52 protein-coding genes and 2 pseudogenes are annotated in these 57,108 nt (G+C 66.0%); 34 read left to right on the top strand and 20 right to left on the bottom strand.

Annotated elements, in window-relative coordinates; genetic code table 11:
- A partial coding sequence (locus EAO78_RS09750; protein WP_238987658.1) for an IS110 family RNA-guided transposase occupies positions 1-793 on the top strand: 793 nt, incomplete at its 5' end.
- 221 nt (positions 794-1,014) lie between these two features.
- Here the strand turns inward: EAO78_RS09750 and EAO78_RS18170 are convergent.
- Positions 1,015-1,845 (bottom strand): annotated as a pseudogene (locus EAO78_RS18170) (transposase).
- A gap of 152 nt (positions 1,846-1,997) precedes the next feature.
- Here EAO78_RS18170 and EAO78_RS09760 point away from each other — a divergent pair.
- A complete protein-coding gene (locus tag EAO78_RS09760) occupies positions 1,998-2,927 on the top strand; it encodes a ketopantoate reductase family protein (protein ID WP_122105652.1) in 930 nt (309 codons plus the stop codon).
- Between the two features lie 243 nt (positions 2,928-3,170).
- Here EAO78_RS09760 and EAO78_RS09765 read toward each other — a convergent pair whose 3' ends face one another.
- The 6 genes from EAO78_RS09765 to EAO78_RS09790 form a co-directional block, all read right to left on the bottom strand.
- Entirely contained in the window at positions 3,171-4,490 is a 1,320-nt protein-coding gene (locus tag EAO78_RS09765) for an ABC transporter ATP-binding protein (RefSeq protein ID WP_122105653.1), read from the bottom strand.
- A complete protein-coding gene (locus EAO78_RS09770; protein ID WP_122105654.1) occupies positions 4,487-5,731 on the bottom strand; it encodes an ABC transporter ATP-binding protein in 1,245 nt (414 codons plus the stop codon). The genes EAO78_RS09765 and EAO78_RS09770 overlap by 4 nt, the downstream gene beginning before the upstream one ends.
- Positions 5,728-6,663, bottom strand: coding sequence for an ABC transporter permease (locus EAO78_RS09775; protein WP_122105655.1), 936 nt, complete (start codon positions 6,661-6,663; stop codon positions 5,728-5,730). Before EAO78_RS09775 ends, EAO78_RS09770 begins: the two co-directional genes overlap by 4 nt.
- Positions 6,660-7,661 (bottom strand): ABC transporter permease, encoded by a 1,002-nt coding sequence (locus EAO78_RS09780; protein ID WP_122105656.1) that lies wholly within the window; start codon positions 7,659-7,661, stop codon positions 6,660-6,662. Before EAO78_RS09780 ends, EAO78_RS09775 begins: the two co-directional genes overlap by 4 nt.
- Positions 7,662-7,731: 70 nt before the next feature.
- On the bottom strand, positions 7,732-9,441 hold the full coding sequence (locus EAO78_RS09785; protein WP_136516504.1) for an ABC transporter substrate-binding protein: 1,710 nt from the start codon (positions 9,439-9,441) through the stop codon (positions 7,732-7,734).
- A gap of 569 nt (positions 9,442-10,010) precedes the next feature.
- Positions 10,011-10,829, bottom strand: coding sequence for an aldo/keto reductase (locus EAO78_RS09790; protein WP_122105658.1), 819 nt, complete (start codon positions 10,827-10,829; stop codon positions 10,011-10,013).
- Between the two features lie 174 nt (positions 10,830-11,003).
- Here EAO78_RS09790 and EAO78_RS09795 point away from each other — a divergent pair, with 174 nt between their 5' ends.
- From EAO78_RS09795 to EAO78_RS09805, 3 genes are all read left to right on the top strand, one after another.
- Entirely contained in the window at positions 11,004-12,320 is a 1,317-nt protein-coding gene (locus EAO78_RS09795; protein ID WP_122105659.1) for an LVIVD repeat-containing protein, read from the top strand.
- 257 nt (positions 12,321-12,577) lie between these two features.
- Positions 12,578-12,772, top strand: coding sequence for an aldo/keto reductase (locus EAO78_RS09800; protein ID WP_162498064.1), 195 nt, complete (start codon positions 12,578-12,580; stop codon positions 12,770-12,772).
- Positions 12,773-13,210: 438 nt separating this feature from the next.
- Positions 13,211-14,038, top strand: coding sequence for an IclR family transcriptional regulator (locus tag EAO78_RS09805; protein WP_162498065.1), 828 nt, complete (start codon positions 13,211-13,213; stop codon positions 14,036-14,038).
- A gap of 5 nt (positions 14,039-14,043) precedes the next feature.
- Here EAO78_RS09805 and EAO78_RS09810 read toward each other — a convergent pair whose 3' ends face one another.
- From EAO78_RS09810 to rdfA, 3 genes are all read right to left on the bottom strand, one after another.
- Positions 14,044-14,946, bottom strand: a complete 903-nt coding sequence (locus tag EAO78_RS09810) for an HpcH/HpaI aldolase/citrate lyase family protein (protein ID WP_122105662.1) — start codon at positions 14,944-14,946, stop codon at positions 14,044-14,046.
- 111 nt (positions 14,947-15,057) lie between these two features.
- Complete coding sequence (locus tag EAO78_RS09815) at positions 15,058-17,010, bottom strand: archaea-specific SMC-related protein (RefSeq protein WP_122105663.1); 1,953 nt, start codon at positions 17,008-17,010, stop codon at positions 15,058-15,060.
- 46 nt (positions 17,011-17,056) lie between these two features.
- Complete coding sequence (rdfA, locus tag EAO78_RS09820; protein WP_203227860.1) at positions 17,057-17,668, bottom strand: rod-determining factor RdfA; 612 nt, start codon at positions 17,666-17,668, stop codon at positions 17,057-17,059.
- A 537-nt stretch (positions 17,669-18,205) separates the two neighbouring features.
- Here rdfA and EAO78_RS09825 point away from each other — a divergent pair.
- Positions 18,206-18,766 carry a TATA-box-binding protein gene (locus tag EAO78_RS09825; RefSeq protein ID WP_122105664.1) on the top strand — a complete coding sequence of 187 codons (561 nt, stop codon included), beginning with the start codon at positions 18,206-18,208 and terminating at the stop codon, positions 18,764-18,766.
- A gap of 53 nt (positions 18,767-18,819) precedes the next feature.
- Positions 18,820-19,179, top strand: coding sequence for a DUF7473 family protein (locus EAO78_RS09830; protein ID WP_122105665.1), 360 nt, complete (start codon positions 18,820-18,822; stop codon positions 19,177-19,179).
- A gap of 21 nt (positions 19,180-19,200) precedes the next feature.
- Here the strand turns inward: EAO78_RS09830 and EAO78_RS09835 are convergent, their stop codons facing one another.
- Positions 19,201-21,390: an ATP-dependent DNA helicase gene (locus EAO78_RS09835; protein ID WP_122105666.1), complete on the bottom strand. Its 2,190-nt coding sequence runs from the start codon at positions 21,388-21,390 to the stop codon at positions 19,201-19,203.
- A gap of 182 nt (positions 21,391-21,572) precedes the next feature.
- Between EAO78_RS09835 and EAO78_RS09840 the strand changes: the two genes are divergently transcribed.
- The 15 genes from EAO78_RS09840 (at position 21,573) to argF (ending at position 37,750) form a co-directional block, all read left to right on the top strand.
- Positions 21,573-22,043, top strand: a complete 471-nt coding sequence (locus EAO78_RS09840) for a DUF6789 family protein (protein WP_122105667.1) — start codon at positions 21,573-21,575, stop codon at positions 22,041-22,043.
- Between the two features lie 53 nt (positions 22,044-22,096).
- Complete coding sequence (locus tag EAO78_RS09845; protein ID WP_122105668.1) at positions 22,097-22,597, top strand: amino acid-binding protein; 501 nt, start codon at positions 22,097-22,099, stop codon at positions 22,595-22,597.
- 102 nt (positions 22,598-22,699) lie between these two features.
- Positions 22,700-23,731, top strand: coding sequence for a DNA repair and recombination protein RadA (gene radA, locus EAO78_RS09850; RefSeq protein WP_122105669.1), 1,032 nt, complete (start codon positions 22,700-22,702; stop codon positions 23,729-23,731).
- A 477-nt stretch (positions 23,732-24,208) separates the two neighbouring features.
- A complete protein-coding gene (locus EAO78_RS09855) occupies positions 24,209-25,885 on the top strand; it encodes an ammonium transporter (RefSeq protein ID WP_122105670.1) in 1,677 nt (558 codons plus the stop codon).
- Positions 25,886-25,975: 90 nt separating this feature from the next.
- Complete coding sequence (locus tag EAO78_RS09860) at positions 25,976-26,431, top strand: hypothetical protein (RefSeq protein WP_122105671.1); 456 nt, start codon at positions 25,976-25,978, stop codon at positions 26,429-26,431.
- A gap of 98 nt (positions 26,432-26,529) precedes the next feature.
- The gene (gene hemL, locus EAO78_RS09865; RefSeq protein WP_122105672.1) at positions 26,530-27,867 is read left to right on the top strand and encodes a glutamate-1-semialdehyde 2,1-aminomutase; all 1,338 of its coding nucleotides are present in this window, start codon (positions 26,530-26,532) and stop codon (positions 27,865-27,867) included.
- A 315-nt stretch (positions 27,868-28,182) separates the two neighbouring features.
- The gene (locus tag EAO78_RS09870; protein ID WP_122105673.1) at positions 28,183-29,403 is read left to right on the top strand and encodes an argininosuccinate synthase; all 1,221 of its coding nucleotides are present in this window, start codon (positions 28,183-28,185) and stop codon (positions 29,401-29,403) included.
- A complete protein-coding gene (gene argH, locus EAO78_RS09875; protein ID WP_122105674.1) occupies positions 29,404-30,879 on the top strand; it encodes an argininosuccinate lyase in 1,476 nt (491 codons plus the stop codon).
- A gap of 229 nt (positions 30,880-31,108) precedes the next feature.
- Entirely contained in the window at positions 31,109-31,297 is a 189-nt protein-coding gene (gene lysW / locus EAO78_RS09880) for a lysine biosynthesis protein LysW (RefSeq protein ID WP_122105675.1), read from the top strand.
- A gap of 41 nt (positions 31,298-31,338) precedes the next feature.
- Positions 31,339-32,241, top strand: a complete 903-nt coding sequence (gene lysX / locus EAO78_RS09885) for a lysine biosynthesis protein LysX (RefSeq protein ID WP_122105741.1) — start codon at positions 31,339-31,341, stop codon at positions 32,239-32,241.
- Positions 32,238-33,323 carry an N-acetyl-gamma-glutamyl-phosphate reductase gene (argC, locus tag EAO78_RS09890; RefSeq protein ID WP_122105676.1) on the top strand — a complete coding sequence of 362 codons (1,086 nt, stop codon included), beginning with the start codon at positions 32,238-32,240 and terminating at the stop codon, positions 33,321-33,323. The genes lysX and argC overlap by 4 nt, the downstream gene beginning before the upstream one ends.
- Positions 33,320-34,264 (top strand): acetylglutamate/acetylaminoadipate kinase, encoded by a 945-nt coding sequence (locus EAO78_RS09895; RefSeq protein ID WP_122105677.1) that lies wholly within the window; start codon positions 33,320-33,322, stop codon positions 34,262-34,264. The genes argC and EAO78_RS09895 overlap by 4 nt, the downstream gene beginning before the upstream one ends.
- Complete coding sequence (locus EAO78_RS09900; RefSeq protein WP_122105678.1) at positions 34,261-35,388, top strand: aspartate aminotransferase family protein; 1,128 nt, start codon at positions 34,261-34,263, stop codon at positions 35,386-35,388. The genes EAO78_RS09895 and EAO78_RS09900 overlap by 4 nt, the downstream gene beginning before the upstream one ends.
- Positions 35,385-36,626 carry a [LysW]-lysine hydrolase gene (locus EAO78_RS09905; RefSeq protein ID WP_122105679.1) on the top strand — a complete coding sequence of 414 codons (1,242 nt, stop codon included), beginning with the start codon at positions 35,385-35,387 and terminating at the stop codon, positions 36,624-36,626. The genes EAO78_RS09900 and EAO78_RS09905 overlap by 4 nt, the downstream gene beginning before the upstream one ends.
- A 209-nt stretch (positions 36,627-36,835) precedes the next feature.
- Positions 36,836-37,750, top strand: coding sequence for an ornithine carbamoyltransferase (argF, locus tag EAO78_RS09910; RefSeq protein WP_122105680.1), 915 nt, complete (start codon positions 36,836-36,838; stop codon positions 37,748-37,750).
- Between the two features lie 278 nt (positions 37,751-38,028).
- On the opposite strand, the gene EAO78_RS09915 is transcribed toward argF, so the two are convergent.
- Together EAO78_RS09915 and EAO78_RS09920 are read right to left on the bottom strand one after the other, a co-directional pair.
- Complete coding sequence (locus EAO78_RS09915) at positions 38,029-38,397, bottom strand: rhodanese-like domain-containing protein (RefSeq protein ID WP_122105681.1); 369 nt, start codon at positions 38,395-38,397, stop codon at positions 38,029-38,031.
- A complete protein-coding gene (locus EAO78_RS09920) occupies positions 38,394-38,927 on the bottom strand; it encodes an NADPH-dependent FMN reductase (protein ID WP_122105682.1) in 534 nt (177 codons plus the stop codon). Before EAO78_RS09920 ends, EAO78_RS09915 begins: the two co-directional genes overlap by 4 nt.
- A 220-nt stretch (positions 38,928-39,147) precedes the next feature.
- On the opposite strand from EAO78_RS09920, the gene EAO78_RS09925 reads away from it, so the two are divergent.
- The 3 genes from EAO78_RS09925 to EAO78_RS09935 all read left to right on the top strand — a co-directional run bounded on the left by EAO78_RS09925 (position 39,148) and on the right by EAO78_RS09935 (position 42,727).
- Positions 39,148-39,906: a hypothetical protein gene (locus EAO78_RS09925; RefSeq protein WP_122105683.1), complete on the top strand. Its 759-nt coding sequence runs from the start codon at positions 39,148-39,150 to the stop codon at positions 39,904-39,906.
- 558 nt (positions 39,907-40,464) lie between these two features.
- Positions 40,465-41,844 (top strand): phosphoglucomutase/phosphomannomutase family protein, encoded by a 1,380-nt coding sequence (locus EAO78_RS09930; RefSeq protein ID WP_122105684.1) that lies wholly within the window; start codon positions 40,465-40,467, stop codon positions 41,842-41,844.
- Between the two features lie 139 nt (positions 41,845-41,983).
- Entirely contained in the window at positions 41,984-42,727 is a 744-nt protein-coding gene (locus EAO78_RS09935) for a DNA polymerase sliding clamp (protein ID WP_122105685.1), read from the top strand.
- 57 nt (positions 42,728-42,784) lie between these two features.
- Here EAO78_RS09935 and EAO78_RS09940 read toward each other — a convergent pair whose 3' ends face one another.
- The 3 genes and pseudogenes from EAO78_RS09940 to EAO78_RS09950 form a co-directional block, all read right to left on the bottom strand.
- Entirely contained in the window at positions 42,785-44,548 is a 1,764-nt protein-coding gene (locus tag EAO78_RS09940) for a histidine kinase N-terminal 7TM domain-containing protein (protein ID WP_122105686.1), read from the bottom strand.
- Positions 44,549-44,620: 72 nt separating this feature from the next.
- Positions 44,621-45,902, bottom strand: a pseudogene (locus EAO78_RS09945) (MFS transporter).
- 168 nt (positions 45,903-46,070) lie between these two features.
- On the bottom strand, positions 46,071-46,664 hold the full coding sequence (locus tag EAO78_RS09950) for a DUF7474 family protein (RefSeq protein WP_122105687.1): 594 nt from the start codon (positions 46,662-46,664) through the stop codon (positions 46,071-46,073).
- 102 nt (positions 46,665-46,766) lie between these two features.
- Here EAO78_RS09950 and mdh point away from each other — a divergent pair, with 102 nt between their 5' ends.
- The 4 genes from mdh to EAO78_RS09965 all read left to right on the top strand — a co-directional run bounded on the left by mdh (position 46,767) and on the right by EAO78_RS09965 (position 48,930).
- Positions 46,767-47,681 carry a malate dehydrogenase gene (gene mdh, locus EAO78_RS09955; RefSeq protein WP_122105688.1) on the top strand — a complete coding sequence of 305 codons (915 nt, stop codon included), beginning with the start codon at positions 46,767-46,769 and terminating at the stop codon, positions 47,679-47,681.
- Between the two features lie 156 nt (positions 47,682-47,837).
- A complete protein-coding gene (locus tag EAO78_RS18175) occupies positions 47,838-47,999 on the top strand; it encodes a hypothetical protein (RefSeq protein WP_203227861.1) in 162 nt (53 codons plus the stop codon).
- Positions 48,000-48,102: 103 nt separating this feature from the next.
- Positions 48,103-48,504, top strand: coding sequence for a DUF5790 family protein (locus EAO78_RS09960; RefSeq protein ID WP_122105689.1), 402 nt, complete (start codon positions 48,103-48,105; stop codon positions 48,502-48,504).
- Positions 48,505-48,645: 141 nt separating this feature from the next.
- Complete coding sequence (locus tag EAO78_RS09965; protein WP_122105690.1) at positions 48,646-48,930, top strand: hypothetical protein; 285 nt, start codon at positions 48,646-48,648, stop codon at positions 48,928-48,930.
- Positions 48,931-48,975: 45 nt separating this feature from the next.
- On the opposite strand, the gene EAO78_RS09970 is transcribed toward EAO78_RS09965, so the two are convergent.
- Complete coding sequence (locus EAO78_RS09970; protein WP_122105691.1) at positions 48,976-49,767, bottom strand: creatininase family protein; 792 nt, start codon at positions 49,765-49,767, stop codon at positions 48,976-48,978.
- A 137-nt stretch (positions 49,768-49,904) separates the two neighbouring features.
- On the opposite strand from EAO78_RS09970, the gene EAO78_RS09975 reads away from it, so the two are divergent.
- Positions 49,905-50,228: a DUF5789 family protein gene (locus EAO78_RS09975; RefSeq protein ID WP_203227865.1), complete on the top strand. Its 324-nt coding sequence runs from the start codon at positions 49,905-49,907 to the stop codon at positions 50,226-50,228.
- A 49-nt stretch (positions 50,229-50,277) separates the two neighbouring features.
- On the opposite strand, the gene EAO78_RS09980 is transcribed toward EAO78_RS09975, so the two are convergent.
- Both EAO78_RS09980 and rnz read right to left on the bottom strand, forming a co-directional pair.
- Positions 50,278-52,224, bottom strand: a complete 1,947-nt coding sequence (locus tag EAO78_RS09980) for an ABC transporter ATP-binding protein (RefSeq protein WP_122105692.1) — start codon at positions 52,222-52,224, stop codon at positions 50,278-50,280.
- Positions 52,225-52,303: 79 nt separating this feature from the next.
- The gene (gene rnz, locus EAO78_RS09985; RefSeq protein ID WP_122105693.1) at positions 52,304-53,236 is read right to left on the bottom strand and encodes a ribonuclease Z; all 933 of its coding nucleotides are present in this window, start codon (positions 53,234-53,236) and stop codon (positions 52,304-52,306) included.
- A 140-nt stretch (positions 53,237-53,376) separates the two neighbouring features.
- Here rnz and EAO78_RS09990 point away from each other — a divergent pair, with 140 nt between their 5' ends.
- The 3 genes from EAO78_RS09990 (at position 53,377) to EAO78_RS10000 (ending at position 55,023) form a co-directional block, all read left to right on the top strand.
- Positions 53,377-53,658 (top strand): DUF7538 family protein, encoded by a 282-nt coding sequence (locus EAO78_RS09990; protein ID WP_122105694.1) that lies wholly within the window; start codon positions 53,377-53,379, stop codon positions 53,656-53,658.
- A gap of 87 nt (positions 53,659-53,745) precedes the next feature.
- A complete protein-coding gene (locus EAO78_RS09995; RefSeq protein ID WP_122105695.1) occupies positions 53,746-54,165 on the top strand; it encodes an HIT family protein in 420 nt (139 codons plus the stop codon).
- Between the two features lie 63 nt (positions 54,166-54,228).
- Entirely contained in the window at positions 54,229-55,023 is a 795-nt protein-coding gene (locus EAO78_RS10000) for an AAA family ATPase (protein WP_122105696.1), read from the top strand.
- 18 nt (positions 55,024-55,041) lie between these two features.
- On the opposite strand, the gene EAO78_RS10005 is transcribed toward EAO78_RS10000, so the two are convergent.
- Complete coding sequence (locus EAO78_RS10005; RefSeq protein ID WP_122105697.1) at positions 55,042-55,563, bottom strand: DUF7858 family protein; 522 nt, start codon at positions 55,561-55,563, stop codon at positions 55,042-55,044.
- A 161-nt stretch (positions 55,564-55,724) separates the two neighbouring features.
- Between EAO78_RS10005 and EAO78_RS10010 the strand changes: the two genes are divergently transcribed.
- On the top strand, positions 55,725-56,720 hold the full coding sequence (locus EAO78_RS10010) for a transcription initiation factor IIB (protein WP_122105698.1): 996 nt from the start codon (positions 55,725-55,727) through the stop codon (positions 56,718-56,720).
- Positions 56,721-57,108: the final 388 nt, after the last annotated feature.

A 57,108-nucleotide genomic window follows, 5' to 3' on the forward strand; every position in this document is an offset into this window, starting at 1 on the left:
TGCTCATCCGAAAAAGATCAACCAGATCGCAGACACCGACAAGAAAACCGACCGCGTTGACGCCAAAGAACTCGCGCGGATGCTCCGGTTAAATTCGGTGCCTGAAAGCTACGTACCGACCGAGGAGGTCAAGGAAGCCCGCGCACGAGTGCGCGGGCGACAGACCTTGGTCGAAAACCGTACCAAGTACGCCAACAAGGTCCATGGACTCCTCTCCGATCACGGCATCACCGAAGACGTGAAACCGCTAACCGTGGAGGGACGAGAGTCCCTGCGGGGACTCTCGATCCCGACGCCGTTCGACACGTTGCTTGAGTCGTACCTCGACCTGATCGAGTCGCTCACCGAAGAGATTCAGAAGCTCGATGAGACGATCGAAGAGCGTGCTGGGTCTCTGAAGGAGACCCAGCTGCTGATGACGATCCCTGGGGTGAGCTACTACACGGCGCTGACGATCTACGCGGAGTTAGGTGGGATCGACCGGTTTGACGGTGACAAGGAGGTCGTCAGTTACGTCGGATTGAACCCGGTGATCCGCGAGTCAGGCGACTCGCGGATCGAAGGGGGTATCTCGAAACGTGGATCAGGTCGCGTGCGATGGCTGCTCGTTCAAGCAGCAAACACCGCAGTCCATACCAGTAACGACGAGTATCTGAGCCGGTTCTACGACCGGTTAGCAAGCCGGAAGAACTCACAAAAAGCGATCGTGGCAGCAGCTCGGAAGATGCTGGTATCGATCTACCACATGCTTGATCGGAGAGAAGTGTACGATCCACCGGGTGTGACCGCATAGAGGGTGATCTGAGGGCCGCCGGTCCGGCGGCCCTCAGTGACCAGCCGAGGCCCTCCGTGAGCGTCAGCTATCGCCGGACAGCGACCGCACCGCAGACACGTTCCGACCGCCTCCCGGCTGTAGGAACAGCAGATCCCCAGACGGCGTAATCATTTTATCGCTAGACGTGGTTTGCCCGGCTAGCAGCGTTTCCATAGGTGAATCCGATGACGGCGCGGGGATCACTGTTTGAGAGTCTGTTCGAGGTTGTAGACTGCGGCGATCAACACGAGTTCACGGAACTCACGGTACCGCTCGCGAGGGTGGACAGCGGGGACGAACCGACACTTGATGGCCGAAAAGGCACAGTCTCAAACATCCAGCGCTGACCGTATAATTCGCTGTCCAACCGTGCGTTGTGCGCGCGATCGTAGGCATCGAACAGCCGATGGTGAAGGAATGGCTGGACGCCCTCTGAACGAAGGTGTCCCGCAGCGATTGGTCGTCATAGCCTTTGTCACCGGCGAGACTCTCGATTTTTCGGTGTTGCGAAGAGCCACTCGACGGCTGTCCTGGGTGTCGTGAGGCCAGTGTGCCGAGCAGTGAATATCGAGGATGGCACACGAGTCAGTACCGACGAGGGGCGTCGTTTTGAGCGTGCGTATGTGTCGATCCGAGCGGTGTTGGTAGTGTCTCGATGCCGTTTCACGGTCAAAGAAGGTGGCATCGATTGCTCCATGCGAATCCGGATCGCACTGTTGAGCAGTCGCTTGAAGTAAGCGCCGCCACACCGGCATGGGAACCCTCTCGAACGACCGGTACAGCGTTGAGGATGCGAGAAATGCTGTCCGCGATAGCTGTAACAACCGTCGAACTCGATCTATCTCACTCGCCCAATCCACAATTTCGCGGTACGTCGCGTCCATGTGAACCCTCAAAAACCGGAGCGTGACATGCTTCCAGCCGGGAAATCTGTTGCCAGTTGGATCACTCACCGCTGTCGGATTGGCGGCACAGCGCTTTTGAGTCAGCGACCCGGCTTGCTTAACGAAGTGGAAGAGTAGGGTAGACACATTCAACTCTTCCGCTTCGCCATTGCCTTTACAGCGACGCTATCCCGCCACCTTCTGCGGATTCATTAGAGTAGAGCCTTGATACTCGGTGGCATTAGCTACCTATTAGATGGCTACAAAACAATTATAATTCATGATACTAACACTCTTCTATGAAAATAGCAGTATACGGTGCCGGTGGTATCGGTGGTTACTTCGGCGGACAGTTAGCAAGCGCGGGTGCAGACGTACATTTGATCGCGCGCGGTTCACATCTCGCAGCCATACAGGAGGACGGCCTCCACATCGAGAGTATACACGGTGATTTTCATGTCAACCTCCCGGCAACGGATGACCCTGCCGAGATCGGCGAATGCGATTATGTGCTTGTCTGTGTAAAATCGTTTGACACCGAGGCGATCATCGAGAAGCTCGGCCCGCTCCTCGGATCAGAGACTGCAGTTATTTCGCTACAAAACGGCGTCGACAACGAAAGAAAGCTCGCGGCCGAGATCGGCGAGGAACACGTGATGGGCGGATTGGCGTATATTTTTTCGACGATTAGTGAGCCTGGCCACGTTCAGCACGCCGACGGGCCTGCACGGATCATCTTCGGGGAGATAGACGGGACACGAAGTAATCGAGCCGAGCGGCTTCGGAGGCTCTGCAAACGGGCCGACGGCATGGAAGGTGTTCACTCGGCAGACATTTGGATTGACCTCTGGGAGAAATTCATGTTTATTTGCGCACAGGCAGGCTCAACTGCGGCGATCCGTCTCCCGATCGACGAGATCCGTGACGTCGACGAATCCTGGAAACTGTTTTGCGGTCTCCTCGAAGAGGCCCGAGATGTTGCAGTTGCGGAAGGAGTCGAGGTGACCGACACCGCGCTTGAAGAATGGATCAAATTCGCGAAGAATCTCGACGAAGGGACTTACTCTTCGCTATACCACGACATGGTCAACGGCAATCGGATGGAACTCGAGGCTCTCCACGGTACGCTCGTCCGAAAGGCCGACGAGCATGACATCTCTGTTCCTTGGACTCGAAGCGTATATGCGGTCTTGTACCCTTGGGCCGTTCGGAACGCTCCCGACCAGTAGTACGGCTGTCGCCCGCATCATTCTCATTTGTTTTTGTCTCCCGAAATTCCTCTATCGGTTATCATCCATACATTGACTAGCCCGCTGCCGATTCCAGCATCAGCGTACATGTCGATCACTCTCACGAACAGATTTTCGGGATCGATACTCAGTACGATATGATATAGTTCCACGGTATGAGTTTCGCCGATCCGGGTATGATTGTCTGTTAACCGAAATTTGGTAGTGACTGATTAGAGTGGATCAGTCATTATCGTTCTCCGTCGATGCGTCCGGTGTTTTCGGGATTGATGGCGGCTCATCGTAACAGAGGAAACAGGCGACCTCGCGATCCTCACCGATATCGATCCCACTAGGATCGCGGGTTCGACAGATCGTAGTGAAGGCATTATTGAGAGTCTGATGGGCCTCGGAAAAATTGCCTTGAACGGCGAGGTGCGCTGCTTTGTTGATGACCGATTCGGCATCCGAGTTGAGGGTTGGGAGCCCGAATACCTCTCGGATTCGGGAGGCATGCCGTGCGATCGTCTCTTTGTCTGACGTATCTTCATCGATCGTGTACTCTGAGAGACTCCTCGGGTTCGTCTCCAGACGATGTTGAAGCGTGACGAGGTTCTGCCAAGTTTCCTGTTCGAACTCGAAATCCGGCGGCTGGATAACGTCACGACAGCGCGTGTGGAACCGACAACCGTTCGGAGGATTCCGCGGTGAAGGAACATCTCCGGAGACCCCTTCGATCGTGCGGTGCTGTTCCTGTAGATCCGCCCGTGGGATCGACTCGAGCAGCGCCCTCGTGTAGGGGTGTTGTGGATCGTCGAAGATCATGTCGGTCGGACCGATCTCAACAAGACGCCCGAGGTACATGACTGCAACTCGATCACAGATGTAGCGTACGACTCCGAGATCGTGAGCAATAAACAGGTAGGTGAGTCCGAATTCTTTCTGCAGATCATCGAGCAGGTTAAGAACCTGTGCTTGGACAGACACGTCCAGTGCCGATACTGGCTCGTCGAGAAGAATGAACTCCGGCTCAAGCACGAGCGCACGAGCGATACAGATCCGCTGACGCTGCCCCCCGGAGAATTCCCGCGGATAGCGGTCGATCTGATCCTCAGAGAGCCCAACCCGTTCGAGCATTGCGACGACCTTCTCTCGCCGCTCGGCTTTCGTTCCGATGTCGTGGATGTCGAGTGGTTCGCGGACAATCTCGCCAACCGTAAGCCGTGGGTTTAGACTTGAGAACGGGTCTTGGAAGACGATCTGGATGTCCTGTCGGAGGGTGTTGAGTTCCGACTTGTCCATCTCGTAGATGTTCTCGTCCTCGAAATATGTCGCACCGCCAGTGGGCTCCAGCAACCGGAGGATCGTCTTTCCGATCGTTGATTTGCCACAGCCCGATTCGCCGACGAGTCCGAAAGTCTCGCCGCGCTTGATGTCGAAGGAGACGCCGTCAACGGCTTGGACCGGCGGTGTCTCGAGATTCAGTAATTTGTCGAGAAACGAATCCTCTGGATCGAAGTGCTTCTCGAGGTCTTCGACGGAGACGAGTGTGTCAGAACTCACGACGGCTCACCCCCTTCACCGTCGAAGTGATCGCGAATCGATCGATCTTCGTCGAACTCCCTGTTAGCAAGGTAACATCGTACTCTGTGGTCATCGTTGATCTCGTATTCAGGTGGCTTCTCCATACATTCTTCCATGGCTTTTGGACAGCGATCGGCGAAGTAACACCGGTCTCCCATCTCGTGGTCCAGCAGGCTCGGCACGTTCCCCGGGATCGGACGGAGTCGTTCTGCTTCGTCGATCTCCGGAATCGATCCGAGTAAACCGGCGGTGTAGGGGTGAGTGTGATTCTCGAAGATCTCCTTGAGAGTGCCCCGTTCGGCGATCTCTCCAGCGTACATCACACCAAGGCGGTCGGCCACACGGGCGACTACTCCGAGATTGTGGGTGATCAGGATAACACTCATACCTCGTTCCTCCTGGATATCACTGAGGAGGCTGAGAATCTGCGCTTGGATCGTCACATCAAGTGCAGTGGTTGGTTCGTCGGCGATCAGCAGATCTGGCTCACCAGCGAGCGCCTGTGCGATCATCGCTCGCTGGAGCATTCCTCCAGAGAACTGGTGAGGGTACTCTTGAGCTCGCTTCTTCGGATCAGGTATCCCGACAAGTTCGAGCAACTCTATTGCACGCTCCATGCTTGGTTCCGTGACGAAGCTTTTCGAAGGAAGGATACTCCCCAGAACCATCGATTTGAAGCCGTACCCCTGCGTTCGAGAGCGAGCAGATCGGGGATTCGAACTCGTGCGCTGCTGTACCTCCACTGCCTCGGCGATCTGCTCACCCACAGTCGAAGTCGGATCGAAACTGCTCATCGGATCTTGGAATATCATGCTGAAGGAGTTCCCGCGGAGCGATCGGTGGACGCTCTCGGGTAGCTCCAGCAGATTCACGAACTCGTCGCGAACCGCCTGTGACTGCTGTTCGTTGAATTCGTCGGCGAGCGATCTGTTTCGGAACCAGATTTCGCCGTCAGTGATCCGTCCAGGGCTTTCGATCAGATCGAGGATCGACAGTCCCGTTACACTCTTTCCGGATCCGGATTCGCCGACAATGCCGAATACTTCGCCCTCCTTGACTTCGAAGTCGAGACTTTCGACGGCATTTACTTGTCCCTCGTCTGTGAAGAATCTGGTCGACAGGTTCCTAACCTTCAACAGCGTGTTGGGACCGAAATCCGGCTCATTGTCTGTTCCAGCGGACCGCTGTACACTAGTCGTCGAAGCGTCGTTGTGTGTCATTCGTATCCCTCTTGAAGACCGGGATCAAGTGCGTCGCGAAGCCAATCACCGAGCAAATTTACACCGATGACTGCAAACAGGATTGCCACCCCTGGAACGCTAGCGATCCACCACGCTGTTCCGAGGTAATCGCGACCAGCAGAGATGTCATAACCCCACGACAGCGTCGTTCCGGAGAATCCGAGGAAAGAAAGAGTACTCTCGGTTAGGATTGCGTGAGCAAGCCGCAGCGTCCAGAAGACGAGTAGAGGTGTCATAGTATTCGGAAGAACGTGAATGAACATGACGCGGATGTTGCTAGCACCAGCTGCTTCAGATGATTTGACATACTCCTCCTCACGAACCGAGAGTGCCTCGCCGCGCGCGAGGCGAGCGAACTGTCGGACTGCGATAACACCGATCACGAATGCAACGGTTCCAGGGAATGTGAAGCTGTCAGGCATCTCTTGGGCGAACCCGAGTGCGACGATTGGATCCGGGATATTGATCGCGATCGGTCCGATGATCGAGAATATCGTGAGAGCCAACACAAGGCCGGGAATTGCGAGTGAGACATCGACGCTCCGCATCGCAACGTCGTCAATCCAGCCGCGGTAGTATCCGGAAATGATTCCAATTCCGATCCCGACAAGCGCCCCAAATCCAGACGCGACAACGCCGACGAGAAGTGATGTCCTCGCACCGTAAATAACACGTGAGAGCATGTCTCGACCGAGTGCATCTGTCCCAAGCGGGTACTCCCACGTCCCGCCGAGGAAAACCGGCGGTTGATTACGGACCTGTAACATCTGTTGCGTCGGATCATGTGGTGCTAGCAGGGGGGCGAGAACGGCGACGAAGATTGCACCTCCGACGAGGATCAATCCCAGCTTTGCTAGGAAGGATCGACTCAATTCGTTCTTGAGATTTCTGATCGTGCGTGTTGAAATCATTCGCTTTCACCCTCTAGCGTCACTCTTGGATCAATAATTGTGTACAATATGTCAACGCCGAAATTGATCGTGACCCACGTGATCGCGATGATGATCAGCGTACCTTGGATCACAGGCCAGTCGACAGTTCGAATCGCTCGGATGAGGAATTCACCCATCCCCGGCCATCGGAATACCACCTCGACGACAACAGCTCCGTTGATGAACGACCCAAACTGTAGACCCAGTACCGTGACGACCGGGATCAGACTGTTTCGGAGTACGTGTTTGAATGTAACCAGTGTCTCTGGAAGTCCCTTTGCCCGGAGGACGCGTACGTATTCCTCGCTGAGCTGATCGAGCATCTCACTCCGCGTAAGTCGTGTGAGCAGTGCAACGTAGTACGTTCCAAGCGTGATCGCTGGCAACGTGATATGATAGAGCCACTGAATGATCCCGTAGCGATTTCCATCTAGTATGAGTAATCTCATCGCCTCGTAGAACCCGAACTCACGACCGCTCGTCGGGAACCAGCCAAGCATGACGGACACAAGTAGAACGAGCATGATCCCAAGCCAGAAGTTAGGTGTGCTGATACCCAGCAGTGCAAAAAACGACGCTAGGTAGTCCGGTACTTGATGACGATTGGTCGCACTGATGACTCCGAGTGGGATCGACAATACTACTGAAACGAGGGTCGCCGCTACTGCGAGTTCGAGCGTCGCCGGCAGTCGATTGATCGCGAGTTGATTGACCGATATCCGGGACACGTACGAATACCCGAGATCACCCTGTACCACTCCACCAATATATCTCAAATATTGGACATACCAGGGTTGATCGAGTCCAAGGTCTTCGATCAGACTCTCACGAGCAGTTGGCGGGACATCGGGTGGGATGAGCGCTGACGCGATGTCCACAGGTGAGATGAACCTGAGAGCGAAAATTATTGTCAGCGCTGCCCACGCTACAACGATACCGTGGATCGTCCGTTTGATTGTGAATTTTAATAACGACATTTATTCGAAGTGGTACAACTTGATCTCGATCGTGTCTCTTGTTCTGAAATGTTATAAATAATATTATTTATCACTGCATGTTCATCGAGAACCAGTAGATCTCTTCTTTCGGGATCGGAGTGAAGTCGACGACATCCGTGTTAGTGCCGAAGAGTGCCGCCTGGAAATATATCGGAACACATGCGGCCTTCTCCATGACGACTCGGTTCGCTTCTTGGAGGATCTCCTCACGCTCGCCGGTGTCGAGCGTGTTGGCTGCCTCTTCGGAAAGCGCGTCGATGTCCGGATCGGAGAATATCGAGAAGTCGGAATCAAGACGCCCCGTCGTGAAGTTCCGGTCGATCTTGATCGACGCGTCGTTCGGTGCGGAACCGAACCCGAAGAAATGGAACGCCGGCGCGGGATCGTATTCGGGTGATATCAGGTCTCGATGGCTCGACCACTCGCGGATCTCTACGTCGACCGTGAGATTCGACAGCGAATCGAGCTGACCGGCGATCGCCTGTCCCACCTCGGAATCCTTGAGATACCGACCCTGTGGGACTGCGAGAGTGATCTCCGATCCGGCGTGGCCGGATTCCTCAATAAGCTCCTCTGCCCGGCCGGGATCGTACGGATACATATCCTCCTCAAGCAGGCCCGGATCGTGTCCGAACCACGTTTCGGGTGTCACTTGGTGTGTGACTTGGCCGAGACCTTCAAGAACGGTCTCGATTAGCGTCTCCTTGTCGATAGCGTGGTTTAGTGCTTGCCGGAATTGGAGACTGCTGAACGGCTCCACGTCGTACTTCATCATCAGCATCATCGTCCGATCAGTCGCCACGTCGCGGACCTCCGCGTGCCCGGAGTCGTTGATCCGTTCCATGTCCTCCGGTAGTACACCGTTTATGATGTGGCTCTCTTCCGCGAGAAGCTGACTGATCCGAGTACTAGCCTCGCTGGAGGCCTGATACGTAAGTTCCTCGGGGAAAGCTTCCAACGACTGATCAACGGCCGGTTGATGCTCGAGTTCGGGATCCCAGTACTCGTCGGGATCGAGCCGCTCGAACGTGACACTCACGTCGGGTTCGAAGTCAACGAGGCGGTACGGACCGGTTCCGTTCTCGATCTGACCGATGTCCTGGTCGTTTTCCTCAGCCCAATCCTGATTGATCACGCCACCGGCAAACCCGAGTCGCTGGACGATGATCGGGTCGGGAGCCGTAAGCTGTAGGTCGATCGCGTTCTCCCCATCGACCACATCAGCCCCTTCCACGTTCAGCAGCTCGCGCCGCGTCGTCATCCCGACATCGGGATCGGCGACCCGATTGATCGAGTACGCCGCATCCTCTTTCGTAAACTCAGAGCCGTCGTGGAAGGTGATCCCGTCTCTGATGTTGATCCGGAGGACTTCGTCCTCGATCCGATCCCAGCCGCTTGCGAGTTGAGGAATCGGCGACCCGTCGCCGAGGAAGTCCAGCGTGATCAGCTTGTCGTAGGCGTTGAAAATGATCGAGCGAGCGGGTGACCCAGTAAAGTCCTGTGGGTCCATCGTCCCGGTGTGGGCGCCCTGCGTGACGATCACTTCGTTGCTTCCGCCATTTCCACCATTTCCACCATCTCCACCATCTCCACCATCTCCACCATCTCCACCATTTCCACCATCTCCACCATCTCCACCGTCACCCTCATCGGGATCTTCGCTGGAACAACCTGCTAGTGCGATACTTCCTGCCGTTACGCTACCGTATTTGAGGACAGCCCGCCGTGATGCCCTGTAACTGTTGTCACTGTGTGGCATGCGCCTAGTCAATACGATCCTACCTATTTATAATTTAGGTTAGGGCTGACAGAGGGTGTCAAGGTTAGGCCGTCGCATTGTGGAGAACGATGAAGGTCTCGCTGAGCGATTGATTTCCTCACGTTTCACGCTCGTACTTGCTATTTATGAGTTTGAGCGACCAGTCGTATCCGGGAACATGATCTGCCAGCATGGCGAAACATCTCATGAAGACATACCGCTCGACCGGTTATCCTGATATAGTCAACACTCCTCATCCGACCACGGTTAATCTTCGATGGAGTCCAAGAATAAAGAAACCGAATACCTCCATGGCTGGTTAGTCACACAATCGTTCGACTTCTTCGTCAACTCTACGGCCTCCGTTTCCAACAGGATGGCTGACTGATTGCCGATCTGGTTGTAGTTCGTCGACAAACAGCACGCAGACGCGAAGTCTCTTTGAGTGTGGCTACGCAGGAATGCTTGCGCTACGATGGCGATCAAGTGTAACTCGCACCTGGAGGCATTCTCTGGATAGAATGCGATCGCGGAAGAGGGACGGATTTCTGCGAGTCAGACCAGACCAGTTACCACTGCCAGGGACCCTTGCCACGATCGACGATACGCCGTTCTCGCTCGATCGATTCGATGCGGTCGATATCCTCCGGATCAAGTTTGAGATCAAGCGCATGGTAGTTCTCTCGAATGTGATCGCCGGTCGCTTTTGGAATCGGGACGACGTTATCGATGCTCATCAGCCACGCTAGACTCACTTGGGCGGGTGTCGCGTCGTATTTCCTCGCGATCTCCCTGAGATCCGGAATTTCATCGACTTCGCCCCGGATCAAGGGGCTGTACGCCACTAGATACATGTCGTTCTCCTGTGCGTAGACAACCAATTCCTCCTGTTGTAAGAGCGGGTGCATCTCCACCTGGTTGGCAAAGATCGGCGCGTCAAATAGCATCTGAGCTTCCTCGATCAGATCGACATCGAAGTTCGCGACCCCGACTCGATCTATGACTCCCTCCTTGAGAAGCTCGTTGAATGCCGGGATCGTCTCCTCCGGATCGTACCGGTCTTCCTCCCCTGAGATGGCCGGCCAGTGGACGTAATGGAGGTCGATCGTATCCACACCGAGCGCGTCCCGCGTTTCCCGCGTCGTTTCAAGCACGTCCTCGTAGGCGAGGTTGCTCTCGTTAACCTTGCTTGCGATGAACAGCTGTTCCCGTGGGATGTCGGCCTCGGCAATCCCGTCGCCGACCGCCTCTTGATTATCGTACTTCTGTGCGTTGTCGATGTGTCGATACCCGACCTCGATCGCTTGTGAGACGGTCTCAACGACTTCTGTCGAGTCACCGATGCGCAGCGTGCCAAACCCGATCCGTGGTAGTTCGTCAGGTGCCATTGCGAGTTCTCCTTATCGACTTGGTTAAATAAATCTACAGGTGAGCCCAGTTAGCACTTCACCGCAAATCTCTACAAGTGACCCAAGTACAGACAGCGGCTCTTCCAATATCCTAGATCCATAATCATTGATTGTTTACAAAAACTATAATAGTGAAGTATCTAACTACAGTGTATGGTACTCGAAGCTGACGAGCAGAAGAACGTCACGCCTGTTGGATATTCGGAGCTCAATGGACGACCGGGATTCAAGATCGCGATGCAGGAGGTCGACGGACGTTGGTACGTCTACCTCGCTCATTTCTGGCACCGCGGCTGGTCGATCGTCGATGTCACGGACCCAACGGATCCGGAACTTGTACGATTCGTGGAGGGGCCGGACAACACGACAACCAAGCAGATCCAGGTGGCCGACGGCAAGATGATTACTGCCCTCGAACGGCCGGGGACTACCGATCCAGCCCACGGCGAATCGACTGATCCGTCGAAGCCGTACGAGACTGGGGCATATATTTGGGACGTGGAGACGGATCCAACCGATCCCGAGCTGTTGGGGCACTATGAGACTGGCGGCCGTGGGACTCACCGGAACTTCTACAACGGCGGTGACTACGCGTTCATGTGCGTGAGCCCGGAAGGATTCGAACCGACGCTCGAGGACCGGACGATTGATCCGGTGAAGAACTTCCACCTCCGGATCATTGACATCTCCGATCCGTCGGAACCCACCGAGATCTCGACGTTCATGTGGCCTGGACAGCACCCCGAAGACGACTCAGAGAAGCCGCGCACCCGATACTTCCACGGTCCTGCGTACGCAATGGATGACCGGGCATATCTCAGTTACGGCCGCGTCGGTATGGTCACGCTTGACATCTCTGACATCGAGAATCCGGAGCTCGTTACCAATCTTGGGCTTGGTGAGGGGCTAGGCGGCTACAACGGCGTCCACTCTTACATCCCGATTCCTGGAACCGATCTCGCTGCAATAAACAGTGAGGCGATCCATGAGGGCTACCCACTCGACCACGAGAGTGGTGACCCGCTCGGCTACACGTTCCTCGTCGACATCTCCGACGAGGATCAGCCCCACTTTGAGGGGACGACTCACCATGGACCCCGCGTTGTCAGCTCGATGCCGAATCCGATCCCGGAACCGGATGCGCCGTACGACAGCTATTTCGACAAACCCGGTCGATTCGGGCCGCACAACCAGCATCATCCCCGAGGAGAGGACTGTCGACTCCACCAGAGCAATTACCTCGTCATGACGTACTTCAACGCGGGGGTCCGGATCTTCGATATCAGCGATCCCGCAGTGCCACAGGAGGCCGGCTACTTCGTCCCCTCCGATCCGGAGAAGCGGTACGGGCCTCGGCCGCGGAACGAACTCGGATCGCAGGTTGAAGACGTCGCCATCGATTCGCGTGGCTACATCTATTGTACCGATCCGAACCGTGGTCTCATGATCTTCGAGTCGGACCTCTTCTAGCAGGACCCACTGCTTTTGACTAATTTTTTGATCCGAAACATCGATCATATTCATTCTCTATAGCTAACTGGCTATTTCATTTTGCTAAGACAAATTCGATCACAAAGAAATTCAGATCTAATTTTTGCACATACGATATTACAACTTGATAGTACACATCCATGTCCTGAGGCACGGTACGTATCAAGCGGATCACAACGAGAGCATCTAAAGCGTCCGAATCGCACTGGGAAGAGGTATCGACACGACTCAACGAGGTGGGCGTCAGTATCGATTGGGCACTCGAAAAGAATGTTCTCCCGATCCCGAAGGCGACGAGCCGCGACCACATCGTCGACAACGTCCGGGCGCGGGACCTCGACCTGACCGACGAGCAGATCGAACGGATCGACGCGATCGACCGCCACGACCGGCAGTACGACCCGCGGTACGCGCCGGCGTGGTCGAACTGACGGGCGAGCGCCGATCGCTTCCCCGTTCCGGTCCTTTGCTTCCCCGCTCCGACCCTTCCTCGCCGAAGCCGCCGTTCCGATCCTTTCTCGCCACATCCGCCGCTTCCCGATCCGCGGTACCGAACCGGTATTGACGCCCTCGAGACGATCCGTTCCGTATAGCTGAACACCTTCGCTCCGTTTTCGATCCTTGAACTCCGCAAACGGGTGAGTGATCCGGAACTCGTGGATATAACGCCTCTACGTCCCGAACGTTACCGTGGATTGGTTTCACGACCCATGACCGGGTTCCACTATAATGAACGACCGTGTGGTATCCCGCTTCTCGGACCGGGATCCCACGCGCTTCATCCCCGATCGGACGCCGACTGCGGCGACACACACGTCATATATTTAGCATATCCGAACAGATTTGTACTCATGGATCGATCGTTACGTATGACCGAACCATCGCGGAACCGGGTGGGAACCACCGAGAAGTCGTTCACCATCCTGGAGCTCCTCCAGCGGGAGGACGGGGCCGGCGTCACCGAGGTCGCAACCGCGCTCGGAATGAGCAAGAGCACGGTTCACAGTCACCTGACGACGCTCGTCGAGTGCGGGTACGTGACTCACCACGACACGCAGTACCACGTCTCGACGAAGCTCCTCCGGCTCGGCGGCAGACTCCGTGACCAGTCGCCGTTGTATCAGGCGGCACGGATCGAGATGAAGTCGCTGGCGGCCGAGACCGACGGCGTGGTCCGTCTCTATCTCGAGGAGGAGGACGACGCGACGATGATCGCACAGGAGGGGTACTCCCCCGGTATCCAGGAGCGACACCTCGGGGAGCGGACGCCCCTCACCGAGTCGATCGCCGGACCCGTGATGCTCGCCGAACGCGAGCGGAGCGGCGACGAGGGCACGGGCGATGACTCGACGACCGTCGAGGACGCCACCGGGGACGACGACTCCGCCGCCGACCGCGAAGCCCTCGACATCGACGACGACGTCCGGGATCGGTTCGACCGCATCCGCCGCCGAGGGTACGCGGTCGAGACGGGACCGGAGGGATCGGACCGAACGTTCGCGGGCGCGCTCTCCCGTCGAGATGGTACGGTCATGGGCGCGCTGACGGTGACCGTCCCGGGCGAGACCGGCGATCCGCTCTCCGCGGGCGACCGGCTGCTCGAGGCGGTCGAACGCGTCGAGCTCTCGCTTACCTCCTGGTACGACTCCCACGCGACGTTCTCGCCGAAACACTCCTGGCACGTCCACTCGAACTGACCCGCTCAGAGGTCGGCCAGCTCGTCCGCCTCCGTCGCCTTCTCCACGATCTCCTTGGCCATCTCGAACGTCTCCTCGTCTATCACCTGCCCGTCGACCTCGACGGTTCCCCGTTCGTCGTGGTCGGACGCGGTGTACGCCTCGTAGATCCGGCGCGCGCGTCGGACGTCCTGCGGACTCGGAGTGAAGATCTCGTTCGCGATGTGGATCTGGTTCGGGTGAACGACCGTCTTCCCGTCGAATCCGAGGGCACGGCTCCGCTGACACGCCGTGCGGAACCCCTGCGTGTCGCCGGTGTCGGGGTACATCCCGTCTATGACCTGTATTCCGACCTCCCTCGCCGCGTTCACCACTCGTGAACGGGCGTACTCCCAGTGTCTCCTGACCTCCGACCCGTCTCCCGTCTGTCCGACCCCGATGCTGGCCGCGTAGTCGCCCGGACCGAACAGGAGGGCGGTGAGACGGTCCACCGACCGGGCGATCCGCGTCGCGTTGTTGATCGCCGTCGCGCTCTCGAGTTGCGGGATCAGGCCGATCTCGCCGGGCTCCACCCCGGCGTTCCGTTCCACCTGCCGCAACAACAGGTCGACGGCGTGGAGCTGTTCCACCCTCGACACCTTCGGGACGATCAGGCTGTCGATGCGCTCTCCGGCCTCGGCGACGATGTCGATCAGGTCCTCGTACCACCACCGCGTGGTGACGGCGTTGATCCGCACGGCGATCGACTTGTCGATCCCGGGGTCCGAGCCGAGGAACTCGACGAGGTCGCTCCGTGTTTGGACCTTCCGCTCGGAGAGGATCGCGTCCTCTAGATCGAGGAACAGCATGTCCGCGTCGGTCGTGCGCCCCTTCCGGATGAGGTCCTCGTCCGAGGCAGGCGTGATGAGCAGCGTGCGCCTGAGATTCATGGATACGAGATCCACGCCGCGATGTAAAAACCTACGTACACGACGGATATTCGCCCACGATCACGACCGCCGTCCCCGATCGTCGAGGTCTCCCTCCGGCGACGCCACCGCTCAGATGTCGGAGACGACGTCGTAGCCGTCGTCGAGCGCGGCGGCGTCCTCCGGGAGGAGGGCGACGACGAGGTGCTCGGCGTACTCCTGGAAGTACTCGACGACGCGCGCGATCCGGTCCGCGTCGATGACCTCGAGCGAGTCCAGCAGCACGAACGGTATGTCCTCGTACACCTCGTGGGCGAGATAGCCCGCGAGCGCGAACACGAGTCCGGTCACCGCGCGCTCGCTCTCCGAGAGGTGGGCGACCGAGTCCTGGTAGCTCGCGCCCTCGTCGGTGGACCGGACGACGTGGAGTTCCGACTCCGTCCGAACCGTCCCCCGTCGGCCGTCCGCGTCGTCACGCTCCCGTCGTTCGATCCAGATCCGTTCGATGTTGTCGTACTCGAGGATGTCGAGAACGGCGGTCATGTGCTCGTTGAACGACTCGACCGCGTCCGCCTCGATGCGGTCGACGCGGGTCCGGAGGTCGACCAGTTCATCCGTGAGGCCCTCCCGTTCGTCCTCGAGACGGTCCCGCTCCTCGATCGCCGCCTCGACGTCGTCGATCTCGGCGTCCACGTCCTCGAGATCGGTCCGGATCCCCTCGATCTCGAGCTCGAGTTCGGTGGCGTCGCGATGGAGCCCGACGACCTCGTCGTAGTCCGGGCCGCCCGCGTCCCGGGCCTTCGTCTCCAATCGATCGATCTCCGCTTCCTTCTCGGCTATCGCCGCGTTCAGCTCGTCGATCCGGTCGCGACACCCCTCGATCTCCGTCGCCACGTCCGACAGTCGGTCCCTCGTTCGTTCGATCTCGCGCGTCCGATCCAGGACCGCCGATCGTCGTTCGGAGAGTTCGTCGATCCGCGCCTGGAGATCGTTCCGATCGGAGAGCTTCTCCCCGTGGAGGTCCCGGAGTCGCTCGATCGTCTCCTCGATCGCGGTCCGCTCGACCCGCGACCCACACGACCAGCAGACGGTCCGGTCCGCGCCGTCGACCAGCGCGTCGGTGACGTCGTTTTCGGTCCCCTCCCCGCCGTCGACGCCGATCGAGCCGATGTCGAGGTCCCCGTCGGCCAGCATGTCCTCGTTGAAGTTGATGACGCTTCGGAGCTCCCCGAGCGTGTCGTCCAGGTCGCGTTTCCGCTCGCGGAGGTCGTCGATCCGGTCGTCGATCCGGTCGGGATCCGTCTCCGGCGCGTCGAACTCCTCGAGGTCGGCCTCGAGCTCCGCGCGCTCCGATTCGAGCTCCGCGACGGTCGCCTCCTCCGTGGACCGTTCGAACCGGAGGTCCTCCAGCTCCGACCGCGCCCGTCGCACCGTCTCGAACGCGTCGTCGATCTCCTCCCGTCGCTCCCGGCTCTCCTCGAGGTCGGCGTCCGCCCGTTCGATGGCGTCCTCCACCTCCTCGAGTTCCGTCCGCTTCTCGTCCAGTCGTTCGCGGAGGGAACGTCGCTTCGACTCGAGCCGCGGAAGCTCCGTTTCGATCCCCTCGAGATCGGCGAGCCGGTCGTCGATCGCGTCCCGCTCGCGTGCCCGCTCCCCGATCGCCGCTTCGATCGCGTCGACGTCGATCGGGCGCATGATCACCTCCCGGAGGTCCTCCCCCCGAGCGACGGCCGACCGCGCCTCGTTGTCGCCGAGCAGGAACGCGAACAGGTCCGCGGCCGTCGGATCGTCGAGGTACGGTTCCCCATCGAAGACGACCGTTCCGTCGCGTCGCGTCAGCGTTCTCGAGTACGTCTCCCCGTCGACGTCGAGCGTTACCTCCCCCTCGTCGGCGTCGCCCTTCAGCGATGGGCGAGTGCTCCCGAGTCCCGCCATGACCGCCTGTAGGAACGAGGACCGATGCGTGGCGTTTCGTCCGCGTAGGAGCGTCACACCGGGAGAGAGGTCGACCGTGGTCCGGTCGATCCCGCCGATGTTTCGTGCGTGCACCCGAACGGACTCCAGCGCCACTTCACTCCGTGCCATCGTGTACGCACACATGGGCCTACCGCTAAATACTTGTGTCTCGTTTTCACTCGACCGCACAGCCGCACCCGCCACGTCGAAGCAACTCCCCCGCCCGGTAGTCGGTGCCGCAGGCACCACAGGTCACCCGAACGTCGACGAACACCTCGTAGGGGCGGTCGGCGAGCCGACCCGCGTCCGCGAGGGACTCGACGGCCGACTCGGTGACCGCCTCCGTCCGCCCCGCGAGCCGTTCGATCGTCTCGCGTCGTTCGTCGATCCGGTCCACGTCCTCGTCCGGGGGGCGGACGCCCCGATCCCTCGTGAGGTACGTGTGGATCGTCTGGTGGCTCACGAAGTCGTCGAGGACCGCGTCGACGTCGACTCCGCTCCGCTCGAGCTCCCGCCGCGTGCGGAGCACCTCCGACCGCGGGGCGTCGTCGTCCGTCAGCGTCCGATGGGCGCTGTCGACGTCGGACCGCGACGTCGAGCCGTCAGCCTCTCGCATCGCCACCCCGAGGACCGTTCGGTTGAACTCCTCGGCGAGCGATCGGAGACTCGTCCGGTCGCCGTCCTCGCCCGTCCAGGCCGCCTCGAGCTCCGCCCCGAAACCGTCGAGCCCGTACTCGTCCATCGTCCGATCGACCTTGCTCGTCGAACCGGATCCGGCGTCGTCCATACGTCCCATCCGGCCCCTTTCTTTACAAAAGTACTGGTGTAAAGTCGCGGATCCTTGCCGTGTTCCGCCCCGATGACAAACATATATTATAACGTATGGTTAAAGTTATTATTCAAAAAACAGACTATTACGGGCGGTGGACTCCCGATACTGCGCTGATCGTCGTCTCGATCGGATCCAGATCTCGTCAATGCCTGGTATTCGTCGCGTTAATCCGTTTATCACGCTTTTCTCCTCCGTGTTCTCGATCGAGCATCCGACCGACTCGAGAACTCCGGGTCCGAACGGGGTACTCTATTTTTCCACCGTATCAGGGCTAGAAACGCCCGATGATCGGCAGATGTCGATCGCTGAGTTACTCTCGTCGTCATCACGGGATCCGCTACCGATTTCGGATACCGATCACTCATGTAAATTCCTATCGAAACAACATGTATTCTTTGATTCTTATATTAACTGTCTCGCGGCTTTTCACTCCTCGTCATCGTTCCCGGCTACCGACCGCTTTAAGATCCCGACCGCCGTACGTCCGGGTGAATGGACGACCCGAAGGACACGATCACGATAGAGAACGTCGTCGCCTCTACCGGGATCGGACAGGAACTCGACCTCCAGAGCGTCGCGATGGACCTCGAGGGCGCGGACTACGACCCGGAACAGTTCCCCGGGCTCGTCTACCGGACCGCGGACCCGAAGTCGGCGGCGCTCATCTTCCGCTCCGGGAAGATCGTCTGTACCGGCGCGAACTCGACGGAGGCGGTCCACGAGAGCCTCGGCATCGTCTTCGAGAAGCTCCGCGCCCTCGACATCCCGATCGAGGACGATCCCGAGATCACGGTCCAGAACATCGTGACCTCCGCGGACCTCGGCGAGAGCCTCAACCTCAACGCGATCGCCATCGGGCTCGGACTGGAGCACATCGAGTACGAGCCGGAGCAGTTCCCCGGGCTCGTCTACCGGATCGACGAACCCGACGTCGTCGCGCTCCTCTTCGGCAGCGGCAAGCTCGTCGTCACCGGGGGCACCGATCCGGCGGACGCGGCCGCCGCCATGGACGTGATCGTCGAGGAGCTGTCGGGACTCGGTCTCCTCGAGTGAACTCGGCCGCCGGATCCCGTCGGTCCTTTTAGCCTCCGCCGCCTACGCCGGGTATGTCCGCTCAGACGGCCACGCCGCTGTCGGTGTTGGTGACGACCCTGCTCTTCGCGCTGTTCCTCTCCGTCACCGCCCACGTGGCCGCCCGCAACGTCCTCGGCGACGTCGACCCGCGGCGCGCGCTGTACGTCGGGCCGCTCCCCGCCGCCGTCAGCGTCGTCGGCGGCGGATTCGCCGTCCCGGCAGCGGTGACCGTGACGGTCGCGTTCGCCCTCGACGCCGTCATGTTCCGGTGGAGCTACGAGCAGCCGCCGCGGGTCGTCGCGGTGATGACCGTCATCCACGCCGCCGTCACGATCCTCGTCGGCGTCGTTCTGGGCGGGATCGCGCTGCTGCTCTCGACGCGCCCGGCCTGACCGAGTCCGGGAAGCGACCGTTCACGGCCGCGGCGGCGATCCTTCGTAGGCGTCGTGGTCGCCGTAGAAGTTCAACATCGCGAACTTCAGCTTCCCGGGATCGACGTCGAGCAGCTCCTCGCGTTCCTCCGGCGGAAACGCGCCCCGCACTGAGTACTTCCCCATGTCGGCGGTCGTGTACCGCCGGTCGGCGAGGATCCGGACGCCGAAGTCCTCCGGGCCGCGGACCACCCGCCCGAGCGCCTGCCGCGTCTTCCGAACCGTCGGGATCTCGACGGCGTACGCCCAGCCGGGGTCGCGAGCGCGGTCACGGTCGGCGAACGCCCGCTCGTAGGCGTCCTGAACCGCCTCCATCCGGTCGGAGAGGTGCGGGTACGGGACGCCCACCACGACGACCGTGCGAGCGTCGTCGCCGTCGAAGCTCACTCCCTCCGCGAGCGTCCCCCACAGGGAGGTGAAGAGCGCGGCGTCGTCGCTCGAGACGAACCGCCGCCGCAGTTCCTCCTCGTCCTCCCCCGACCCGTCGAGGGACAGCGAGCCGAGGTCCGCGCCGGCGAGCCCGCCGTCGCCGCCGAGCCGCTCGTAGTAGCGTTCGGCCTCCCCGTACGACGGGAAGAAGACGAGGGTGTTCCCCGGGGTGAACCGGATCGCGTCGCGGAGCAGCTCGGCGACCGCCCCCTGCGTCTCCGGGTCGTTCCGCTCGGAGGCGAAGAGCGGGGGCGTGTCGACCGCGAACGTCCGTCGGTTCTCGGTCGGATACCCCATCCCGTACGCGAGGGTGGCGACGTCCTCCAGGCCGAGCACGTCCTCGGTCACGTCGAAGGGTCGGAGCGTCGCGCTCATCAACACCGAGGCGGCCACCTCCTCGAACAGCGCCGAGGTGACCGAACGGGGGATACACGTGTACAGCTCGGCGCGGCCGTACACCTCGTCGGTGCCACCGTCGCGCCGCACGGAGACGACCGGATACTGGCCGAGCGCGGTCCCCTCCTCCATCCACGTCGAGACGAACCGGGCGGCCTGGAGGGTCCGACACTCCGCTCGGCTCGTCGCCTCGCCCTCGCGGTAGGCGCGCTCGTACTCCTCGTCCATCGCCTTCCCTAGCTGGATCGCGAGTTCGAGTTCGGGGTCTATCCCGCGGCCCTGGTACCGGTCGAGGAACGCGAGCGTGAGGTCGTCGCGGCGGTCGTCGTTGGCGACCGGAACGTCCTCCCAGCCCTCGCCGACGGACTCGCGTGAACCGAACCCGAGCGCGCCGTCGTACGCGTCGACGAGGGCGTCACGGAACGCCGAGAGCACGTTCTCGGCGGGCTCGGACCGGGAGTCGTCGCTGTCGGAGAGCTCCTCGAGGGCGGCGTCGAGGGTGTTCTCGGTGAGCGACCGGGAGGCGTGCTCGCGGGCGGCGTCCTCGACGTTGTGCGCCTCGTCGAACACGGTGACTATCTCCGAGGGGTCGCGGTCGATCCACCGGAAGAACTGCTCGCGGATGTTCGGATCGAGCAGGTGGTGGTAGTTGCAGACGACGAGGTCGACCCCCTCCATTCCCTCCTTCAACAGCTCGTAGCCACAGAGGTCGCGCTCCTCCGCGTAGTCGTAGACGTCCTCCGGCGTCCGCACGTCGTCGAAGAGCCACTCGAAGAAGCCGTCCGTGTCCTGAGTCAGGTTGTTCCGGTAGCGCTCACAGACGTTGGTCGCCTCGAACTCGTCGAGCTCCTCCTCGAGGTCGTCAAGCTCGTCCATGACTGCCTCGCGGGCCTCGGCGGCCCCGGCGTCGCCCTCGCGGCTCTCCGAGAGTAACTCGCGTTGCCGCTGCTCGAGTTCGAGTTTCTCCGACTCCGTCTCCACCATCGATCGGGTGGCGTCCCGGAGGGTCTGACACTCCTGGTAGTCGACCCCGATGTGACACATCGACGACTTCCCCTTGAACACGACCGCCCGGATCGGCTCGGTCCGGGTGATCGCCCGGGCGTCCTCGACGAACTGGCGCATCTGCTGGTGGACGTTCGTCGTGATGACGACGGTTCGGTCGTTCTCGCGCGCGTGCTCGAGCGCGGGCACGAGAGCGGAGAGAGTCTTCCCCGTCCCCGGCGCGCCCTCGAACAGCACGTCCTGGCCCCGAGAGAGCGCGTTGGCGACCCGGTCCATCGCCTCGCGCTGGTTCGGGTACGGCTCCTCGTACGGGAAGAACCGCAGGTGCGGCGACTCTGACACGAGACTGGGTTCGTCGGCTCGGGTGAAAAGGAGTCGGGTGGCGGGGCGGAAGTGGTCGGCAGTGATCGAAAGCAAATAATTCCTCACGAAGTAGTTTCAACTAATATATAATTGTTGGGGCTGAGTGCGCCGTGAACACATTTTACCGGCATCTATTACCGGATGTTCAGCGATAGAAGGGTATGGCAACTGAAACCGCGACGACGACCGACGTATCGACCGAGACCGGGGACTGGAAGGCCGGCGTCGCCGGCGGGCTCGGTGGGGGCCTCGTCTTCGGCGCGATGATGTCGATGATGACCCCTGGCGTCCTGCAGATGGCGATTCCGGCGATGTACGGCATCGAGGGTCCCGCCGGCGCCATCGGCTGGGCGATCCATCTGTCCCACGGCGCGATCCTCGGCGTTGTCTTCGCCGGGATCGCGGATCTGAAGCCGGGCCTCGGCGATTCGATCGGATCGAGTCTCGGCATCGGTGCGGGCTACGGCCTCCTCGTGTGGGTCGCGCTCGCGGTGATCGTGATGCCGATCTGGCTGGGCGCCGTCGGCTTCCCGGGTGCGCCGCCGCTGCCGAACGTCGGCGTCGAGAGCCTCGTCGGTCACGTCGTCTACGGGACGGTCCTCGGCGGCGTCTACTCGACGCTCGCAAACTGAGGGACGTACTACCCCGGTTTTTAAGCCCGCGGCGACGAGCAGCGTAGCAACGAATGTTCGACGAGATCCTCGAGAAGTTCGAGGGGTCACCGAGCCAGCAGGCGGTCATCCGGCTGTTCCTGGAGCGCGGCTTCTCCGTCAACGAGGAGGGGCGGGTCGTCTCCGGCGGGATCGAGATCCCGTACACGGGGATCGCGCGCGAGCTCGACGTCGACCGGCGCGTCGTCGACTCCACGACCGACGCGATCCTCGACGATCCGGAGCTGAAACGCATCTTCACCAACATCTCGTCGATCCCGAGTCTGATGGATCTGGCTCCCGTCCTCGATCTCACGGTCCTCACGATCGAAGTCGCCGCCGCCGACGAGGCGGGGATCGTCGCCGAAGTCACCGGGATCCTCGCGGATCACGACGTCCCGATCCGACAGGTGCTGAGCGACGACCCCGAGTTCACCGACGACCCCAAGCTGTACGTGATCACCGACGCCGAGCTTCCCGGCGAACTGCTCGTCGAGATCCGTGAGCTTGGGTACGTCCGCCGCGTCGGTTTCTGAGTCGGCCCAGCATGCGGAGACCGTGACCGACGCGTCCCGAATTTCACTTTCACTTGGGTGTTAACCAGGGTTTATATCCGAAGCCGCACAAGCCGGGTGTACATGCCTGAAGACGAACTCGAGGACCTCCCAGGAGTCGGCCCGGCGACCGCGGACAAGCTCGTCGAGAACGGATTCGAGAGCTATCAGTCGATCGCGGTGGCGAGCCCCGGCGAGATGTCGAACACGGCCGACATCGGCGAGTCGTCCGCCTCGGACATCATCAACGCCGCGCGCGACGCGGCCGACGTCGGCGGGTTCGAGACGGGGGCGACCGTGCTCGAACGACGCCAGGAGATCGGCAAGCTCTCCTGGCAGATCGAGGAGGTCGACGACCTCCTCGGCGGCGGCATCGAGACCCAGTCGATCACCGAGGTGTACGGCGAGTTCGGGTCCGGCAAGTCGCAGGTGACCCACCAGATGGCCGTCAACGTACAACTGTCCCACGAGAACGGCGGGCTCGACGGCGGCTGTATCTTCGTCGACTCCGAGGACACCTTCCGTCCCGAGCGGATCGACGACATGGTCCGTGGCCTCGACGACGAGATCCTCGCGGACGAGATGGAACGACGCGAAGTCGAGGGGACGCCGGACGACGAGGAGGCGATGGAGGAGCTGATCGCCGCGTTCCTCGACCAGATCCACGTCGCGAAGGCGTTCAACTCCAACCACCAGATCCTGCTGGCCGAGAAGGCCAAGGAGCTCGCGGGCGAACACGAGGAGAGCGAGTGGCCCATCCGGATCGTCTGCGTGGACTCGCTGACCGCGCACTTCCGCGCCGAGTACGTCGGCCGGGGGGAGCTCGCGGACCGCCAACAGAAGCTCAACAAACACCTCCACGACCTGATGCGGATCGGCGACCTGTTCAACACCGCCATCCTCGTCACCAATCAGGTCGCGTCGAACCCCGACTCCTACTTCGGCGACCCGACCCAGGCGATCGGCGGCAACATCCTCGGACACGCCTCCACGTTCCGGATGTACCTCCGCAAGTCGAAGGGGAACAAGCGGATCGTCCGGCTCGTCGACGCGCCGAACCTCGCCGACGGCGAGGCCGTGATGCGCGTCCAGGGCGAGGGACTGAAACCGGAGTGACCGCGGCGGTCGTCCCCGGGTAGCCCGTCATCCGCCGTTTCGCTTCGAGACGTCGTCGGCATCCGGTGTACGAACGTCAAGTTCCCAGTACAGCGGTCGTATCGTCCGTTACTCGCCGATCTACCGGATCTCGCATCCTGACACCGAATTCTCGATCGGCAATATTCGCATGAAGGCGTCGCGGCCGGCGTGACGGCGGTCGATCGCCGCCGTTCCTCCAGGAATATAGAATAAATTACACTATATCCGATCGGTTTCTCCGCAACGATTGCCAAACGATCGGCGAGAATACGTCCTTAAACACCATAGTGTTGTCCTTATATCTGACATTGGCTGTATTATCAAAGATATTTCTTGTGAAACTCAACTCGAACGTTTATATATTCGTGATACCCGACCGGGAGACGTGATTCAACACATGAACGCGGATAAATCGAATCGTATGGTAGACGTACGTTTAGTTGAGGTGCGTTCGACGTGACGACCGGCGTCCTCGCGAGCATCGATCCGAGCGTGCTCGCGGAAGGGGTGAACCTGATGTGGGTCGCGGTGGTGTGTTTCCTCATCTTCTTCATGCACGCCGGCTTCGCGATGCTCGAGGCGGGGCAGGTACGTGCGAAGAACGTCGCGAACCAGCTCACGAAGAACCTGCTCACGTGGAGCGTCGGCGTCCTCGTGTACTTCCTGGTCGGCTTCGGGATCGAGGGCGTCGCCGGCGGCGGCGGCTTCTCCTCGGCCGCGGCGCTCGGCGACGGTAGCTGGGTCAACAGCTGGCTGTTCGGCGCCGTCTTCGCGATGACGGCGGCGACCATCGTCTCCGGAGCGGTGGCCGGCCGGGCCAAGCTCCGCGCGTACGTCGGGTACACGATCGCCCTCTCCGCGGTCATCTACCCCGTCGTCGCGGGCGTCACCTGGGGCGGCGGCTTCCTCGGCGGGGCGGGACTCGGATTCACCGACTTCGCGGGCGGAATGATCGTCCACGGGGTCGGCGGCATCGCCGGTCTCACCGCGGCGTACGTGATCGGTCCGCGCATGGACCGCTACGGCGACGACGGCTCCACGAACGTCATCCCCGGTCACTCGATGACGTTCGCGGTGCTCGGCACGCTGGTTCTGGCGTTCGGCTGGTACGGCTTCAACGTCGGCACGACCGCCACCGTGTTCGCCGTCGAAAACGGCGAGCTCGCGCTCGGCGGGTACGCCGCCGTCGGCCGCGTCTCGCTGGCGACGACGCTCGGCATGGCCGCGGGCGGAGTCGGCGCGGCGCTCGCCTCGCTGTACCTCTCGAAGAAGGTCGACACGCTGTACGTCGCGAACGGCCTGCTCGCCGGCCTCGTCGGGGTGACGGGGATCGCGAACCTCGTCACGTGGTGGGGAGCCATCCTGGTCGCGCTCGTCTGCGGCCTCCAGCTCCCGCTCGTGTTCGACTTCGTCTCCGACCGGATGAAGATCGACGACGTCTGTGCGGTGTTCCCCGTCCACGGCTCCGCGGGCGTCATCGGCGTGCTCGCGCTGCCGTTCGTTCACGTCGACGGCTTCTCCACGAGCCTCCTCGTCTCGCAGGTGATCGGCGTCGCCGTCATCACGGTCTGGACGGTCGCCGCGACCGCCGCCGTCTTCGGCGCGTTCAAGGCTATCGGCCAGGCCCGCGTCACGCCCGAGCACGAACGCGACGGGCTCGACGTCAGCGAACACGGCGTCGAGACGTACCCCGAGTTCGGCAAGCCCTCGGTCACCACCGACGGCGGCCGCGTGGTCGACACCACGACCGACGACTCCCCGCGCGCCGACGGCGGCGAGGAGGCGGGCGCGGAGATCAAGATGGTCACCGCGGTCGTCCGCCCCGACAAGCTCGGCGCCATCAAGCAGGCGCTCGCGGAGGTCAACGCGCCCTCGCTCACCGTGACCAACGTCTCGGGTCGCGGCTCACAACCCGCGAAGACGGGCCAGTGGCGCGGCGAGGAGTTCACCGTCGACCTCCACCAGAAGGTGAAGATCGAGGTCGTCGTCGCCGACATCCCGGCCGACGAGGTCGCGGACGCGATCGCCGACGCCGCCAAGACCGGCGAGCCCGGCGACGGCAAGGTCTTCGTCATGCCCGTCGAGGACGCGCTGCAGGTCCGTACCGGCACGACCGGCCCGGAGGCGGTGTAGACGGCGGGTCGCGGCGGCTTTCGTACGGGGCGACTCCCCCGCGACACACGACCGACCAACGCTTTTCTCCTTGCCGTCGCCACGTACCGCATGGTCTCAGAGACTCGGCTGTACGGCGCGGCGATCGCGTTCGCCTCCGGCGGCTACTCGCTCGCGAGCGCGCTCGGGGCGACGCGGATGACGGCGACCGCGTGGCTCATGATCGGGCTCGGCGTCGTGGTCGTCGTCCACGGCGCCATCCTCCTCGCGCCGACCGTTCCGCTCGACGATCCGACGAGCGGGGGGCTGATGCTCGCGTACGCCGTCGTCATGCTCGCCAACCAGGCGGCGCTGGCGACCGGCATCACGAGCGGAATGACCGGAGGCGACGTGGACAGGGAGGGCATGAACGGCGGAGCGATGGGTGATGGGGGCGGCACGATGGGAGGCATGGGCGGCGACGCGACGATGACCGCGGCGATGCCGTGGGACCTCGGAATGGTCGTGCTCGCGCTGCTCATGCTGGCCAGCGGCGTGATAATGCTCCGCGGCGACGACCGTATGTAGGCGAACGGAGGCGACCCCGTCCGACTCGGTAACGCCTCTTCACGGCGCGGTCGACCGACTCGGTAACACCTTTCCACGGGGCGGTCGAACCGCCACGCATGAACCACGAGCGCTCCCGCGGACTGTACGACCGCGCGCTGTCGGTCATGCCGGGCGGGGTCAACTCCTCCGTCCGGGCGACGATGCCGCACCCGTTCTTCATCGAGCGCGGCGACGGCGGCCACGTGATCGACGCCGACGGCAACCGGTACGTCGACTGGGTGATGGGGTACGGACCGCTCCTGTACGGCCACGACCTGCCCGAACCGGTCGAGGCCGCGATCCAGTCGCACGTCGCCGCCGGGCCGATGTACGGCGCGCCGACGGAGGTCGAGGTCGAACACGCCGAGTTCGTGGCGCGCCACGTCCCGAGCGTCGAGTCGATCCGGTTCGTCAACTCGGGAACGGAGGCGACCGTCTCCGCGGTCCGGTTGGCGCGCGGGCACACCGACCGCGACAAGATCGTCGTGATGCAGGGGGGGTATCACGGCGCACAGGAGTCGACGCTCGTGGAGGGGTCCGCCGAGAACTCCCGTCCGTCGACGGCGGGGATCCCCGAGGAGTTCGCCGAACACACCCTGCCGATCCCGTTCAACGACCCCGCGGCCGCGAAGGAGGTGTTCGCCGAACACGGCGACGATATCGCGGCCGTCCTCGTCGAGCCGATCCTCGCCAACATGGGGATCGTCACGCCGATCGAGGGGTACCACGCGACGCTCCGGGACCTCTGTGACGACCACGGCTCGCTCCTCGTCTTCGACGAGGTGATCACCGGGTTCCGCGTGGGCGGGCTGGGCTGCGCGCAGTCGAAGTTCGGCGTCACCCCGGACGTGACGACGTTCGGGAAGATAATCGGCGGGGGGTTCCCGGTCGGCGCGATCGGCGGCCGCGCGGACGTGATCGAGGGGTTCACTCCCGCCGGCGACGTCTTCCAGTCGGGCACGTTCTCCGGACACCCGGTCACGATGGCCGCGGGGAAGGCGACTCTGGAGTACGCCGCGGAGAACGACGTGTACGAGCACGTGAACCGGCTCGGTCGGAAGCTCCGCGAGGGGATCGCGGAGATCTGTGCCGAGCGAGCGCCCGAGTACACCGTCGTCGGCACCGACTCGATGTTCAAGACGGTCTTCACCCGCGAGGCCCCCGACGACGTCGACGCCTGCTGTGCGGGTGGCTGTCGGCAGAACCCCGACTGCGACCGCTACGAGGCCTGTCCGAAGACGGGTGCCGACGTGGCGAACGCCGCCACCGACCGCTGGGAGCGGGTGTTCTGGCAGGAGATGAAGGACCGTGGCGTCTTCCTCACCGCCAACCAGTTCGAGTGTCAGTTCACCTCCTACGCGCACACCGAGGAGGACGTCGAGGAGACGCTGAAGGCGTACCGCGAGGCGATCTGACCCAGTTCGGGACGGTTACGGAACCTTTTTATGCCGAAACGGAATTACGTCCTAGTGATGACCGCGGAGGCTCGTCACGACCTCGCCCTCTTCCGACGACGAGCCCCGCGACCGCGACGAGCAGTCCGACCGCCGCGACCGGTTTCCGGCGCGGCGCGACGACCGGCCCCCTGAGGCCACACGTCTCACTCGTCGCGTTCGCGCCGTTTCGTCCCGAAGAGTCGTCTCCATATCGTTCGCGAGCGTCGGCTCCGTGTATTTGTTTCAGTTTCTAAATCGATGAATTTAAGAGTGTAAGGCGGTTCTACTCCGGTAATGACGAGCGTTGCACTCGCGTTCAGCGGAGGACTCGACACCACGGTTTGCGTACCGATCCTGAAAGAGGAGTACGGCTACGACGAGGTCATCGGCGTCAACGTCGACGTCGGCCAGCCGACCGACGAGTTCGACGAGGCCGAGGAGACCGCGGAGGCGCTGGGGCTCGACCTCCACGTCGTCGACGCGAAGGAGGAGTTCGCCGACCTGTGTTTCGACGCGGTGAAGTCGAACGCCACCTATCAGGGGTACCCGCTCGGGACCGCGCTCGCCCGCCCCGTCATCGCCGAGGCGATCCTCGGGGTCGCCGAGGAGCAGGGTTGTGACGCCATCGCACACGGCTGTACGGGCAAGGGGAACGACCAGCTCCGGTTCGAGGCCGTCTGGCGCGGCTCCGACCTCGAAGTCATCGCGCCCGTCCGCGAGCTCGGGCTCACCCGCGAGTGGGAGATCGAGTACGCCGCCGAGAAGGACCTGCCCGTCGAGGCCGGCGACGGCGGCGTCTGGTCCATCGACGAGAACATCTGGTCGCGCGCGGTCGAGGGCGGCAAACTGGAGGACCCGAACTACGAGCCGCCGGAGGACATCTACGAGTGGACCGCCGAGCCCGAGGGCGAGACGACCATCGAGGTCGCCTTCGAGGAGGGCGTTCCCGTCGCCGTCGACGGCGAGGAGATGGATCCCGTCCCGCTCATCCAGCACCTCAACGAGTACGCGGGCGGCTACGGGATCGGCCGCACCGACGTGATGGAGGACCGCATGCTCGGGCTGAAGGTGCGCGAGAACTACGAGCACCCGGCCGCGACCGTCCTGCTCACCGCCCACCAGGCGCTCGAGGACCTCGTCCTCACGAAGAACGAGCGGTCGTTCAAGAAGGGCATCGAACACGAGTGGTCCGAGAAGGCCTACCAGGGGCTCGTCTTCGCGCCCGTCGTCGACGCGCTGAACGCCTTCATCGACGAGACCCAGGACGTGGTGACCGGCACGGCGACCGTGAAGGTCTCCGGCGGCAACTGCCGCGTCGTCGCCCGTGACTCCGAGTACGCGGTGTACTCCGAGGAGATGGCCTCCTTCAACACCGAGGACGTCGCCGGCATCGCCCAGGAGGACGCCACGGGCGTCGCGAAGTACCACGGGCTCCAGGAGCGCCTCGCCAACAGCGTGAAGGCCGGGAAGGGCGTCGAGCTCGCGGCCGACGGCGGCTCTCAGGACGACGAATAGATGACCGACGAGGACACCTCCGAGACGGCCGTCCGGCGGGACCGCTTCAGCGGCGGCCCCGCCCGCGAGTTCCTGTCGAGCCTCGCCGCCGACACGGCGATCTTCGAGGCGGACCTCGCGGTCGACCGCGCCCACACGGTGATGCTCGCCGAGCAGGGGATCGTCGACGACGCGGTCGCGGGCGAGATCCTCGCGGCGCTCGACGACGTGGAGGCCGCCGGTCACGGCGCGCTCCCCGACGGCGAGGACGTTCACGAGGCCATCGAGACGGCCGTCATCGACCGGGTCGGTCCGGACGGCGGCCGGATGCACACCGCCCGCTCGCGCAACGACGAGGTGGCGACGTGTATCCGCTACCGGCTGCGCGAGGACCTGCTCGCCGCCGCCGAGGCGACGCTGACGCTGCGGGAGGCGCTCGCCGCGGTCGCGGACGAGCACGCGGAGACGGTGATGCCCGGCTACACGCACCTCCAGCCCGCCCAGCCCACGACGGTCGGTCACTACCTGCTGTCGTACGAGGGCGGGATCGCCCGCGACACCGAACGCCTGCTCGGCGCGTACGATCGGACGGATCGCTCGCCGCTCGGCGGGGCCGCGTTCGCGGGCACTCCGTTCGACGTCGACCGCGAGCGCACCGCCGAGTTGCTCGGGTTTGACGGGCTCGTCCGCAACTCGATGGACGCCGCCTCCGCGCGCGACTTCCTCGCGGAGGGGGCGACCGCCTGCGCGACGCTCGCGACGACGCTGTCGGGGCTCGCGGAGGACCTGATCGTGTTCTCGAACAAGGGGTTCGTGGAGCTGTCCGACGACTACTCCTCCACCTCCTCGATCATGCCCCAGAAGAAGAACCCCGACACGCTGGAGCTGACCCGCGGCGTCGCCGGCGACGCGATCGGCGAGGCGACGGGAACGCTCTCGCTCCTGAAGGGACTGCCGCGGGCGTACAACCGCGACCTCCAACGCGCGCACGCGAGCGTGTTCGAGATCGCCGACGACGTGCGGGAGGCGGCCGAGGTCGCCGCCGGCGCGGTCGCGACCGCCGACTGGGCGGTCGAGGACCTCGCTTCGGCCGCCGGCGACGGCTTCTCGACGGCGACGGGCGTCGCCGACCTGCTCGCGACGGGCGGAATGCCGTTCCGGACCGCCCACGAGATCGTCGCGGCCGCCGCCGAGGGCATCGACGACGACGACGGGCCGGCGACCGCGGCCGCAAAAGTTGACGAGGCCGCACGGGAGATCACGGGTGAGTCCCTCTCGGCGTACGTGAGCAGCGAGGAGGTGGAGGCCGCGCTCGACCCCGTCCACAGCGTCGCGAGCCGCGACTCTCTCGGCGGGCCCGCCCCCGAGGCGGTCGCCGAGGCGCTCGCGGCGAGCGAGGCGGGGATCGACGACGACGCCGACACGCTTTCGGCGCGCCGCGCCGCGCTCGTCGCCGCGAGCGACCGGCTGGAGGCGGAGGTGGCGACGTATGTCTGAGTCGGTCCGTGACGCGGGGTCGACCCTTCAACAGCAGCCGCAGCAGCCGCCGCGACCGCCCCGATCGCCGCCGTCCCCGCGAGGGGACGATTAATTACTGAAATCTGTCATCGGATTTCACACGGCTCGTTCGTTGCCTTCCTGTTCCGTTAGAGGGCTCTTCGTGTAGTGTAATTTTGATTATAAGTTCGAAGGGTTTATGTTTTATCGGCGGCGAGTATCGCTCACGATGACGACCGATACCGAACCAGTGCTGGCAGAGGACCCGATCACGGGTGAGGAGATCGAGCTTCCGGCCGACGTCGAGGTCGGCGAGATAATCGACAGTCCGGTCACCGGGACCGAGCTGGAGGTCATCTCGCTCGACCCCGTCACGCTGGAGGAGGCCCCCGAACTCGAGGAGGACTGGGGAGAGTAGATGGTGACGATCGCCACGACCGCGACACGCGAGTGGTCGGCATGCGCATAGGCATCCTCTACTCGCGGATCCGCCGCGACGAGAAGCTACTGCTCGAGGAGCTTCGCGACCGAGACCACGAGATCGAGAAGATCGACGTGCGCAAACAGCGGTTCGGGCTGGAGTCGACGACGGCGAACGTCGCCGACCTCGACATCGTCGTCGACCGGTGTCTCTCCACGAGCCGGTCGCTGTACGCGACGAAGTTCCTCGACAGCTACGGCGTTCCGGTGGTGAACAGTCCCGAGACGGGCGACGTCTGTGCGGACAAGGCGAAGAACTCGCTCGCGCTCGCGGAGGCGGACGTTCCCACGCCCGCGACGGAGGTCGCGTTCACGAAGGAGGCCGCGATGGAGGCCATCGAGTCGTTCGGCTACCCCTGCGTGCTCAAGCCCGTCGTCGGCTCGTGGGGCCGGCTGATGGCGAAGATCGACACCCGCAGCGCTGCTGAGGCGATCCTCGAACACAAGGAGACGCTCGGTCACTACGAGCACAAGGTGTTCTACGTCCAGGAGTTCGTCGACAAGCCCGGTCGCGACATCCGCGTGGTGGCGGTCGACGGCGAGCCGATCGCCGCGATGACACGCTCGTCGGACCACTGGCTCACGAACGCCGCCAAGGGCGGGACGACCGCCGAGTTCGACCTCGACGACCGCGCGCTCGAACTGGTCGAGCGGGCGTCCGACGCGGTCGGCGGCGGGATGCTCGGCGTCGACCTGATGGAGGTCGGCGGCGAGTACACCGTCCACGAGGTGAACCATACGGTGGAGTTCAAGGCGCTCACCGAGGCCAGCGAGGTCGACGTCCCCGCCCGGGTCGTCGACTGGCTGGAGACGAAGGCCGAGGCGTTCGCGGCCGACGCCGACGGAGAGGGCGACCCGGACGCCGACGAGGTCGTCGCATGAGCGGAACGACCACCGCGGTCGACACGGACGGGGATCGCGCCGAAACCTACACCGCGAGCGTCGTCGGCGGCACCGGATTCACCGGCGGCGAGCTGTTGCGTATCCTCGCGTCCCATCCGAACTTCGAGGTCGTCCAGGCCACGTCGCGGTCGGCGGACAACATGACCGTCGGGCGGTCACACCCCAATCTCCGGGGGCTCGACCTGCGCTTCTCGGACCCCGACGACCTCGAGTCCGTCGACGTGCTCTTCTCGGCGACGCCACACGGCGTCTCGATGGGACGCGTCGACGAGTACTTCGAGGTCGCGGACACGGTCGTCGACCTCTCGGCCGACTTCCGGCTGCCCGAGGCGGAGGCCTACGACGAGTGGTACGACGGCCACGAGTCGCCCGAGTACCTCGAGCGCGCGGAGTACGCGCTCCCCGAACTCAACCGCGAGAACCTCCCCGGCGCGGACCTGATCGCGGGCGGCGGCTGTAACGCGACCGCGACGATCCTCGGGCTGAAGCCGCTGGTCGACGCGGGCGTGCTCGGTCCCGAGACCGGCGAGGTCGTCGTCGACGTGAAGGTCGGATCCTCGGAGGGCGGCGCGAGCGGCGGCGCGGCCTCCTCACACCCGGAGCGCTCGGGCGTCGTGCGCCCGTACGCCCCGACCGGCCACCGTCACGAGGCGGAGATCGAGGCCTATCTCGGCCTGTCCGTCTCCTTCACCGTCCACGCGGTCGACATGGTGCGCGGCGCATCGGCGACCTGTCACGTCTTCCCCGACGAGCCCGTCTCGAAGGCGGACCTCTGGAAGGGATATCGCGGCGCGTACGCCGACGAGCCGTTCATGCGGGTCGTCTCCGGCGGGGGCGGCGTCTACCGCTACCCCGAGCCGAAGTCGGTCGCCGGCACGAACCACGGCGAGGTCGGCTTCGAGCTCGACCCCGGCAACCGGCGCGTCGTCGTCTTCTCGGCGATCGACAACATGACCAAGGGCTCGGCCGGTCAGGCGGTCCACGCGGCGAACGTCGCGCTCGGACTGCCCGAGACGGCCGGCCTGGAGTTCGGGGGGCTTCACCCCGTGGGATCGCCATGAGCGAAACCGGAAACGCAGCCGACGACGAACCGTCGGCCGGCGAGTCGTCGGCCGCCGAACCCCCCGTGGTCGTCAAGATCGGCGGCGCGAAGGCGGTCGACCCGGCCGGCGCGGTCGGCGACGTCGCCGACCTCGTCGACGACGGCCGCGACGTGGTCGTCGTCCACGGGGGCTCGACGGTCGTCGACGAGACCATCGAGCGGCTGGGCATGGAGCCGGAGTACGTCGAGTCCGCCTCCGGCGTCACCGGCCGGTTCACCGACGCCGACGCGATGGAGGCGTTCACGATGGCGATGGCCGGCAAGCTCAACACCGAGCTGACGGCGCTGTTCCGCGAGGCCGGCGTCGACGCGGTCGGCCTCTCGGGCGTCGACGGCGGACTCCTCTCCGGACCCCGCAAGTCGGCGGTTCGCGTGGTCGAGGACGGCAAACGGAAGATCCGCCGCGGCGAGCACTCCGGGACGATCGAGTCGGTGAACGCCGACCTGCTGTCCGGTCTGCTCGCGGACGGCTACACCCCCGTCGTCTCGCCGCCGATGGAGGGGAAAGAAAGCGACGGCGGCGTGACGCCCGTCAACGCCGACGCCGACCGCGCGGCCGCGGCCGTCGCGGGCGCGCTCGACGCGGACCTGGTCCTGTTGACCGACGTGACCGGGGTCTACGCCGACCCCGAGGACCCCGGCACGCTGATCGAGTCGGCGGCGACGCCAGACGAGCTCGCGGCCCTCGAGGGGGCCGCCGAGGGGTTCATGGGAAAGAAGGTGATGGCCGCGAAGGAGGCGCTTTCGGGCGGCTCCGGCCGCGTCGTCGTCGCGGACGCGAACTCCGAGGACCCGATCCTCGCCGCGCTCGGCGGCGCGGGAACGACGATCGAGCGGTCGGCGCTCGAGGCGGACGATGACGGCGACGACGCCGAGGACACGGAGGCGGTCGACGCATGAGCGGCTTCGTCTTCTCGGAGAAGCCGATCGAGATCGCCGCCGGCGACGGGGTTCACCTCACCGACACGAACGGGAACGAGTACCTCGACTTCGGCGCGAGCTACGCGTGTACCCCGGTCGGCCACTGTCACCCCGAGGTCGTCGACGCGGCGACGAGCCAACTCGAGGAGCTCATGTACGTCCAGGCGTCGTACCCCCACGCGGCCAGGACGGCGCTGTACGAGCAGCTCTCCGCAGCGGCACCGGGCGACGTCGACGACGTCTGGCTCTGTAACTCCGGGACCGAGGCCAACGAGGCAGCCCTGAAGTTCGCGCGGCACGCGACCGGTCGCGAGCGGATCGTCGCGACGACCCAGGGGTTCCACGGCCGGACGATGGGCGCGCTCGCGACCACCTGGAAGGCGAAGTACAAGCAGGGGTTCGAGCCGCTCGCCGGCGGCGTCGAGTTCGTCGAGTACGGCGACGAGGAGGCGATACGCGAGGCCGTCGACGAGGAGACTGCCGCCGTGATCTTGGAACCCCTCCAGGGGGAGGGCGGCATCAACCCGGCCTCGACCGACTACCTCCACGCGGTGCGCGAGGCCACGGAGGAGGCGGGCGCGGCGATGGTCCTCGACGAGATCCAGACCGGACTCGGCCGGACCGGCTCGATGTGGGCCGCCGAGCGCCACGGCGTGACTCCCGACGTGCTCACGACGGCGAAGGGGCTCGCGAGCGGGCTCCCGATGGGCGCGACGCTGTGCCGCGACTGGATCGCCCGGGACTCGGGCGACCACGGATCGACCTTCTCGGGCGGTCCCGTCGTCTCGGCGGCGGCCGGCGCGACCCTCGACGTCATCGAACGCGAGGGGCTCGCCGACCACGCCGCCGAGATCGGGTCGTACCTCCGGAGCGAGATCGAGACACGTCTCGGCGACGACGTCCGCGAGGTCCGCGGCGAGGGGCTGATGGTCGGGATCGAGGTGAAACGCGGCTCCAATCGGCTGCTCCGCGAGTTCGCGATCGACCACGGGATCCTCGCGCTGCCGGCGGGCCGCACCGTGTTGCGGCTGCTCCCGCCGCTGACGGTCGAGCGAGAGCACGTGGACACGGTCGTCGACGCGCTGGAGGAGGTGGTCGCGTGACCGCCGCTCCCGACTCGGCGGAGTCGACCGACGCGGCCGGGGACGCCGAGGACCCTCCCGTCGGCGACGACGCCGGCGAAGGCCACGAAACCGGCGAAAACCACGAAACCGACGATGCCGGCACCGACGTCGTCGCCGGCGGCGGCTACCCGGAGGCCTGTGACACGCCGGCCCGCAAGCTGCTGTACGACCTCGTGTCGATCCCCTCGCCCTCCGGCGAGGAGGCGGCGGCCGCGGAGCGCCTCGTCGACTTCTTCGAGGCCAACGGCCGCGAGGCGTGGACCGACGAGGTCGGGAACGTTCGCGCGCCCGCGAACGACGCGGTCCTTTTGACGTCCCACATCGACACCGTCCCCGGCGACATCCCGGTCGAGGTTCGGTCGGCTCCCGAGGACGCGGACGACCTCGCCGTGAGCGACGTCCGGGTGGGCGAGCCGGGCGAGCCCGTGCTGTGGGGGCGGGGATCGGTCGACGCGACCGGCCCGCTCGTCGCGATGGCGGTCGCCGCCGTCGAGACCGGCGTCTCGTTCGCCGGCGTCGTCGGCGAGGAGACCGGCTCGCGGGGGGCGCGCCACCTCGTCGCCGAGCGCGACGCGCCCGGGGCGGTGGTGAACGGCGAGCCGTCGGGCTGGACCGGCGTCACGCTCGGCTACCGCGGCTTCCTCTCGGGGACGTACGTCAACACCAGCGAGTCGGGCCACTCCTCGCGGCCGGAGCCCAACGCGATCCAGCACGCGATCGACTGGTGGCACGGCGTCGAGGAGGCGTTCACGCCGGCGGACCCGGAGACCCCCGTCTTCGAGCAGGTGACGACGAAACCCGTCTCCATGGACGGCGGATTGACCGACGACGGGCTCGCAGTCGAGGCCGCGATGGACGTGCAGCTCCGGGTGCCGCCCTCGCGGACCGTCGACGAGGTCCACGAGCTCGCGGAGGCGGAGCTCTCGACCGGCTCGGTCCACTGGAAGGAACCGATCCCGCCGGTGATGGAGAGCCCCCGTACCGACCTCGCACGGGCGTTCCGCGTGGCGATCCGCGGGGCCGGCGGCGACGTCCGCCTGCTCCGGAAGACCGGCACGAGCGACATGAACCTCTTCGCGGCCGCGTGGGACTGTCCGATGGTCACCTACGGCCCCGGGAACTCCGAGCTGGACCACGCGCCCGACGAGCGGCTCCCGCTCTCCGAGCTGGACCGCGCGACGACCGTCCTCGCCGACGTCTGTCGCGACCGACCGTAGCGTCGCGGCCCGCGGGCCGTGACGCTCCCTTCTCGACGAGACCGACGCTCCCGCATCCGGGACTACCGTAACGATACCACCGCAATCGACGCCATCGCAACCGACGCCACCGCAATCGACGCCATCGCAACCGACGCCACCGCAACCGACATCGCCGCTCCCGACGAACGACGCATCCGCACACACCAAATCGACGACACAACCCACACATGCCACTCGCTACCGACGACTTCCTCGACATCGACGACGTGACGCCGGCCGAACTGGACGCCCTGCTCGGTCGCGCGGCCGCCATGAAGGCCGGCGAGACCGATCCGCGACTCCCCGACACCACGCTCGGGATGATCTTCGAGAAGCCCTCGACGCGGACGCGGATCTCCTTCGAGACGGGGATGACGCGGCTCGGCGGCCACGCGATGTTCCTCGGCCCCGACGACCTCCAGCTCGGCCACGGCGAGCCCTTGCGGGACACCGCGCGGGTGCTCGGTCGCTACGTCGACGCCGTGATGGCGCGGCTGTTCGACCACGGCGACGTCGAGACGCTCGCCGAGCACGCCGACTGTCCCGTGATCAACGGCCTCACCGACGAGGCCCACCCCTGCCAGACGCTCGCGGACCTGCTCACGATCCGGGAGTCGGTCGGCGAGGACGCCACCGTGGCGTGGGTCGGCGACGGCAACAACGTCGGGCAGTCGTTCGTCGTCGGCGCGGCGATGGCCGGGATCGACGTCCGGGTGGCCACGCCCGCCGAGTACGGGATGGACCCCGACGTCTTCGAGCGCGCGGCCGCCTTCGGTGCGGACGTGGAGCCGACCACCGATCCCGAGGCGGTCGTCGACGGGGCCGACGTCGTCTACACCGACGTGTGGATCTCGATGGGACAGGAGGACGAGCGCCACGAGAAGCTGGCCGCCTTCGACGGGTTCCAGGTGAACGCCGACCTGCTCGCCGGGACGGAGGCGAAGGTGATGCACTGTCTGCCCGCCCACCGCGGCGAGGAGATCACGAACGACGTGCTCGAGTCCGACCGCGCGCTGGCGTGGGACCAGGCGGAGAACCGGATGCACGCGCAGAACGCGCTGCTCGTCGAGCTGCTCGAGGACGAGGTCGAACCCGGATCGTAATCGACCCGACCGACCCCGCCGGCATCGCCTTCTCCCCCGACCGCCCTACCCCGGCGCGCGCGACCCCGCGAGGACGACCGACGGGAGTCCGAGCGGAACGCGCGCGAGGGAGCACCCGATCGCGCCGCCGAAATCACGGCGGCGCGGCCGGTGCGAGGCTGGGGAGGCGTGAGGTCACGCTTCGGCGGCCGTCGCTCGCTGGCGACGACCGGAGGGATTCGGGCGCGATCGCCGGCCTATCGAGGGTGATCGTCGGCCTACTGAAGACGACCACAGACCTACCGAATCCGCCACCACAGCGACCGAAGCTTGTACCCGATCGATCCGGCCCGATAGCCGTTCCAGCCGCTCATCCCGCCCGCGAGCGTCGAGGCGTCGTACCCCTCCTCCTTGAGGACGCTCGTCGCCCGCTTCGCGACGATCCCCATCTTACACACCGTGACGACCTCCCGGTCCCGCGGGATCTCGTCCAGCCGGTCCCGGAGCGCCGACTCGTCGCCCGCGCGGAGGGCACCGTACACGGGCAGGTTGTGGCTCCCGTCGATCGCGTCCGATTCGTACGCCTCCGCCGGGCGGACATCGAGGACGAAGGGCTCGTCGTCGTCCTCGAGGCGATCGTCCAACTCGTCCGGACGGATCCCGTTCATCCGCGTAGTCGCTCCGCGTGTTCGGTCACGATCCGGCCGAGCCGCTCCGTCCGTTTCCGGAGGTCGTCGTCGGAGATCCGCCCGCCGTCGTCGATCTCCGATGAGGCTCCGCGGATCCCGACCTCGTGGGGGACCACCCACGCGTGGACGTTCCGGAACGTCGACCGGAGGTGTTCGAGGGTGCCGCCGTAGGAGCCGCCGCCGGCGGTCGCGAGCAGCCCGACGGCGGTGTTCTCGTACTCGTGGGAGCCGCAGAAGTCGTGGAAGTTCTTGAACGTCGAGGAGTAGGAGCCGTGGTAGACGGGAGTGCCCGCGAGCACGCCGTCGGCCTCGCGGACGCGGCGTTTCAGGCGCTCGCTGTCCCCCCGGTCGTCCTCGTCGGGGTGGTATAACGGGAGGTCGACCGCACCGAGATCGATCAGGTCGGTCTCCGCGCCGGCGTCGGCCGCGGCGGCGAGCGCGACCCGGAGGGCGGCCTTCGTAGTGCTCGCCTCCCGGCGGCTGCCGGAGATCGCGACGATCCGTGTCATACGCCGGATTCGGGCCGGGGAATCAAAAACGCAGGCGGTTCGACGCGCGCGGTCGGAGAAAATCGATCTCGGGTCGTTTTCGCCCGGTGTCGCGTGGCTCCGGTTGAAACGGGCGTGCGGAGTGACCGCTGTCCGTCCTTCCGGATTCTGGTGGCCCTCTCGCTCCCGTGACGGACCGAGTGCCCGCACGTTTTCAAAGGCCGAGCGACGAAGCCCGTTCATGGACGTCCCGCCCTCCATCGACCGATCGGATCACGTGACCGTGCGTCGTCTGCTCCGGCTCGCTCTCGCGGTGTCTCTGATAAGCCTCGTCTTCTTCTATCCGGGAGCCATCTCGTCACCGTATAGCGATACGGGACTCACCGGATACTACAGCAATCAGATAGTCGAACGGGGAGACAGCGTCGAATCGATCGACCACGCCGAAGTCACGGACGAGACGAGCGTGTACCGATACGACGAGCTCTCACCCGTTGCCAAGGAAGTCTTCGACGAAACGAGGTCGGCTGAAGGCGATCCGTTCACGATAACGATCTGTCACGATTGGGCGGTGGTTTGCGACGAGTATTACGCATCCGACGTTCCAGGAGAGTTCGAATACGGAGCCGTGGGTCACAACGTCGACGAAAACGAACTGTATACCATAATCGAGGACGACGGAGAGGCGTACCTGCTTCAGACGGGCGCTTTGGGACACGGCGACGGATGGGACCTGTCGGGTCTGCCGCTCATGGTTCTAAGCTCTCTGATGGTGTTGTTGGTTTCCGGCGTTCTTTTCCACAACACGATCAGACCGCCGAACCCCGACGGAGACGGATTCGTCTCCCATGACACGGTTTTCGGGTCGTTGATCGGCCTCTTCGCGCTCGCCGTTCCCTACCTTCACATGGGAGACGTACTCACCGTTCATCAGTCTCGCGTGTTGATCGTTGGGGTCGTCGCCGTCGGGGTCCCGGTGTATTATTTGAGGGATAGATAGCGAATGTTTCGTTGGTCTCGGAGTCGCCTGCGCGGAAGGGGATTCCATCCGATTTCGTCGAATTCCTACTCTTCGGCTGTTGTTCGACCGAAACAACAGGACACTGAGGGCTGCTAGTGGTACGGGTGTTTCGTGAGTAATCGAAGTGATAAGAAGGTGGTCATTGCTGGTGCGATGATCACGATCACGGAGAACGCCTCCAAAGCCCCAGCCGGCTCCGGTCGAGGGCCTCGCTGTGGTCCTCGTCGCTCACTGCGTTCGCTCCCGCGGTGCTTGCGTCGGCCGTCTTCCCGGAGCCGGCTGTCCCTTTGAGTCCCACCCAACTGCCCCGCAGCCGCACCTCATACCTCCCCAGCCTCGCGGCTCCCTCCGCTTCGCTTCGATCGCCGCTCCCTCGCGGGCTCCTCGCGCCCGTTGGGCGCTCGGAGGCGCGCCACCGCTATCAGTCGGTGTGTAAACTGCGTTGACCGATCCGTCCGCCCTCGTGCCTCCGATTCGCCCGCGCAAGGTTCGCGAGCGACACCGGACGTTATGGTCCCGGCCGCCGAGGGAGCGAACATGGACCAGATCTCGTTCGGCACGGACGGCTGGCGGGCGACGCTCGACGTCTTCACCGACGACCGGGTGCGGATCGTGGGACAGGCGGTCGCCGACCACCTCGAGGCGGCGGGCCACGACGAGCCGGTCGCCGTGGGGTACGACGCCCGCGAGACCTCGGAGGGGTTCGCCGAGAGCCTCGCCGAGGTGCTCTCGGGCAACGGCTTCGACGTTCTGCTCCCCGAACGCGACGTCCCCACTCCCCTGATCGCCTACGGCATCGTCGACGAGGGGCTGGCGGGCGCGTGTATGGTGACCGCCTCCCACAACCCGCCGGAGTACAACGGCGTGAAGTTCATCCCGAGCGACGGCGCACCCGCGCTGCCCGACGTGACCGAGGACGTCGTCTCGCGGCTCGCGGAGCCGGACCTCCTGCCCGAGAACGAACGCGGGGAGGTCCGGCGACACGACTTCGTGACTCCGCACGCGGAGGCGGCCCGCGACCTCGTCGACGCCGACCTCGACGGGCTCACGGTCGCGTACGACGCGATGCACGGCAGCGGCCGCGGCGTGACCGACGCCCTGCTGGAGTCCGCCGGTGCGGAGGTGCGCCGTCTCCGCTGTGACCGGGATCCCACGTTCGGCGGCGAGTCCCCCGAACCCAGCGCGGAACACCTCGAGGACCTCGCCGACCTCGTCACTGACCCCGGAAACGACATCGACCTCGGCGTCGCCAACGACGGCGACTCCGACCGGGTCGCGGTGGTGACGCCCGAACGCGGCGTGCTCGACGCCAACCTGTTTTATGCCGCCTGTTACGACCGCCTGCTGGAGACCGACTCGGGTCCGGCGGTCCGGACCGTCTCGACGACGTTCCTCGTCGACCGGATCGCGGAGGCGCACGGCGAGGAGGTGTACGAGACGCCGGTCGGATTCAAGTGGGTCGCCGAGGCGATGGGCGAACACGACGCGCTGTTCGGCGGCGAGGAGTCCGGCGGGTTCTCCGTGCGCGGGCACGTCCGCGAGAAGGACGGCGTGTTGATGGCGCTGCTCGCGGCCGACGCCGCCGACGCGGAGCCGTTCGACGCCCGCGTCGACCGCCTGCTCGACGAACACGGCCGGATCGCCGCCGGAAAGGTCTCGCTCGACTGCCCGGACGACCGGAAGGCGGGCGTCCTCGACGAGCTTGAGGACCACATCCCCGAGTCCGTCGACGGCCACGCGGTCGCGGAGGTCGTCACCCTCGACGGGTTCAAGCTCCTCCTGGCGAACGGCTCCTGGTTGCTCGTCCGCCCCTCGGGGACCGAGCCGAAGCTGCGGGTGTACGCGGAGGCCGACAGCGACGACCGCGTCGAGTCGCTGCTGGCGGAGGGACGGGAGCTCGTCGAGCCGCTCGTGTGAGTCGGGCGCGTCCGTTCGCGTGAGCCTGACACGTCCGCTCGTATGACCTCAACACGCCCGGTCACACGGCCCGACCGTGCCGTCCGGACGCGCTCCGATTGGGTGGCTTTTTAGGGGATACCACCCTAGTCGAGCGTATATGTTCAAGGCCATCGTGAGCGCGTCGACGCTGCAGGACGCGCTCGATTCGGTGAGCGTGCTGGTCGACGAGTGTAAGATCCGCCTGAACGAGGAGGCGCTCTCGATCCGCGCGGTCGACCCCGCGAACGTCGGCATGGTCGATCTCACCCTCGAGGCCGCCGCGTTCGAGTCCTACGAGGCCGACGGCGGCGTCATCGGCGTCAACCTCGCCCGCCTCGAGGACATCGCCGGCATGGCCAACTCCGGCGACCTGATCCACCTCGAACTCGACGAGGAGACCCGCAAGCTCCACATCGAGACCGACGGGCTCTCGTACACGCTCGCGCTCATCGACCCCGACTCCATCCGCCAGGAGCCGGACATCCCCGACCTGGACCTCCCCGCCGAGATCGTCGTCGAGGGGGCACAGCTCGACCGCGGCGTGAAGGCCGCCGACATGGTCTCGGACCACATCCGGCTTCGCGTCGACGAGACCGCGGAGACGTTCCTCATCGAGGCCGAGGGCGACACCGACGACGTCGACCTGGAACTCGCCCGCGAGGACCTCATCGCGCTCACCGCCGGGCCCGCGGACTCGCTCTTCAGCCTCGACTACCTCAAGGACATGAACAAGGCGATCCCCGGCGACGCCGAGGTCACCGTCGAGCTCGGCGAGGAGTTCCCCGTCAAGCTCCACTACGCCTTCGGCGAGGGGTTGGGTCAAGTGACGTACATGTTGGCCCCTCGCATTCAGAGCGACTGAAGCCCTCGAAAACGACGGATTCGGACCTCTCTTCTCCCCTTCCGCTTCTCGACCGTCTCACCTTCCGTCCCCGACCGGTATCCGCACCGTCACCCGCGTCCCGCGCGGCTCGCGGTCGGCGTACGCCACGTCGGCTCCGAGCGCGCCGGCGCCCCACTCGACGACCCACAGCCCGAGCCCGGAGCCGTGTTCGAGCGCGGTCTCCTGGCCGGACTCGACCGCGCTCACCTCGTGGTCGGGGATCCCGGAACCGTCGTCCTCGACGACGAGGACGAATCGGTGGGCGCCCTCACGTCGAAGGGTCACCTGAACCCACGCGCCGCCGTCCTCCCGCTCCGTTCCCGCGCCGTCGTGGTGCTCGATCGCGTTCTCGACGGTGTTCTCGACGACCGCCCGGAGGGCGTCGGGCCTGAGTCGGGCGGTCGATTCGTTCTCACTCTCCTCCCCGACGTCGATCGTGAGGTCGACGGTCGCGTCCGGGTCGCGCTCGCGGGCTTCGTCGACGACCTCCTCGACGGCTTCGGCCACGTCGATTTCGACGGGGTCGGCGTCGGCCAGCAGCGACTCGACGGTGCCGGCCTTCTCGCCGAGCGCGGCAAGCGCCCCCGAGCGTCGCTCGATCGCGTCGGCCATTCGGACGAGTTCGGGGTCGTCGAGCTGCTCGACGAGTAGTTCGCCGTAGCCGTGGACGAGTCCGGCGTCGTTGCGGAGGTTGTGTCGGAGTACCCGGTTGAGCACCTCCAGCTGTTGGCGGCGGCGTTCGCGCTCGGTGACGTCCGAGAGGACGACGGTATACCCGACGTGGGTGCCGTTCGGGTCGGTCAGCCGTGACGTCGACACCGCGTAGGTGCGGCGGCGACCGCCGGTGTTGACCGTTATCTCGTCGTCCTCGTCCACGGTTATCGGCACGTCGAGGAACGCCGAGAGCGGTCGGTCACGGGCGGCCGCGGCGTCGACGCCGAGGAGCGTCCCGGCGGCGGGGTTGAGCCGGACGATCCGATGGTCGAGCGCGAGCGCCACGATGGGGTCGGCGAGGTCGTCGATCGCCGTGCGCTCGGCGGCGCGACTGGTGGTCGGGTTCCGGTCGAACATCTCCGCGCGGTTGAACGCGTACGCGTCGAGCAGCACGTGCGGGACGAACATGAGGGGCGCGAGCTGGAGCTGCGGCACCGGTCCCACTCCGAGCGTCCAGGCGACGAGCGCGAACCCCGGCGGGAGCGAACTCAACGCCACCGCCGCGCTCTCGCGCCGGTAGAGGGGGCCGTAGCTGAGCAGCGTGTCCACGAGCAGGAAGACCGCGCTGGCGACGAGGACCGTCTCCACCGCGACGACGAGGTACGCCCACGGGCCGAGCGCGTACGAGACGGTCGACACGTCGAAGACCGGGTCGAACCGGAACCCCGTCCAGAACGCGCCGTGGAGGGGGTTCGTCGCGAGGCCGACCGTCGAGAGGAGGCCGAACCCGACGACCACGGCGAAGGGGCGGCTCCGGACCACGTCGCTGCGTCCCGTGTACTCGAGCGCGAACCCGAGGAAGGCGATCCCCGTCCAGACGACTCCGAGCCACGTCGTCGCCTCCAGGACGACCCGGAGCGTCGGGTCGTCGACGAGCAGGCCGACGCCGTAGGAGAGACACCACGTCGCCTGCGCCGCGAACACGCCGAGGAACCAGTCGACGCCCGGCCGGCCGCGGTGACGACGGATCGCCCACGCGAGCCCGAGCGCACCGATCCCGCCGGCGATCGACCCGACGGCGGGCCACGCGGGGACGGCCGGCCACGCGGAGAGGAGCCACGCGGGGACGGCGTCGAGGAGGACCATACGCCCGGTACGACGGAGACGCGTGGCCTAAAGCTGTCGTGTAGCTCCCCCTCGTCCGCCGGCTCGGCGTCCTCACTCGCCGATCCGACGCCCGAACGCGACGGCGACCGGGACCAGAAGCGCCGCCCCCGCGAGGAACGGCGACGCGACGGCGACCGTGTAGAGGACGGCCATCACCGGCGGACCGACGGTCCGTCCGAGGCTCGCCGCCCCCCTGTGTGACGCCGAACGCGGCGCCCTGTCCCGCGTCGTCGGTCGACGTCGAGACCAGCGTCGCAAGCGAGACGTTCACGAGGGCGTTCCCGAGCGACAGCGCCGCAAGGGCGACGAGCAGGGCGACGAGCGGGGCCGTGAACCACGCCGGACCGCCGAGGTCGACCCCGCGACCGACCCCGGCGGTCGCCGGGAGCGCGGCGAGCGCACAGGCGAGGACCCCCGCGCCGCCGGCCACGAGCGTCCGCGAGGGAACGATCCGGGAGAGTCGCCCGACGAGGACGCCCTGATTCACCGCGCCGAGGACGCCGACGTAGGTGAGCAGGAACGCGGCGGCGGTCGCGTCGTACCCGAACCGGTCGGCGACGTACGGGATGAACATCACCTGAACGCCGGCGAACGCGACGGCGACGACGAAGTACGCCAGCGTGAGCGGTCGGAGGGTCACGGAGCCGAGCGCGTCGCGGAACTGGCCGATCGCGGTCGTCCGTCGGTCCCGGGACCGGTCCCGGTTCGGCTCCTCCAGGAGGAGGGCGCCGACGCCGACCGCGAGGAAGCTCATCCCGGCGGCGGCGAAGCTCGGGAGCGAGTACGGAGTCGCCGGGACGAACCCCGGGAAGAGCGCGTCGGCGCGGGCCACGACCGGGTCGGCGGCGAGGAGCCCGCCGATGGCCGGGCCGAACACGAAGCCGAGCGCGAACGACGCCCCGACCAGCCCGAGCGCGCCGGCCCGTCGGTCGCGCGGGGTGATGTCGGCGACGTACGCCTGTGCGGCCGCGATGTTGCCCCCCATCGCTCCCGCGAGTCCACGGGAGGCGAAGAGCGTCGCGAGCGCGGCCGTCGTCCCGAACCGCGCGCCCGACTCGCCCGCGTAGCCGAACGCGACCCACGCGACCCCGGCGGTCGAAAGCGACGCGAGCAGGACGGGCCGGCGACCGATCCGGTCGGAGAGTCGGCCGAGCGCGGGCGCGGCGAGGAACTGTGCGAGCGAGTACGACGCCGCCAGCAGCCCGATGTACGCGTCGCTGACGCCGAACGAGCGCACGTAGAAGGGGAGGATCGGGATCACGATCCCGAAGCCGACGAGGTCGATGAACACGACGCCGATCACGACGGCCAGCGCACGGCGCGGGTCGGCCACGCCGTGGTTCGGGTCGTCCCCGGACGAGGTCGTCGTCGCGGGCCCGTCGCCGGGCTCCTCGCCGTCGAGTCCCTCGTCACCCGACCCGTCGCCGCCGATCGATGCCGCCCCCGCCTCGGGGTGTGTCACGGTCGTGAGACGTCCTCCCCGGTGTTAAACGGGCGGGCGTCACCCGTGCCGTTCGATGACGCGTTTCGCCGCCTGCCCCTTCTCCTTCCAGCCGTATCCCGCGTCGTACACGTGGCGTTTCGCCTCGACGAGCTCCTCCGGCGAGGACTCCTCGAAGCCGCCGCGGTCCCACGCGCCGGAGGTGTGGAGCCACTCGACGACGTTCTCCTTGGTCTCCGGCCAGGAGAGGCCCACCATCTCGTACCACGCGACCATCGCGAAGACGGCGTTGTCGTGACAGCCGGGAACGGAGCCGCGCTCGTAGACGGTCCGCATCGGCTCGCGGGTCGGCTCCGAGACGAGCTCCTTGAACTCCGCGGCGGTGAGCAGTCTGAGATCGTCGTCCTCGCGGACGACCCGCTGCTCGCGTTCGAGCGCGCCCAGCGCGGCCTTGTGGAGCCCGCCCCACTCGTCGTCGACCGCCTCGCGGAGGGCCGCCTCCGGCAGGCCGTCGGGCTCCGCGGTGAGGACGGACAGGAGGTCCGTGTACGCCTTCTCGACGGTGGGCCAGCTCACGCCCTCGAAGTCGCAGTCGGCGTCGTGGAGGCTGTTTGTCGTCCGGCAGCCGGGACACGGGTAGCGGAACGTCGGCACGAGTGGCCGTGTGCGGCCGCCGAAGTTAGGGTTTTCGCGACGCCCCGTCGATTCCTCCCTTCCGAAACGTTTACTCGCCGCCCGCCCGCGGTATCAGGTGACATGACCAAAGTCAGCGTGATCGGCGCGGCGGGGACCGTGGGAGCCGCGGCCGGCTACAACCTCGCACTGCGCGACGTGGTCGACGAGCTCGTCTTCGTCGACATCCCGGACCAGCGCGAGACGACTATCGGCCAGGCGGCCGACACGAACCACGGGGTCGCCTACGACTCGAACACGACGGTCAGGCAGGGCGAGTACGAGGACACCGCCGGCTCCGACGTCGTCGTGATCACGGCCGGGATCCCCCGACAGGAGGGGCAGACCCGGATCGACCTGGCCGGCGACAACGCCCCGATCATGGAGGACATCGGATCCTCGCTTTCCGAGCACAACGACGACTTCGTCACCGTCACGACCTCGAACCCGGTCGACCTCCTCAACCGACACCTGTACGAGGCGGGCGACCGCGACCGGGGTCAGGTGGTCGGCTTCGGCGGCCGGCTCGACTCCGCGCGCTTCCGGTACGTCCTCTCCGAGCGCTTCGACGCGCCCGTCAGGAACGTCGAGGCGACGATCCTCGGCGAGCACGGCGACGCGCAGGCCCCGGTCTTCTCGAAGGTGCGCGTGAACGGCAGCGACCCCGAGTTCGACGCCGACGAGCGGGAGGAGATCCTCGCGGACCTCCAGGAGTCCGCGATGGACGTGATCAGCCGGAAGGGCGCGACCCAGTGGGGTCCCGCCACCGGCGTGGCCCACACTGTCGAGGCGATCCTGAACGACACCGGCGAGGTGCTCCCCTGCTCGGTCGTGCTCGACGGCGAGTACGGGTACGACGACACCGCCCTCGGCGTGCCGGCGAAGCTCGGTTCGAACGGCGTCGAGGAGGTGATCGAGTGGGACCTCGACGAGTACGAAGCCGACCTGCTCGACGCCGCCGCCGAGAAGCTCTCCGAGCAGTACGAGAGGATCGCGTAGGCGACGCGGCGTCACCGGCGTCCGTACCGATCCGTTCCGTACCGATCCGTAGCGTTCCGTATCCATACGAACCTCCCCGTATCGCTTCCGACCCCTCCGATACCGGACGGTTCCCTCATAGTCGAGTTCATGTGCTCGCCCCCTCGAGAACCGACCATGAGCGCGTCGGATCCGGACTCCCGGAAGCACCGCCCCCTCATCGCGGCGACGCCGGACGCCGATGCCGTGCTCCCGTGGCTCCGGACGCTCGCGGTCCTCGCCGGGTTCCTGTTGGTCGCGATCCTTCTCGTGACCGTCGAACTCCTCGGCCGGATCTGATCGGCTCCCGCCACCGTCGATCCCGTCAAGAGGGCCGCGATCGGCGAATTTCACTTTCGCTTTCGGGCTCGAATATAAACCGCGTCGGCACGACGGTCCCCGCATGAGTCAGTCCACGTTCGACGACGACGACCTGTTCGGGGAGGCCGCGGCCGAGACCCGCGCGGAGGTCGAAGAGCACCTCGCGGCCGCCCGCGAGGAGCTGCCCGACCCCGACGACGTGTGGGTGACGGACGCCGAGAACGTGCTCGGCGCGCTCAACGGGCTCAAGTCGGCACTCGACGTCGGCGACGCGGTCGACCACGTTCGGTCGGCGAAGAAGGCGTACGTCCTCGGCGAGCGCGCCGACGCCTTCGAGGACGCCGACGACCTCGAGAGCGAGATCGCCGACCTGGAGTCGCTCGTGGGCGACATCGAGTCGGCGGCCGAGGAGGTCGCCTCGCTCACCGGGACGATCCCCGCGATCCGCGGCGCGCTCCAGGACGCCGCGGACGACGGGGAGTAGCCTTCCACGCTCGGTCCTCCGCTCTCCGATCGGTCGCATCCGATCCCCCGTCCCGGTTCGTTCTCCGTCTTCGACTCGCCCCGTCCCCTCGAACGGGAACGCGCTCACCGATTTATGTTCCGTGCGGCCGAAGTTCCGGACATGGCGGAACCCACCACGGAGGCCGTCCGCGTCTGGCTGGTCGAACGGACCTACTCCGACGACGAACAGAACGTGGTGATCCTCACGTACGCCACGCCCGACGGGGAGCGGTACTTCCGGAAGGAGCGTGCGCTCACGTCCTTCTCCGACGTCCGGGACACCACGGCGGCCGTCGAGGCCGGCCCGGGGGAACTCGGGTCCGTCGACGACTCCGAACTTCGAGAACGGTACGCCACGGAGGCGAGACGGATGCGGGACGCACACGACCCCGCCGACGTGATCTGACCGGCCTCGACGGGATCGTTCCGTCGCTTCGCGGTCGGGGACGCGTCAGCGGTCGGCGTCGACGTCGCGGTCCGCGACCTTCCGGTCCGCGACGGCCCGCGCCAGCTCGGCGAGCGCGTCGCCCGCGCGGTCGAGCAGCTCCAGACCGCGCTCCGCGTCGCCCGCGGTCGGGTCGCCGACGACGCCGTTGTCGGTGAACTCGTCCGAGTCGTGCGCGAGGTTCACGCCGGAGACCCACTCGCCCCAGCGGTCGACCCCCCCGTCGCGGGCGGACTCGACCCGGTCCTCCCGGACGAGATCGGGGGTCGTCGCGCGCAGAAGCGCCGTCTCCAGCGGTCCCGCGTGGCCCATGTCGCTCGCGTGCTCGCCGACCGCCCCGAACCAGGTGAACGCCACGCCGTAGCCGTCGTGTGCGGGATCCCGCGAGAAGCGGCGGGCGACCTCCGCGAGCGCCTCGACGTTCCCGCCGTGGCCGTTCACGAACACGACGCGGTCGACGCCGTGTACCGGAAGCGAGGCGGCCGCCTCCCGGACGTACGACCGGAAGGTGTCCGGCGTCACCCACATCGTCCCGTCGAACGCGCAGTGCTCCTCGGCGACGCCCACGGGGATCGGGGGGCCGACGAGCGCCTCGCCGCGGGAGACGGCGTCGGCGACGCCCGTCCGCGGCTCCGCGTCGTACGCGGCCGCGGCCGCCTCGGCGACGGCGACCGCGTTCAGCGTGTCGGTGCCGAGCGGCGCGTGGGGGCCGTGCTGTTCGGTGCTGCCGACCGGGAGCAGCGCCACGTCCACGTCGGCGTCACGCACGTCCGTCCAGGTTGCGTCCGCGAGTCGCATACCTCCCCTGCGTCGACCGGCCCCGTATAGTCGACGGTCGGGTCCACCGGCTCGGGGCCCGCTTCCCGTCCGGATACGCCCCGGCCTCCCTCCGGTTCGTCCCCGGTACTTAATTCGTCGGGCGTGGATCGGGCGGTATGACCGACGACGAAGCCGCCTCGCAGGCCGTCTACGGCGTGGTCTTCGGCCCGCTGAAGCCGGCGCTTCGCGAGCACGCCTACCCGGTGACGAAGGAGGAACTGATAGAGCAGTACGGCGGGTTCGAGCTCGAACACGCCGACGGCACGGACCGGCTGGAGGAGGTGTTACGCCGCGCCGACGTGGCGTCGTTCCGCGAGCCGCGCCAGGTCCGGGACGCGATCCTCGGCGTGGTCGGGGTCGACGGGGCCGGAAACCTGATCGACCCGGACGAGAACGACGTGGGGATCGAGACCGACGACTGGAGTTCGCTGTCGCCGTGAGGCCGATCCGGGTCGGCCGCCGGTCGCCCGCCCGGTCGGCGATCGTCCGCTAGTCGTCGTCGCCCTCGGCGTCCTCGAGCACGCGCGCGGTCCGCTCCTGGGCGCGGTCGATGAACTCCTGGGGCAACTCGTCGATCTCTCCCGCTTGAACGCCCCAGAGATGCGCGTACAGGCCGCCGTTCTCCAGCAGCTCGTCGTGGGTGCCCCGCTCGACGACCTCGCCGTCCTCCAACACCAGGATGGTGTCGGCGTCCTTGATCGTCGAGAGCCGGTGGGCGATCGCGAACGTCGTCCGGTCAGCGGTGAGCCGGTCTATCGACCGCTGGATCAGCATCTCGGTCTCCGTGTCCACGTCCGAGGTGGCCTCGTCGAGGACGAGGACGTCCGGGTCCTTGAGCACCGCGCGGGCGATGGTGACCCGCTGACGCTGGCCGCCGGAGAGCTTCACGCCGCGTTCGCCGACCATCGTGTCGTAGCCGTCAGGGAGGTTCTCGATGAACGCGTGTGCCTCCGCGGCCCTCGCGGCCTCGCGGACCTCCTCGTCGGTCGCCTCGAAGGCCCCGTAGGTGATGTTCTCGCGGACGGTGCCGTAGAACAGGTACGAGGACTGGCCGACGTAGCCGATCGACCGGCGTAACGACCGCAGCGTGACCTCGCCGACGTCCTGGCCGTCGATCCGGATCGACCCCTCGTCGACGTCGTACATCCGGAGCAACAGCTTGAGGACGGTCGACTTCCCGGCCCCCGTCGGCCCGACGAGCGCGAGCGTCTCGCCGCCCTCGACGGCGAAGTCGACGTCCCGGACTATCGGCTCGTCGTCGTAGCCGAAGGTGACGCCGTCGTAGACCACCTCGCCCTCCTCGACGACGAGGTCCGGAGCGTCCGCGTCCTGCTCGAGCTTCGAGGGCTCGTCCATCAGTCCGAAGATCCGCTCGGAGGAGGCCCGGGCCCGCTGATACATGTTGATTATCTGTCCGAACTGCGCCATCGGCCAGATGAACCGCTGGGTGTAGAGGATGAACACGACGAACATCCCGACGGAGAGGTCGCCGGAGAACGGGCCGGGCGCGGCCCCCTGGAACACCCAGAGGCCGCCGACGACGAAGGTGAACACGAAGCCGATGCCCGCGAGCACCCGCAGCGCCGGGAAGAACTTGATCCGGGTCCGGATCGCGCCCCAGTTGGCGTCGAAGTACTCCATCGAGACGTCGTCGACGCGGTCGGACTCGTACGGCTCCGTGTTCGCGGACTTGATCACCTGGATGCCGCCGAGGTTGTTCTCCAGCCGGGAGTTCATCTTCCCGACCGAGGAGCGAACCGCGGCGTACTTCGGCTGGATCGTCCGGATGAAGACGTACGTGAACCCCGCGATGATCGGGACGGGCAGGAGCGCGACGAGGGCGAGTTGCCAGTTGATCCACACCAGGAGGCCACCGATCCCGACGACCATCACGGAGAGCCGAAACAGCGAGTTCATGCCGTCGTTCAGGAACCGCTCGAGCCGGTTCACGTCGTTCGAGAGGATCGACATCATCTCGCCGGTCTGCTTGTCCGAGAAGAACTCCATGTTCAGCCGCTGCATTCGGTCGTAGGTGTCGGTCCGGACGTCGTGTTGGATGTGTTGGGCGAACGCGTTGAACCCCCAGTTGCGGATCCAGTGGAACGCCGCGCCGAGCGCGAAGGCGCCGCCGATGACGGCGACCGTGAACCAGAACTGTTCGGTCCGCCCCGTCGGGAGCCACGCGTCCGGGAGGAGGACGAGCGGGATCTGCTCGCTGAAGGGCGCGTCCTCGTAGAAGACGGCGTCGATGGCGATCCCCAGCATGAGCGGCGGGAGGAGATCGAGCAGCCGCGCGAAGACGCTGGCGAGGATCCCGACGCTCACCTGCGGGAGGTACGGCCGGCCGTACTCGAGGAACAGCCGCTTCATCGGGTTCTCGACCTCGGCGCGCTGCTCCTCGAACGGATCGTCCTCGTCCCACTCGGCCCCACTCATCACTCACCCTATCGGGCCACGAGCCAAGTGCGTTTCCTTCGGATCGATCCGGGCCGATACGAACCGGAGAGAACGGCCGCTACTCGTCCCGATCCGGAAACGGGACCTCGAGCAGCTCGCCGTCGTCGGGGAGGAGGCACTCGCCGTCGAACGCCTCGCGGGCGTCGCGCAGGATCGGGGAGGCGTCGCCGGCGTACCGCGAGGAGACGTGAACGAGCGCGAGCCGCTTCGCGCCGGCCCGCTCGGCGATGTCGCCCGCCTCCCGGCCGGTCGAGTGGGCCGTGTCGCGGGCGCGGTCGGCCATGTCGTCGGCGAAGGTGGCGTCGTGGGCGAGGAGGTCGGCGTCCGCGGCGACCTCGACGGTGCGCTCGCGCGGCCGGGTGTCGGCGGTGTAGACGAGCTTCCGGCCGGGGCGCGGCGGGCCGACGACCTGATCGGACTCGACGACGGTGCCGTCCTCGAGTTCGACGGACTCTCCGGAGTGAAGGCGGCCGAACGCCGGGCCGACCGGGACGCCGAGCTCCTCGGCTCTCGGCCGGTCGAACCGGCCGGGGCGGTCCGCCTCCTCGAGGACGTATCCCTGTGAGACGGTTCGATGCGTCGTCTCGAAGGCCCGGACCTCGTAGCCGTCGGCGGAGAGCGCGACGTCGCCGGGGGCGACCGCCTCGATCCGGACCGGGAACCCCGGCTGGTGGCCCACCGCGTGGACGAGGTCGTGCAGGTCGTCGCCGGTACCGGGCGGGCAGTGGACGAGGAGCGGGTCGGTCCGGTCGTTGAACCCCAGCGTCTGGACGAGCCCGGGGATCCCGAGGACGTGGTCGCCGTGGAGGTGCGAGACGAACAGGTGGTCGATCCCGAAGCCGGTGCCGGCCCGCATCATCCCGCGTTGGGTTCCCTCGCCGCAGTCGAACAGCAGGCGGTCGCCCTCGCGGTTGACGAAGGTGGCGCTCGGCGCGCGCTCGGTGGTCGGGACGGCACCGCCCGTCCCGAGGAACGTGACGCGAAGGGACATACCCGCCCTGCGGTCGGCGGGGGTAAACTCCTTTCGAGCCGCGGTCGCGGGACGGATGACCGTCGATCGGCGGCGCGGGAGACGGCCCCGTCGCCACGGGCGGTCGACACCGACATGTGGCCGCCGCCCCGAGGCCGGGTATGTACGACTCGATCGCCGCGCTCGTTCGCCAGGAGGGGTGGCGCGCGGAGGGGACTGCCGCCCGCGTCCACTACGACGGCGGCGGCGACCGATTCGCCGTGGAGTTCTACGCCGACGTCGACCGCGTCCTCTACTGGACCGTTCCGGGCGGCGGGGACGAAGGGGAGGAGACCGCCGCCCCGGTCCCGCGCGAGTCGGTCCCGGACCCGCTCCGCCGGCGGATCCGGGAGGACCTCGACGCCGCCGGCGTCGACCCGGGCGTGGAACGACGGAGCGTCTGATCGGCGCGAGGTGGCGGTCACCGACCGATCCGCCCTCGCCGCGTCGTCCGGGAAACCTTGATACGTCGCGGCGTCGACCCGTCGCGTATGTCCGACGACTGTATCTTCTGTTCGATCGTCGCCGGCGAGATCCCGGCGCGGACGGTGTACGAGACCGACGAGGTGCTGGCGTTCCTCGACGCCAACCCGCTCGCGCGCGGTCACACCCTCGTGATCCCGAAGACGCACGCGGGACGCGTGGGCGACCTCGACGTCGACCGCACCAGAGCGCTCTTCGACGCGGTCGCCGAGCTCACCCCCCGCGTCCAGGAGGCGGTCGACGCCGACGCGGCGAACGTGGGGATCAACGACGGCGAGGCGGCCGGTCAGGAGGTGCCCCACGTCCACGCGCACGTCATCCCGCGGTTCGAGGGGGACGGCGGCGCGCCGATCCACGCGGTCGGCGGGGCCCGCCCCGACCTCTCGGACGACGAGCTCGACGATATCGCGGCGGCGATCGCCGACTGAGGGGCTACCGTCGCCGTCGACGTCGTTCGAAGGAATTATTCGCCGAACCGGCGAGGAGCCCCCATGCAAGCGACGACGCTCGCGCTGGTCGGAGCGGCCGGCGGCGCGGGGACGACGCGGACTGCCGTCGAGCTGGCCACGATCGGGGCACGCGGCGGTCGGGACGTGGCGGTGATCGACGCCGCGTACGCGACGCAGGGACTCTCCGAGTACGTTCACGGCCGTATCGGGACCGACCTCACGACGCTCCTGACCGACGAGGCCGGCGCGTCGCTGTCGGCGGCGACGTACCCGATCGCGGTCGGCGGTCGATCGGACGGTCGGGAGGCGGACGCCCAGTCCCTTCCGGGACGTGCCGACGTCGTCCCCGCCCGGGCTCCGTTCGAGCGGGTCGCCCGCGCGAAGACGTCCGAGGCGGCGCGCAAGCTCGAACGGCGGATCGACGAGGCGGCGACCGCCTACGACGCGGTGATCGTCGACGCGTCGCCGGTGGCGTCGAACGAGGCGGTCGCGGCGGTCACGGTGGCCGACGGCGTCGCCGCGGTCCACCCCGCGACCCCGCACGGTCGTGACGCCCTCCAGCGACTCCACGGCCGGATCGCGGACGTGAGTGCGAGCGTCGACGCCACCGTCGCGGTGTCTCGCGGGTTCGATACGGGGACCGACGACGCCGACGTGTCACGCGACGCCGACGTGGCTCTCCCGGAGACGGACCCGAGCGTGACGGCCGCACCCGTCGCGGCGACCGGCGACGGCGCATACCCGCGGGCGGTCGCCGACGCGTACGCGCGGCTCTTCGATACGACGCTCGAGGTCGACCTCTTGGAGGCGGGACTGATCGAACGAATGAGAGGATAGCCGGCGTCGCCGTTCCGATCAGCGGAGGGCGTCGGGCGACCCCAGCGCGTCGCCGAGGGGGTCGTCCGCGCCGAGACCGGACCCGAGCGGCGTCGACCCCGCGATCTTCGCCTCCACCACGTCGGCGATCGCCGGGAGCGGATCGTGCGTCTCGACGTAGGTCGCGAGCGCGAAGTCCGCGTCGTCGCCGCCGACCAGCGTCACCGCCTCGGTGCGGGCGATCCGGCCGTCGAGCCAGTCGCGGACGATCCCCCGACGAGTCGGCGCGAGCGGGCGGACGCCCGAGACGCCACAGCGGTGGAGCGCCTTGGCGGCGGTCATGGGGGCGACGCCGGCGTCCGCGGCGGCGTCGCCGACGCTCCGGCCGGCCGTGTACGCGTCGACCAGCGTCGCGGTCGCCTCCGGGGTACACGGCAACTCGTCGGCGTGTGCGCGCAGGCGCTCCGCCAGCGGCGTCTCCGTGTCGTCGGCGACGGCGACGCCCCGGTCGCACTGGTTGGCGGTCACCTCGAGCCCCTCCGCGATCTCCGACAGCGTCATGGCAAGCGATCTCGCGTTTGCATAAATAAAACCACCGTACTGCGTCGGCTTCGACGCCGACCACCGGCCGGTTATCGATCGGTACGGTCGCGCGGATCCGGCCGTTCACCCCCCGATCCACCGGGGTTTAAGTAAGGGATCGGGACCGAGGTTCAGGTGTGATGAGCAAGGCACCTTCGACCCGCGCCGATTCGACTCGCACCCGAAACTCCCGCGCCGATTCGACTCGCACTCGAAACTCCCGCGCCGACCGCACCGACCGTACCGACCGCACCGACGGATCGACCGCCGCCGGCCGTGCCGTCGAGGAGTGCCCCGAATGTGGCGGGCGGACCGAGGCCGACAGCGCCGAGCGCGCCTGCGTCGACTGCGGGCTCGTCATCGAGGCGGACCGGATCGACCACGGCCCCGAGTGGCGGTCGTTCGCGGACGACGACGCCGATCCGAAACGGACGGGAGCTCCCTTGACGCGGTCCCGGCACGACCGCGGGCTCTCGACGGAGATCGGCCGCTCGACCCGGCTCAAGGGTCGCAAACGCCGGCAGATGGCTCGGATGCGAACCCAGCACAACCGCGCGCGGATCTCCACGAAGCGCGACCGGAACAAGGTGTACGCCTACACCGAGATCCGGCGGCTCACCGGCGCGTTGGAGCTGCCGACGAGCCTCCGCGACACCGCCTGTGCGCTGTTCGACTCCGCCCAGTCCGAGAGCCTGCTTCGGGGGCGCTCGCTGGAGGGGTTCGCGGCCGCCTGCGTCTACGTCGCCTGCCGCACCGCCGACGTCGCCCGGACGGTCGGCGAGGTGTGTTCGGAGGCGAAGGCGACCGAGGCGGAACACCGCGCGGCCTTCGACGCGATGAACCGCGAGCTCGGGCTTCCGATCGGTCCGGCCGCCCCAGCCGAGTACCTCCCGCGGTTCGCGAGCGACCTCGACGTCTCCTCGACCGTCGAGGCACGCGCCCGCGAACTCGCCGACCGCGCCGTCGAGGAGGGGATCGCGAACGGCCGTAATCCGGTCGGCGTCGCGGCCGCCTGCCTGTACACCGCGGCGCGCCAGTGCGACGTCGACTGTACCCAGCAGGACGCCGCCGACGTCGCGGGCGTCACCCCGGTGACGATCCGCCGGACGTACGTCGAACTTCGCGAGGAGTCGTAATCGGCTCCACCGAGACCGCGGGTTCCGTCCCCGCCACGCTCTCGGGCGACCGGTTCACGTCGCCGTCCCGTCGTCTCGTCGTCCCATCCTCTCGTCGTCTCCCCATCCCGCTACCGAGAATGCTACCGGCTCGATATCGCGAAAAAACGACGGATGAGCCGTCGTCCGTGACGCCCGCCGGACGGCCGCGACCGCGTCAGCGGGGACCGCGACGGGGGGCGGCCGAGCGCCGAACGGGGGCAGCGGTCGGCGTCGGCCGGAGGGGAACGGAGGGCAGGGAGGGCGTCGCACCCGCCCGACGGGGCGTCACGCGTTCGGATCGAGGTCCGAGGGATGATTCTACGTTAGCCATGGATAGTCCGGATAACCCGTACAATACGCACGAACC

The sequence above is a fragment of the Halobellus captivus genome (genome assembly GCF_003697845.1).
Taxonomy (GTDB): domain Archaea; phylum Halobacteriota; class Halobacteria; order Halobacteriales; family Haloferacaceae; genus Halorubrum; species Halorubrum glutamatedens.

Bases quoted from the DNA above. Each gene is read 5' to 3' on its own strand.
- EAO78_RS09760 (WP_122105652.1), top strand. From the start codon at position 1,998: ATGAAAATAGCAGTATACGGTGCCGGTGGTATCGGTGGTTACTTCGGC.
- EAO78_RS09770 (WP_122105654.1), bottom strand. From the start codon at position 5,731: ATGACACACAACGACGCTTCGACGACTAGTGTACAGCGGTCCGCTGGA.
- EAO78_RS09775 (WP_122105655.1), bottom strand. From the start codon at position 6,663: ATGATTTCAACACGCACGATCAGAAATCTCAAGAACGAATTGAGTCGA.
- EAO78_RS09780 (WP_122105656.1), bottom strand. From the start codon at position 7,661: ATGTCGTTATTAAAATTCACAATCAAACGGACGATCCACGGTATCGTT.
- EAO78_RS09785 (WP_136516504.1), bottom strand. From the start codon at position 9,441: ATGCCACACAGTGACAACAGTTACAGGGCATCACGGCGGGCTGTCCTC.
- EAO78_RS09790 (WP_122105658.1), bottom strand. From the start codon at position 10,829: ATGGCACCTGACGAACTACCACGGATCGGGTTTGGCACGCTGCGCATC.
- EAO78_RS09795 (WP_122105659.1), top strand. From the start codon at position 11,004: ATGGTACTCGAAGCTGACGAGCAGAAGAACGTCACGCCTGTTGGATAT.
- EAO78_RS09805 (WP_162498065.1), top strand. From the start codon at position 13,211: ATGACCGAACCATCGCGGAACCGGGTGGGAACCACCGAGAAGTCGTTC.
- EAO78_RS09810 (WP_122105662.1), bottom strand. From the start codon at position 14,946: ATGAATCTCAGGCGCACGCTGCTCATCACGCCTGCCTCGGACGAGGAC.
- EAO78_RS09815 (WP_122105663.1), bottom strand. From the start codon at position 17,010: ATGGCACGGAGTGAAGTGGCGCTGGAGTCCGTTCGGGTGCACGCACGA.
- rdfA (WP_203227860.1), bottom strand. From the start codon at position 17,668: ATGGACGACGCCGGATCCGGTTCGACGAGCAAGGTCGATCGGACGATG.
- EAO78_RS09825 (WP_122105664.1), top strand. From the start codon at position 18,206: ATGGACGACCCGAAGGACACGATCACGATAGAGAACGTCGTCGCCTCT.
- EAO78_RS09830 (WP_122105665.1), top strand. From the start codon at position 18,820: ATGTCCGCTCAGACGGCCACGCCGCTGTCGGTGTTGGTGACGACCCTG.
- EAO78_RS09840 (WP_122105667.1), top strand. From the start codon at position 21,573: ATGGCAACTGAAACCGCGACGACGACCGACGTATCGACCGAGACCGGG.
- EAO78_RS09845 (WP_122105668.1), top strand. From the start codon at position 22,097: ATGTTCGACGAGATCCTCGAGAAGTTCGAGGGGTCACCGAGCCAGCAG.
- radA (WP_122105669.1), top strand. From the start codon at position 22,700: ATGCCTGAAGACGAACTCGAGGACCTCCCAGGAGTCGGCCCGGCGACC.
- EAO78_RS09860 (WP_122105671.1), top strand. From the start codon at position 25,976: ATGGTCTCAGAGACTCGGCTGTACGGCGCGGCGATCGCGTTCGCCTCC.
- hemL (WP_122105672.1), top strand. From the start codon at position 26,530: ATGAACCACGAGCGCTCCCGCGGACTGTACGACCGCGCGCTGTCGGTC.
- EAO78_RS09870 (WP_122105673.1), top strand. From the start codon at position 28,183: ATGACGAGCGTTGCACTCGCGTTCAGCGGAGGACTCGACACCACGGTT.
- argH (WP_122105674.1), top strand. From the start codon at position 29,404: ATGACCGACGAGGACACCTCCGAGACGGCCGTCCGGCGGGACCGCTTC.
- lysW (WP_122105675.1), top strand. From the start codon at position 31,109: ATGACGACCGATACCGAACCAGTGCTGGCAGAGGACCCGATCACGGGT.
- lysX (WP_122105741.1), top strand. From the start codon at position 31,339: ATGCGCATAGGCATCCTCTACTCGCGGATCCGCCGCGACGAGAAGCTA.
- argC (WP_122105676.1), top strand. From the start codon at position 32,238: ATGAGCGGAACGACCACCGCGGTCGACACGGACGGGGATCGCGCCGAA.
- EAO78_RS09895 (WP_122105677.1), top strand. From the start codon at position 33,320: ATGAGCGAAACCGGAAACGCAGCCGACGACGAACCGTCGGCCGGCGAG.
- EAO78_RS09900 (WP_122105678.1), top strand. From the start codon at position 34,261: ATGAGCGGCTTCGTCTTCTCGGAGAAGCCGATCGAGATCGCCGCCGGC.
- argF (WP_122105680.1), top strand. From the start codon at position 36,836: ATGCCACTCGCTACCGACGACTTCCTCGACATCGACGACGTGACGCCG.
- EAO78_RS09915 (WP_122105681.1), bottom strand. From the start codon at position 38,397: ATGAACGGGATCCGTCCGGACGAGTTGGACGATCGCCTCGAGGACGAC.
- EAO78_RS09920 (WP_122105682.1), bottom strand. From the start codon at position 38,927: ATGACACGGATCGTCGCGATCTCCGGCAGCCGCCGGGAGGCGAGCACT.
- EAO78_RS09925 (WP_122105683.1), top strand. From the start codon at position 39,148: ATGGACGTCCCGCCCTCCATCGACCGATCGGATCACGTGACCGTGCGT.
- EAO78_RS09930 (WP_122105684.1), top strand. From the start codon at position 40,465: ATGGACCAGATCTCGTTCGGCACGGACGGCTGGCGGGCGACGCTCGAC.
- EAO78_RS09935 (WP_122105685.1), top strand. From the start codon at position 41,984: ATGTTCAAGGCCATCGTGAGCGCGTCGACGCTGCAGGACGCGCTCGAT.
- EAO78_RS09940 (WP_122105686.1), bottom strand. From the start codon at position 44,548: ATGGTCCTCCTCGACGCCGTCCCCGCGTGGCTCCTCTCCGCGTGGCCG.
- mdh (WP_122105688.1), top strand. From the start codon at position 46,767: ATGACCAAAGTCAGCGTGATCGGCGCGGCGGGGACCGTGGGAGCCGCG.
- EAO78_RS18175 (WP_203227861.1), top strand. From the start codon at position 47,838: ATGAGCGCGTCGGATCCGGACTCCCGGAAGCACCGCCCCCTCATCGCG.
- EAO78_RS09960 (WP_122105689.1), top strand. From the start codon at position 48,103: ATGAGTCAGTCCACGTTCGACGACGACGACCTGTTCGGGGAGGCCGCG.
- EAO78_RS09965 (WP_122105690.1), top strand. From the start codon at position 48,646: ATGGCGGAACCCACCACGGAGGCCGTCCGCGTCTGGCTGGTCGAACGG.
- EAO78_RS09970 (WP_122105691.1), bottom strand. From the start codon at position 49,767: ATGCGACTCGCGGACGCAACCTGGACGGACGTGCGTGACGCCGACGTG.
- EAO78_RS09975 (WP_203227865.1), top strand. From the start codon at position 49,905: ATGACCGACGACGAAGCCGCCTCGCAGGCCGTCTACGGCGTGGTCTTC.
- EAO78_RS09980 (WP_122105692.1), bottom strand. From the start codon at position 52,224: ATGAGTGGGGCCGAGTGGGACGAGGACGATCCGTTCGAGGAGCAGCGC.
- rnz (WP_122105693.1), bottom strand. From the start codon at position 53,236: ATGTCCCTTCGCGTCACGTTCCTCGGGACGGGCGGTGCCGTCCCGACC.
- EAO78_RS09990 (WP_122105694.1), top strand. From the start codon at position 53,377: ATGTACGACTCGATCGCCGCGCTCGTTCGCCAGGAGGGGTGGCGCGCG.
- EAO78_RS09995 (WP_122105695.1), top strand. From the start codon at position 53,746: ATGTCCGACGACTGTATCTTCTGTTCGATCGTCGCCGGCGAGATCCCG.
- EAO78_RS10000 (WP_122105696.1), top strand. From the start codon at position 54,229: ATGCAAGCGACGACGCTCGCGCTGGTCGGAGCGGCCGGCGGCGCGGGG.
- EAO78_RS10005 (WP_122105697.1), bottom strand. From the start codon at position 55,563: ATGACGCTGTCGGAGATCGCGGAGGGGCTCGAGGTGACCGCCAACCAG.
- EAO78_RS10010 (WP_122105698.1), top strand. From the start codon at position 55,725: ATGAGCAAGGCACCTTCGACCCGCGCCGATTCGACTCGCACCCGAAAC.